Here is a 57,671-nt window from a genome sequence, read left to right as displayed (position 1 = left end):
ATTGCCACAAGTAGCACAGTTCCAAGGAGAATCTTGGCCACAGCTGCTAGACTCATAAAGATGCCAATCAAGGATAGTTTGAGACTATTTCGATAGGACAAGTCAAAATAAACTTGTAATTTCAAAGATACTGTATAAGCCAAAAAGATCAGAGCAACTACTAGAACATTCAAAAATGTCGCAATCAAATGAATAATAGTCTGATGAGGCAATTGTACCAAGAGATACAGGCCATAGACCAAAACTAGATCCACTCCTAGAAAGCTATAGAAAATCAGGTTGCTTGAGACAAAATTTTGCTTATAAAGAGACCAAGCCTCCTTCAAACTGTATTCCCGAAAGCTATAACCATGTTCTGCATATAAGCTCATCAAGGTGGCACTAGCCGGCGCTAGACCAAGGATAATCCCTCCTGCCAATGTTAATAGCCAAAAGAAGGCTGTCGCAATCATCCCTAAAAAGAAACGATTAAAGACAAAGTCTAAAAATCTACCCATGATATCCCCCTAAAAATAACTATGAAACTATTATATCATATTTCAAGCGTTTTCAAAAAATTCTAGTGCCCATTTACAATCCCATCAAACCGTGATACAATGAGAATTGTGAAAAAATGATCAGGAGACAATTCATGAAGAAATCTATCTTAACTACACTGCTTTTTGCAGTTCTTTACTTCCTCTGCATGGGGATTGGTGTCCTTTTGGGCAATCTCTTTGACCAAACTGGAAACATGTTTTATGCGCCTGCCTTTACTGCCCTTGTCGGCGGTAGCGTCTATATGATCCTAGTCGCAAAAGTTCCGCGCTTTGGAGCTATTACCACTATCGGCCTTGTCATCGCCCTCTTTTTCTTGGGAACTAAACACGGTGCTGGTGCCTTCCTTCCTGGAATTATCTGTGGTCTGCTAGCAGATGGAGTAGCTAACCTAGGAAAATACAAGGACCAAACAAAGAACTTCCTTTCTTTCATTCTCTTTGCCTTTAGCTCAACAGGTCCAATCTTGCTTATGTGGATTGCGCCCAAAGCCTATATGGCTACCCTTCTGGCAAGAGGAAAATCCCAAGAATATATCGACCGTATCATGGTTGCGCCAAATCCTGGAACCATCCTTTTATTTATCGCAAGTGTTGTCATCGGAGCCCTAGTTGGTGCCTTGATTGGACAAGCCTTGAGTAAAAAATTTGCGCAAAAAATCTGATTACTAAAAAAGAGCCAGGTGGCTCTTTTTATTTATGGCTCAATTTCTTGGTCAAGAAATCTCCCAAGAATTGGATTGCAAAGATAATCAAAATGATAATGATGGTTGCCAAGATGGTCACATCGTGATTGTAGCGGTTAAATCCATAAGCGATGGCCACGTTACCAATACCACCAGCTCCAACCGCACCGGCCATAGCTGTTTCACCAACAAGTGAAATCAAGGTCACAGTCGTCACACGGATCAAATCTGGAAGACCTTCTGATAGGTAAACACCTACGATATCCCAGAATGTCGCTCCACTCGCTTGAGCCGCCTCAATGACACCACCATCTAGCTCAGCCAAGACAACCTGCACCTGACGAGCAAAAAAGGCAAAGACTGCAAAAGATAGGGGTACAATAGCCGCATTTGGTCCGATACTTGTTCCTACGATTAGATGAGAGAAGGGTGACAAGACTGCCAAGAGAATAATAAATGGCACCGCACGGAAAATAGAGGTGATTTTATCCAAAATCCAGAAAACGACCTTATTTTCCAAGACACCACCTGGCGCTGTCAAGACAAGGAAGAGCCCTGCAACAAGCCCCAAGAAACCTCCGATGATGAAAGAAAGAACTGTCATATAAAGGGTTAGGTAGATGGCTGTTCCCCAGCCTGCTTGACCAGCCCAGCCCATCTTATAGACATTTGGCAAATAGGTTTGAATCAATGATTCCATCTTACTGTCCTCCCTTCAATACTTTTAGCTGTACGCCTGCTTGACGAATGGCTTCTTGGGCACCTGCCAACGCTACTTTTTCACCTGATAAGACCACCACCAATTCTCCAACAGGAGTTCCATCGAGGATTTCAATATTTCCATAGAGAATATTAGCCGTTACTTGGTAACGCTTGTACAATTCATTCAAAAGCGGCTCGTCTGTTGAAGCTCCAGCGTACTTGAGTTGCACTAAAAGACTGTTTTCAGACAGATGTTGCACAATTTCTTGCTTCTCAATCTTGACCATGGCTTCGTCAATACCTGTAGCTGTTGAGATAAAGTCTTGAGTCAAAGGTTGTTTAGGATCTGAGAAAATTTCAAGGACACTGCCCTCCTCAATCAAATGACCATCCTGCATAACTGCCACACGATTGGCGATGTCTTTGACAATCTGCATTTCATGCGTAATCAAGACAACGGTCAAGCCTAATTTTTGGTTCAAATCTTGCAACAAGGCCAAAATCTGCTTGGTTGTCTTAGGGTCAAGGGCAGAAGTTGACTCATCTGAAATCAAGATTTTTGGATCATTTGCCAAGGCACGCGCAATGGCCACACGCTGTTTTTGCCCTCCAGATAATTGTGAAGGGTAGTTTTCAGCACGGTCTGCCAAGCCAACCAAGTCCAACAATTTAGCTACTTTAGCCTTCTTTTCTTCCTTGCTGAGTCCAGAGTGTTTAAGGGCAAAGGCCACATTCTCCTCTGCTGTCTTTTGGCTCATCAGGTTAAAATGCTGGAAAATCATCCCGATATCTTGACGTTTACGACGCAACTGCTCTGCCGTCAAGGTAACTTTGCCATCAAAAATCACATCGTCGTCAATGGTAATTTTCCCTGCAGATGGCTTTTGCAAGAGATTAATCACCCGTACAAGGGTTGATTTACCTGCTCCAGAATATCCAACGATTCCATAGATATCCCCTTCTTGGATGTGAATAGTCACATCCTTGACCGCTGTGATGGTTCTCTTCTTTTGGTGAAAAGTCACATCGATCTGATCTAACTTGATAATATCTCTACTCATAGCTTCTAATCAGCTCCTCTACTAATTCAATATGGGTGTAATAATCGGCGATTCGCACATTTTCATCTCCACCGTGGTCTCGGCTGTTGGCATTTCCTAAACCGAAGGCCACCATTGGCACCTCTAGGGCATCAAAGACCGTATGCATAGGCCCTGTCCCCGCTGTCGTCGGCAAGACTGAAACGCCCTGTGGATAGAATTTCTTGGCCAACTCAATAACATTGAGAATGGCTGGTACGCTCATATCGCTTCGATAGCTCATCTCTCCCAAGGTATAGTATAATTCTACCTTATCAAAGCCATTTTTGTCTAGCTGTTTCCGAATTTTTTCCAGAACATCATGCGGTTCTAGGCCAGGAACCAAACGAACCTCTAACTTAGCACTGGCTTCTGCTGGCAAAATCGTTTTAACTCCTTGTCCTTGATAACCTGACTGAATCCCTTCGATATTGAGAGCAGGTTCAAAAAAGAAACGTTTTAGAAAGGCTGCGCGGTCCTCTTGTAAGAGAGGCAATTCCAAACCATAAATCTGGCTGATTTCCCCTGGATTGCGTTGGGCATAGGTATCCACCAAGGCCAATTCTCGTTCATTTGGCTCTTGTACTTCTTCGTACAAGCCTTCAACCAAGATACGGCCATCTGCGGCACGAAGAGACTGTAGGGCTTGAAGGAGGTACCAGGGAGCTGATTCTACAACCCCACCATAACTAGAATGGATATCGACATCAGCGCTTTTTACCTTGGCATCAAAGGTCACAATCCCCTTATTTCCACCAGAAATTTCCAGCTGTTCCAAGGCATTTTTGGTTCCTTGTTCCCAGACCAACAAATCTGCACCACGGAGTTTATCCGCATGTTTTTCCAGATACTTATCTAGGTCTGTCGAAGCTGATTCCTCCGCTCCCTCCATGATAAAACTGATATTGACAGGCAGGTCATCATGGTGCTGCATGTATTTTCTCAAAGCACTCAAACGAGCTGTGATATGACCCTTGTCGTCATCAACCCCACGCCCATACATGAAGCCATTGCGGACCGAAAGCGTAAAGGGCTCCTCTGTCCAGACCTGATCCCCATCCGCTGGCACAGTGTCATAGTGGTTATAGAAAATCAAGGTCTTGGCATCTGGACGCGAACTCTTGAAATGCGCCATGACAAAAGGCGCCGTGTAAGTCTCATCAATCTCCACTTCAGCCCCAACACGCTTGAAAATCTCACCCAGATAGTTGGCAACTTCTTTGAGACCCACCTGTTGGGCAAAGACCGACTTCTTAGAAATCAAGGTACGCAAAACCTCAAAATAATGCTGGGCCACATGATCCTTTTCAAATTTTTCAATCTGTTCTTGTTCGCTAGGAAAAACCATATTCTCTCTACCTTTCTATGAACTACTCTTCCTGACAATCCATGCTCTATACAAAAGCAAGAGGTGGAATTTTCTCTCCCACCTCCCTGTTTCTTATTACCAAACTGGTTGATCCAAACCGTCTGATGTTTCTTCGATAACTTTTTTCACCTCATCTGTGTGGTAAGCTGCGATCACTTTCTTGATAGCATCAGCTTTTGGTGATGTTTCCCAATCTTTTTTCGCAACGATGATGTTGTACCATTGTTTTGAGTTTTCATCAGCTTGTTCTTTGAAAAGTGCTTTCTTGTAGTCCAATTTTGCTTCTGTAACGAAGGTATTGTTTACAACGGCAGCGTCAACTGATGACAATGAACGAGCTGTTTGGCTAGCGTCCAATTCAGTGATTTTCAAGTTCTTTGGATTTTCTTTGATGTTAGCAACTGTTGCAAGAGCAGTTCCTGAAACGTCCAATTTAATCAAGCCAGCTGATTGAAGCAAGTAAAGCGCACGGCTTTCGTTTGTAGCATCGTTCGGTACAGCGATTTCTCCGTTTGCTGGGATGTCTTCTACTTTAGTGTACTTGTTGTCACTTCCATTCAAACCTGAGTAAAGGCGGATTGGAGAGATGTAAGTATCTGCAATCGCTACAAGGTCTTTCCCATTTTCTTTGTTCCAGTTGTTCAAGAAGTTATAGTGTTGGAAAGCGTTCAAGTCTACTTCGCCATCAGCAGTTGCCTTGTTTGGTTGTGAGTAGTCTGTGAACTCTGTAAATTCCAAAGTGATACCGTCTTTTTTTACCAATTCTTGGATTTTGTCCCAACGTTTTTCTTCAGAACCGCTACGGTTAACAGTTGCGATTTTGATAGTTGTTGCATTGTCTGCTTTCTTTTCTGAGTTTCCGCAAGCTGCAAGAGCCAAACCTGCGACTGTAGCAAGAGCTGCTACACCAAGCCATTTTTTGATTTTCATGATTCTTTCTCCTTAAAAATAATACCGTACTAGTATCTCACAATTTGTTTGATTTCACAAATTGTTATTAGATAGTCAGATATATAGTTTAAAACTATATCCTTAAAAACTGAGAAATCACCCATCTTGTTCAGAATGGATGATTTCAAGAAATTATTTAATATCAGCTTCTGCTGGTAGATAAGTGTCTCCAAAGAATTGTTTAGACAACTTTTCAAGAGTTCCGTCTTTGTAGAGTTCTTGGATACGTTTGTCTACAAATGTTTTCAACTCATCTTGACCTTTAGCAAGAAGTGGGTAAACGTAAGGTTGTTGGTCGCTTGGAAGTTCAATGACTTTCAAGTTATCCAAGCCCTGGTTCTTGATGACTGTTTCAACACCGATTTTATCAAAAATCTTGTAGTCAAATTGCCCATCGCTCAAGCGTCCCATGATTTGTTGGAAGTCTGCTCTAGTGTAGTTAAGGACAGTTGGATTATCTGAGTGTTGTTTGTTGTAGTCTTCTAACTGTTTAGCAGATGTTGTCCCTTGAACAACTTCTGTTGATTTTCCACCGATATCATCAAGTGATTTGATGCTAGAGTCGTCCTTCTTCACTACAAGAACGTTAGGGTTTTTAGCTGTTGGAGCTGCATAAAGGTATTTTTCAGCACGTTCTTTGGTGTAGCTGATGTTGTTAACTGCCATTTGGTAACGGTCAGCGTCAAGACCCGCAAAGACACCTGACCACTCTGTCTTCTCAAACTTGACATCATACTTGTCAGAGTCTTTAAAGATAGCGCGAACCACTTCAATTTCATAACCAGTCAATTCACCATTTTCTTCATAGTTGAATGGTTTTGGTGAAGCATTGGTTGCAACGATAATTTCTTTCTTGCTAACTGCTTCTCCTTCTTTCTTAGCACCACCTGAGCAAGCTGCTAGTACACCTGCAGCAACAAGCCCTAGAGCAGCAAGAGATGAGTATTTAACGATTTTTTTCATTTCATTTCCTCCAAAATAGAATACCTTATAATCTTAACAGAAAAAGACCATTTGCGCCATTATATGATATCTATCTCTGTGATAGGTTTTCTTTATGACTGATTTATACTCAATGAAAATCAAAGAGCAAACTAGAAAGCTAGCCGCAGGCTGTACTTGAGTACGGCAAGGTGAAGCTGACGTGGTTTGAATTTGATTTTCGAAGAGTATTAAAAGACCAAACGTAAAACTGCAATCAAGACCACTCCAAAGAGAACTGTTCCGACTAGATTGCGGTAACGAAAGGCCACCCAAGCTGTTGGAAAAACTGCTAAGAAGTCCAGCCATTTAATTTGAGGAAGGCTCCCAACCTTGCCTGTCACTACGCTTGACAGAATCAAGGCAAAGATAATGGAAACGGGCAAGAACTTCAAAAAGCGCTCAACGATAGCAGGCAAGCCCTTATACTTGACCAAGATGAAGGGAATCATACGGGGAATCCACGTCACCAAGCCAGAGAAAATAACTGCTAATAAAAGATACTTACTGACCATCTAAAACCACCCCCATTGTACAACCAAGTAGCGTCGCAAACAGAACAGCTAGCGACTGAGACACCACTGTCAAGAGTAAAAAGAAGGATACCGCAACAACTGCTAGGATAATGAGCAGATTGCGGACTGGAATCCGTCTTTGCATAATCTGGAATTGCGAAGCAAAAATTCCGATAAACATCCCCACCAGAGCAAAATCTAAACCAAAGATTTCTGGATTTGGTAGCAGGCCACCTAGAGCCGTTCCAACCACTGTCCCCACAAACCAAGCCACATAGCTGTTGATATTGTTCCCGTGCATCCACATCGGATTGACCTTGTCTGTATGGGCCAATTCACCCATCAAAACGCCGTAAGTCTCATCCGTCAAGAGACTAGACATACCGATATTTTGCCAGAGACTGGTATGACGGAAATAGGTCGACGCATGCAAACTCAACAAAAAGAGACGCAAATTAATCAAAAAGACCGTCATGGCAATAGCTGCCACAGGCGCTTGAACCGCAATCAAGGCCAACATGGCAAACTGGGCACTCCCAGCATAAACAAAGAGGCTCATCAAGCCCATCTCAACAGGTGTCACATAGGGCGCACCAATAATCCCACAGGCCAGTCCGATACTGATATAACCAAGGGCCGTTGGCATGGCTGCCTGCGCCCCCTCCCAAAATCCTTTTTCTTTCATCTTTCTCCTCGTATTGTCTTAATAAATGGGCTGAATCAGTTCCAGCCACAGCATGGACTATTATAACACATTCAGGAAAGAGAAAAAAGTCTGCTGATTTTGACCATCATAAAAAGACTGGCAATTCAGTCTCAAACACATATTATATAAATTCTCCGCTAAACACTTTCACGGATATTCAGGAGCATGAAAAAGGCGACTAGAAGAAATAGCAATAAAACAAAGCTAGTAGCAATAGTTACTAAAACTAAGATCATTTTTATGAAAAGGATACCTAAAAATGCGATTACAAACAAATATAAGAGTATTCAGCAAGGAAATAAACTAGATGGGTAGAATACCTAGGAACACTCTTCCTAAAATATTACTAAGCAAATGAAATTACAGCAACGGTAAAATTTGACCAATACCATTGTAGACTATATGCAGTCCAATAGGCCAATAAATTGACTTTGTCATTCTAAATAAGACTGCAAATATAAGACCTCCACCCATATAGAAGACAAAGTCTGTCAAGACCCAACCGTGATTACTAATGTGCGAGACCCCAAATAAAACAGCGGAACCAAGTACATCTAGCCCCCATTTCTTTCCTTTTTCCAGAGCAGTCATCACTAATCCACGATAAATCATGTCTTCAAAAATGGGACCTGCAATCACAGGATAAAAAAAATACATCAAAAATGCCGTAGCTCCTGTAAAAGTAGGAGCAGCATGTTGATAAGAAATTTCATTTCGAGTAGGTGGGAAAAGAAAAAAGGTGACAAAATTCCAAGCAACAAAAGCAAGCAGAGCTAGGAAGGAATAGAAAAGATAGGATCTTTTAAACTTTCTATTGTTGATTTTCTGCCACTTCCCCGACCAAATCATAACAATAAGAGCAAATAAAACCACAAGAAAATTCAACATCATATCCGACAGATAATAGGTAAAGTCAGATAGACCAAGAGCAAAGTCGCTAGATAAAACCAGACCACTGAACTTCTGGTCAGCAATAACTAGTAGAGCAGCTATAATAAAGTAGTAGCGTGAGATTATCTTTTTCATCCTATTTTCTCCTATGTTACGAAATAAAGAAAGCCCTAACCCAAACAAAGGCAAGGGCTTTAAATATCAATGACGACGATTAACAGTGGAAGAATCATGGTTAAAATATTTCTTCCAGAAATTAGTGATTGACCAAGGTGCTCCTAAGCCTACTCCAATTCCACCGCCTGGGTTAACCACAGTGTTGCCTCCTCTAACATCTTGCAACTCATCTTCTGTCAATTCCATCGTTTCTGCAAATTGTAAATTTAACATCTTTTATACTCCTTCAATTGTTTTCTTCTTGTAAACCACTTATGCGACCTAGGATTTGCTTTAAGTACTTTACAAGGACAGTATAACACGGAAATTGGGTTATTTTAGAAAATCGCATATTTGATATTTTTTCTTATAGAAATTTCACATTTGCGATTTTAGTAGATTTGATTATTTCACTGGTATAATAAAGTTACTACTAACAAGGAGGGATATAATGATGAAGAAAAGAAAAATCCAACTGATACTCCTGCTTATTTCGGAGTGGGTTATCGTCTTCCCGTTTCTAATTAATCGATAAGTTCTTTGTATTGCTGAAAACGCAATTCGAAGAGGGCTAGCAATTGTGGATTTTCTAATACTTGCAGAGATTGGATAAAGTATTCAATCTCTTTTTGATTGCTTCCTTTGGTTTGAAGAAAGACACTCATCTTCTTTAAAAACTGCCACGATACTTTTTCAAAAACATCGTATGGACGAAGCATGCTCTCCAACTCGGCCTCAAAGATTGGAATATAAGAAAATAGCTTACGCTCCATGAGTTCTGATATAATATTCAGAAATCCACTTTTCATATACAGTCTATTATGTACTAACTCTTTAAATTCCTTGGATTTTTCAAGTAACGAGGTTGATAAAAATATCAAATCTTGGTTGCTCAAGAAGGGCATGGTATTGCAAAAGAGATAGAGTTCAAACCAGGTCCAAGACTCAATAGCATAGAGGTAGGTGGTCAAAAATTCGCTATCCTCCTCTGCTAGCGGATAGCTTTTATCTAAGGAATGGATGGCATCTTTGATTACAATAGCATTCAAACGACGATAGGTCTCTGCCATCTGTTCTTGCTCAACTTCCTCCAACAGTTGCTCTAAACCAGCTATATCTTGGTGGGCAAAGCGATCCACAACCTTTCTACCAATTTGCATATGTAGGGATTCTTGATAATTGTTGAGCTTATGACCAAACTCATCAAAATTCATATTGATCCCTTGGATGGCTAGGATCAACTTATCCGCAGATAGCATAGACTGCCCTAGCTCAAACTTTGACAACTGAGAGGCTGTTAGTCCAGCACAAGCCACATCTGACTGCTTGAGCTTTCTAGCCAAGCGCAATTCCTTGTAAAATTCCCCCAATTCCATTCTCTCAATCATCTTGCCACCTCCTAGATTTTGCATATTATATCATTATTTTTATAGTTTTGTCAAAATATTCTGACACTTTAAAGAGCGAAAAAGCCAGCTCTAAGCTGACTCTTTATTCCATGGTATCAAAAGCGAGGCTTGGTTTGGCATTGAGGTCCAAGCTTGCAAAATTTTCTTTGTTCCACTCGCTGACGCTAGCATAGGCAATCATACCTGCATTGTCTCCGCAGAGGCGCAGTGGTGGGATGATAACCTTGACATCTGTGATTTCAGCTGCTAGGCGTTCTCTGAGGCCTTTATTGGCTGCCACGCCACCAGCTACGACTAGGGTTTTAACAGGATATTTCTCCAAAGCCTTCTTGGTTTTTGCCATGAGAATATCCAGGACAGCTGCTTGGAAAGATGCACACAAGTCCTCTGTTGACAAGCTCTCTCCCTTTTGCTCGGCATTGTGGTGAAGGTTGATAAAGGCAGATTTCAAACCTGAGAATGAAAACTCCAGATTATCTTCCTTAATCATGGCACGAGGAAAATCATAAATATCCTGTCCCTGATGAGCTAGCTCATCAATCTCGCGACCTGCTGGATAGGTCAAGCCCATGACACGGCCGACCTTATCATAGGCCTCACCAACCGCATCATCTCGCGTTTCCCCAACAATCTTGTAATCCCCAGCCTCAGAAACATAAACCAACTCTGTGTGTCCACCGCTGACCAAGAGAGCTAGCAGGGGAAACTCCAAAGGCTCGACGCTCTGAGCTGCCATGAGGTGGCCAGCCATGTGGTTAACGGGAATCAGCGGAAGTCCATGTGCCCAAGCAAAGGCCTTGGCAGCTGACAAACCAACTAACAGCGCTCCAACCAAGCCTGGTCCATAGGTAACCGCGACAGCCGTTACGTCCTCTTCGGTAATCCCTGCTTCTGCCAACGCCTCCTCGATACAGGCTGTAATGACCTCGACATGGTGACGACTAGCTACTTCTGGCACTACGCCCCCAAAACGTTTGTGACTCTCAATTTGACTAGCAATGACATTGGACAAGAGCTCATCGTCGTTTTTCAAGACGGCAACACTAGTCTCATCACAGGATGTCTCAAATGCTAAAATATATCTATCCTTCATCTATTTCTCTCTTCATGATGATGGCATCCTCGACTGGGTCATGGTAGTAGGCCTTTCGCTCAGCGATGACCACCATCTTTTCTTTCTTGTAAAATGCTTGCGCTCGTTGATTTGACTTTCTAACTTCGAGAAAAATCTCCTTGTCTATCGGCAATCGAGCAAACAAGGCTGACGCAATGCCCTGACCCTGATAGGCTCCTTTAACAGCGATTTGCAGGACTTCTGCCTCAAAGATATTTTCCTGCACAGCTAGAAATCCAATCACTTCTGCCCCATCATAAGCCAGAGCATACCAAGTCTGGTCTTGGGACAGGTCTGCTTGGATTTGTTCCAGCCTCCAAGGACTGACTGGGTAAACAGCTGCCATGACAGCGTAGATGGCTTGAGCCAAGTCAGGCTGTCTTTGGATTTGTTTGATTTCTATCATAGGCGTTTAATGTAAGACTCGCCAGACTCAGTATGGTTCTTGAGCCAGTTTTCCTCAGCTTCAACTCGTTTGAGGTAATTCGGCACAAAATCATGCAAGGAATCAGCTTCCTTATCCAAGGCCAAAAGAGCTAGATTGGCTGCATTTGGCAAGGTTTCTTTGAAATTAGTCCTTGGCAAGTGTTCTTGAATCTGCTCCACAAAGGGGCCAACTTCTCCGACAAAGGTTACCTGACTAGCACCCTTGATTAGCTCGATGACTCGCTCAAAAGGCAGGTGTGCTTCTGGCATGACAGATTTGGCATTTTCATAAAATCCTGCATAAACATTGTTACGACGCGCATCCATCAAAGGAACGAACAAGCCTTCTTGCTGGTATGGCACCAGAGCTAAGAGACTCGACATACCAACCAACTCGATGTTCAGAGTGTGAGCTAAGGTTTTGGCAGTCGCTACCGCAATTCGCAAACCTGTGTAGCTACCCGGCCCTTCAGCCACCACGATTCGGTCCAAATCCTTGGGTGTCCAGTCCAAACTTGCCATCAAAAAATCGATGGCAGGCATGAGGGTAATACTGTGATTTTTCTTGATATTAATCGTCGTCTCGGCAAGAACCTGCTTGTCCTCTAAAATAGCCAGAGAAAGAGCCTTGCTGGACGTATCAAAAGCTAATACTTTCATAACACATTCCTATCTTTTTGTCTGCTTACTATTATACTACAAAAGCTGGCACATGGGAATTTTCTTTGCCCCAAAACAAAAAGGCCCTAGCATCAGCAGGGCATCTAAGCATTTAATCCAAAGTAAAATACAAACCAAACGACATAGGTTACGAGGAGGAGAAAAAGCGAGTAGATAGTCACAAAGGTAATCTTCCACAAGAACTTGCTTTGTCGTTGTTCCAGTTTGGCAAACAGAAGATTCCCCGCATAAACGCAAGCAACAAAAACAATAAAAGCTACCAAGCGAGCTCCGATAGCAAAAGCAAATAAGTTATACATAGGGCAACCTCCTTGACTTAAAATCTATATGGAATTATGACAAGCAATAAATTTCACTTCCATTATCAATATAACACATTTTCTTTATTTTTGCAAACGCTTACCTTTTAGTGCTTATGTGACTTTCTCGTTTCCGTCTTTTACTAATTTTTCATTTTATGTTATAATTGAAATAATTGTAACGAATCAAGGTCAATCTAGACACAAAATGGAATGAAATCAAGCAAATATCTGCTAAAAGTTTGGAATAAGCTGACCTGTAAATAGAAAGGAACTATATGATTTACAAAGTTTTTTATCAAGAAACAAAAGAACGTAGCCCACGTCGTGAAACAACACGCGCACTTTACCTAGACATCGATGCCAGCTCAGAACTTGAGGGTCGCATCGCTGCTCGTCAACTTGTCGAAGAAAATCGCCCAGAGTACAATATCGAGTATATCGAACTCTTGTCTGACAAATTGCTAGATTACGAAAAAGAAACTGGCGCCTTCGAAATTACGGAGTTCTAATATGGCCTATACTCTTAAACCTGAAGAAGTTGGCGTTTTTGCCATCGGTGGTCTGGGAGAAATCGGGAAAAACACATACGGGATTGAATACCAAGATGAGATTATCATCGTCGATGCTGGGATTAAATTCCCAGAAGATGACTTGCTTGGTATCGACTATGTCATTCCTGACTACTCTTACATCGTAGACAATATCGACCGCGTCAAGGCTGTTTTGATTACACACGGACACGAGGACCACATCGGTGGGATTCCATTCCTACTCAAGCAAGCAAATGTCCCAATCTATGCTGGACCACTTGCCTTGGCTTTGATCCGTGGGAAACTCGAAGAACACGGTCTCTTGCGCAACGCCAAACTTTACGAAATCAACCACAATACTGAGCTGACCTTTAAAAATCTCAAGGCAACTTTCTTTAGAACGACTCACTCTATTCCAGAACCTTTGGGGATTGTCATTCATACTCCTCAAGGGAAAATTGTCTGTACGGGTGACTTCAAGTTTGACTTAACACCAGTTGGTGAACCAGCAGATTTGCACCGTATGGCTGCGCTTGGTGAAGAAGGCGTGCTCTGTCTCCTGTCTGACTCGACAAATGCGGAAGTGCCAACCTTTACCAACTCTGAAAAAGTCGTTGGCCAGTCCATCATGAAGATTATCCAAGGTATTGAAGGACGTATCATCTTTGCATCCTTTGCCTCAAATATCTTCCGTCTCCAACAAGCAACAGAAGCTGCTGTTAAGACTGGACGTAAGATTGCGGTCTTTGGCCGTTCGATGGAAAAGGCCATTGTCAACGGAATCGATCTTGGCTACATCAAAGCTCCTAAGGGAACCTTTATCGAGCCAAATGAAATCAAAGACTACCCTGCAGGAGAAATTCTGATCCTCTGTACAGGTAGTCAGGGTGAACCTATGGCAGCCCTCTCTCGTATCGCCAACGGAACCCACCGTCAGGTGCAACTCCAACCAGGTGATACCGTTATCTTCTCTTCAAGTCCAATCCCTGGAAACACTACTAGCGTCAACAAGCTGATTAACATCATTTCAGAAGCTGGTGTCGAAGTTATCCACGGTAAGGTTAACAATATCCATACATCTGGACACGGTGGTCAGCAAGAGCAAAAACTTATGCTCCGCTTGATTAAGCCAAAATACTTCATGCCTGTCCACGGTGAATACCGCATGCAAAAAGTCCACGCTGGACTAGCGGTGGATACTGGTGTTGAAAAGGACAATATCTTTATCATGAGCAATGGTGATGTGCTTGCCCTTACTGCTGACTCAGCTCGTATCGCAGGTCATTTCAACGCCCAAGATATCTATGTCGATGGAAATCGTATCGGTGAAATCGGCGCAGCTGTCCTCAAAGATCGTCGTGATCTATCTGAAGACGGTGTCGTTCTGGCAGTCGCAACTGTTGACTTCAAATCGCAGATGATTCTGTCTGGACCAGACATCCTCAGTCGAGGCTTTGTCTACATGAGAGAGTCTGGCGACTTGATTCGCCAAAGCCAGCGTATCCTCTTCAATGCAATTCGTATCGCACTGAAAAACAAGGATGCTAGCGTGCAATCAGTCAATGGTGCCATTGTCAACGCCATTCGCCCCTTCCTTTATGAAAATACAGAACGTGAACCAATCATTATCCCTATGATCCTCACACCAGATGAAGAATAAATTATAAAACAGCCCCGTCTTCGGAGCTGTTTTTCTCTACGCTTTCTTTTGAGGTTAAAACTCAATAAAAATCAAAATCAGACTAGAAGGCTAGGCGAAAGCATAACTTGAGTTAGGTGAGCCGAAGCCGACGACGTATCATTTTGATTTTTGAAGAGTTTTAGAAATACTACGATTTTTACCTTCCAAATACACCATCAAAATAGAAATATCTGCTGGGTTTACTCCCGAAATACGGCTGGCTTGTCCGATGGTTTCTGGATTGATCAGTTTGAACTTCTGACGGGCTTCTGTCGCAATAGAATCAATATCATCCCAATCAATATTGGCTGGAATGCGTTTTTCTTCCATGCGTTTCATCTTGGCAACCTGATCCATGGCTTTGGAAATATAGCCTTCGTACTTGATTTCTGTTTCAATCAATTCGATAATCTTGTCATCCAAGTCCTCTGCAGCTGGTCCGATGAAAGCCACCACATCTTGATAAGAAACTTCTGGACGGCGAAGGAATTCCTTGGCTGTCACTGCATCTGTCAACGGCTTGAAGCCCATCTCCTCAACCTTGGCATTGGTTTCCTTAACTGGTTTGAGTTTGATGCTGTCTAGGCGTTTCATCTCATTTTCAAATTGATTTTTCTTGATTTCAAAGCGATCCCAACGTTCATCATCAACAAGGCCAATCTCACGTCCCATCTCGGTCAAACGCATATCAGCATTGTCATGGCGGAGAATGAGGCGATATTCAGCACGACTGGTCAAAAGGCGATAAGGCTCAATCGTTCCCTTGGTCACCAAGTCATCAATCATGACCCCAATATAACCGTCACTGCGCTTCAAAATAAACTCAGGCTTGCCTTGGACTTTCAAAGCCGCATTGATCCCAGCGATAATCCCTTGGCCAGCAGCTTCTTCATAACCTGATGTTCCATTTGTCTGACCAGCAGTGAAAAGTCCTGAGATTTTCTTGGTTTCCAGAGTTGCACGCAACTGGTGAGGCAAGACCATGTCATACTCAATAGCATAACCTGTTCGCATCATTTCAGCATTTTCCAAACCTTTGATGGAATGAACCAAGTCACGCTGGACATCCTCAGGCAGACTGGTTGAAAGTCCTTGAACATAGACTTCCTCTGTATTGCGCCCTTCTGGCTCAAGGAAGAGTTGGTGACGTTCCTTGTCCGCAAAGCGCACAATCTTGTCCTCAATCGATGGACAGTAACGAGGCCCCACTCCCTTAACCACACCTGTAAACATAGGCGCACGGTGGAGATTGTTTTGAATAATCTCATGACTGGTACCGTTAGTATAGGTCAACCAGCATGGCACCTGATCTTTGACATAATCCTCATCACGTGAAGTATATGAGAAATGATTAGGCGCTTCGTCTCCTGGCTGAATCTCGGTCACATCGTAGTTGATTGAAGAAGCCTTGACACGTGGAGGGGTTCCCGTCTTGAAACGACCGATTTCGAGGCCCAGTTCCTTGAGATTGTCAGCTAGGTTAATAGAAGCTAGGCTGTGGTTAGGACCTGATGAATACTTAAGGTCTCCGATGATAATTTCCCCACGGAGGGCTGTTCCTGTCGTCACGATAACAGCCTTGGCAGCATACTCTTGATGGGTCGCTGTACGCACACCGACAACTTTGCCGTCTTCCACCAAAATCTCATCGATCATGGTCTGACGAAGGGTCAGATTTTCTTGATTTTCAACTGTCTTGCGCATCTCCTTAGAGTAAAGCTCCTTGTCAGCCTGCGCACGAAGGGCACGGACAGCAGGCCCCTTCCCTGTGTTGAGCATCTTCATCTGGATGTAAGTCTTGTCAATGGTCTTAGCCATCTCGCCACCGAGGGCATCGACTTCACGCACAACAATCCCCTTGGCAGAACCACCGATAGAGGGATTACAAGGCATGAAAGCCAGCATTTCAATGTTGATGGTCGCAAGCAGGACCTTACAGCCCATACGGCTAGCGGCCAAAGAAGCCTCAACCCCAGCGTGTCCCGCACCGATTACAATAATATCGTATTCTTCAGTAAAATGATAAGTCATATTTCTCTCCTATTCCTCAAGATGAATGTGTCTTAGTTGGCCGTCCCAATCGAGTAGGGCTATTTTTAAAAAGGCTGGAACTAGATTGATACCCTCAAGCTGGTCCAAGTCAATCCACTCACAGGGCTGCCTTTTCTCATCTTCCTGCATGGTCAATGGGGCATCTTCAAGCAAATCTACCAGATAATGAAACTCGATATTGTGATAGGAAACACCGTCCTGTTCAAAACGATTTTCAACCACGAAAGCTAGTTGCCCAGCTTGAGCTTTGACACCCAGTTCTTCCCTCACTTCACGGACTACCGCGTCTTCCGTGCTTTCATTGACTTGAATCGCACCGCCAATAGTGTAATACTTGCCCTTATCTTTGGTAACTAGGAGCTTACGCTTTTGGACAATCAAGGCTGTCGCCCGAACTCCAAAAACTGTATTTCCTACTCTTGTCCGAAAGTCTTGTTGAGTCATTCCTATCCTTTCCCTTAAACGACACAAAAACAGTCAAAACTCCAAAGAAGTGCAGGACAAAAAAGCCTGCAACATCCATGAGCTTTGACCATCATTTCTATTGCTTTTATTATTGTAGCAAATTGAGAAAATTTGTCAATCTAAATGTACTGACAAACTTGTCCATCGCGGTAAGCATTGTCAATCAAACCGCCACCTAGACACTCTTCGCCATCGTAAAAGACAACTGCCTGTCCTGGTGTAATCGCGCGTTGCGGTTCTGCAAAGATAACCTCTGCCTTATCTCCTTTGACATGGACGGTCACCTTAGAATCAGGCTGACGGTAGCGGAATTTAGCCGTACATTCTAGTGTAAATTCCTCTGGCATGTCACGAGTAAAGTGGACTTGACTAGCTTCTAAACTTGTTGACATGAGCGAATCATGGTAGAAACCTTGGCCTACATAGAGGATATTCTTGCTTAGGTCTTTTCCGACAACGAACCAAGGGGCATTGTCACCACCGTGTTGCCCACCGATACCAAGTCCGCCACGCTGACCAATCGTATAGTACATAAGACCTGCATGCTCGCCCATATCGCGACCATCCACAGTCATCATGCGACCAGACTGAGCCGGCAGGTAGTTGCTGAGGAAGTTTTTAAAGTTCTTTTCTCCGATAAAGCAAATCCCTGTCGAGTCTTTCTTCTTGGCAGTCGCAAGGCCTGCTTCTTCTGCTAGTTTTCGTACTTCAGGCTTTTCCAAATGTCCCAACGGGAACATGGTTTTTTGAAGTTGTTCTTGCGAAAGTTGGCTGAGGAAATAGGTTTGGTCCTTGCCATTGTCCACGCCACGAAGCATGTGAACAATACCATCCTCATCACGCGCCACTCGGGCATAGTGCCCAGTCGCTACATAGTCTGCCCCCAAGGTCATGGCATAGTCCAAAAAGGCCTTGAACTTGATTTCCTTGTTGCACATAACATCTGGATTTGGCGTGCGTCCTGCACGGTATTCCGCTAGGAAATACTCGAAAACGCGGTCCCAGTACTCTTTTTCAAAATTGACAGAGTAGTAAGGAATACCAATCTGGTCTGCCACCGCAGCCACATCCTTGTAATCTTCGGTCGCCGTACAGACGCCGTTTTCATCTGTGTCATCCCAGTTCTTCATGAAGATACCGATCACATCGTAACCCTGCTCCTTGAGAAGAAGAGCCGTCACCGACGAATCGACACCACCACTCATCCCCACAACAACACGTGTTTTAGAGTTCTCACTCATGGTAAATCTCCCATCTATTCGTTTATTCACGATTGAAGGTCGTGTGTGCTTCACGATTGAAGGTCGCTTGAGCAGTATTCATTATAACATGCTTGGTTAGAGAAGACAAGAAAGAGGCTGATAATCTACCAACCTCTTATTCTGAACCTATCAATCTAGCACTTTCTAGCTTCATTCGCTTTCTTAGCGACTGCAATCTGGTATTTCACTTGGTCAAATCCTGTACCTCCCAAGGAATTTCGTCTTTGAACAGCAGTTTTAGGTTGCAAGTAGACATAGATATCCTCGGCAATGAGGGAATGATAGGTTTGCAATTCCTCCAAAGTCCAATCTTGAATATTTTTAGCAGACTTGATAGAGTCTAGCACTAATCTTCCCACAACCTCATGAGCTTCTCTAAATGGCAAGCCTTTCCCTGCCAAATAATCTGCCAACTCAGTCGCATTTGAAAAGTCCTTCTCTGTCGACTCTTGCATTTTTTCCTTGTTTACCTGCAAGCTAGATAACATACCTGCTAACACATCAAGGGAATTTAAAATCGTTTCGACTGTGTCAAACATCCCTTCCTTATCCTCTTGCAGATCCTTATTATAAGCTAAAGGCAAGGACTTCATGACTGTCAATAGTCCAAACAGATTCCCATAAACTCTACCAGTCTTTCCTCGAATCAACTCAGCCATATCTGGATTTTTCTTTTGGGGCATAATAGAGGAACCTGTTGTAAATGTATCTGACAAGGTAATGAATTGGTACTCAAAACTACACCAATTGATCATTTCTTCGCAAAAACGGCTCATATGCATCATGAGTATGCTGGCATTGGATAGAAATTCTAAGATAAAATCGCGGTCACTAACAGCATCTAAAGAATTTGTATATGGTTGCTTAAACTCCAGCAAATCGCTAGACAATTGGCGATCAATGGGGAAAGTCGTTCCTGCCAAAGCTGCCGCACCTAGAGGGCATAGGTCTGTATGCTGCTGGTTAAATTCAAAACGTTCACTGTCTCTTTGAAACATATTGTAGTAAGCCATCAGGTGGTGAGCAAAACTAATCGGCTGGGCATGTTGCAGATGGGTATAGCCCGGCATGATCGTCTCCACATGATTTTCCGCCAAATCTAATAAAACACCTTTGAGATGAGCCAGTTTATCTAGGACATGGCCTAGTTGTTCCTTGAGATACAAGTGCATATCTGTCGCAACTTGGTCATTTCGAGAACGAGCCGTATGTAGTTTCCCTGCAAGGGGACCAATTTTTTCTGTCAGCAACACTTCCATATTCATATGAATATCTTCGTTTGTAATATCAAAATCAAGTTGACCTGCCTCTAGCTCTTCTAAAAGCTCTTTCAAGCCTGCTTGAATCTTTTCTGACTCCTCCAAACTCAAAATGCCCGTCTGACCCAGCATCTGAACGTGGGCTAAGGAACCAATCACATCAAATTTAGCTAATTTTTGGTCAAAAGATATACTCGCACCAAAGCGCTCTACCCAGTCTTCGACAGTACCTTCAAAGCGACCACCCCATAATTTTGTATTCTTAGCCATATCACATCCACCTCTCTAGTCAATCACCCTATTTGGCGCTTTTTTGAACCTCAGAATGAACCTTGGTTGGAAGTCCCCACAACTTAATAAAGCCAACAGCCGCATCTTGGTCAAAGGTATCTGCACTAGTATAAGTCGCCAAATTTTCATCATAAAGTGAATTTGGTGATTTCCGAGCCACGACCTGAGCGCTCCCCTTATAGAGTTTAACTTTTGCAGTCCCGTTGACAACTTTTTGGGTCTCTTTAATATAAGCAATCAAGGCTTGTGTAGCCGGATTAAACCACAAAGCATTATAAATGAGATTTGATAATTCATTTTCTATAATTGGTTTAAAATGCGCCACTTCTCTCACAAGCGTCAAATCCTCAATTTCCTTATGAGCTGTCAGCAAGGTCACTGCACCTGGACACTCATAGATTTCTCTTGATTTAATCCCCACCAAGCGATTTTCCACGTGATCAATCCGTCCGACCCCATGTTTTCCAGCTATTTCATTGAGTTTTTGAATCAAATCTGCCAATTTTAACCCTTCTCCATTGAGGGAAACTGGAACACCTTCACTAAACTCAATTTCAATGTATTCTGGCGTATCTGGAGCTTCCTCTGGGGAAGATGTAATACCAAAGGCTTCTTCTGGAGCCTGATTCCATGGATTTTCTAAAATACCACACTCATTGGCACGTCCCCAAAGATTTTGGTCAACAGAGTAAGGATTGTCAAGGTCAGCAGGAACAGGTACCCCATTTTCCTTGGCATAATGAATTTCTTCCTCCCGAGACCATTTCCATTCACGAACGGGCGCAATCACTTTTAAATTGGGATCCAAGGCTGCAATCGATACTTCAAAACGTACTTGGTCATTCCCCTTACCGGTACAACCATGAGCAATTGTAGTCGCTCCTGTCTGATGCGCGATTTCAACCAATTTTTTAGAAATAAGAGGGCGACTCAAGGCAGATACCAAGGGGTACTTTTGTTCATAGTAGGCATGTGACTGGAGAGCCACTAGCACATAATCTGTAGCAAATTCGTCCTTAACATCAATGACATAAGATTCTACTGCCCCAACCTTAAGAGCCTTATCATGGATGAAATCTAAGTCTTTCCCTTCACCCACATCCATACAAACTGCAACAACATCATAGTCTTTCTTTAACCAGGTAATAGCAACTGATGTGTCCAAACCGCCAGAATAGGCCAAAATTACTTTTTCTTTACTCATGTTCTTTTCCTTCTTTCTATTTTTCAATGGACGCTTTAAAGGCATCCTCAATGAGTTTGTCTAATTCTCCAGACTCCTTCAACTTTTGAATGGTTTTATCAACTGCCTCTTTTAATTCCTTGCTATCTTTTTTCATGGCAACCGCATAGGAATCATCTTGTTCTTTTTCAAAATTGAGGTCTGCGATTGCTAAATCAGGATTATTTTCCACAAATCCCTTGGCAACTGGTTCTTCAAAGATAACGGCATCCACTTGTCCTGATTTTAAATCTGTAATTAAATTCCCATTTTTAGGCAGAGATACGAGGGAAGAATTTTGAAGCAAATCTTTCGCCATCGTCTCTTGAATCGAACCTTTCTGCGCTCCGACCTTTTTCTGCGCCAAGTCGTTTACAGACTGATAAGTGGCTAAATCAGATTTTTTGACAATGAGCTTATTTTTTGAAGTATAGTAGGGAGTTGAAAAATCGAATACCTTACTCCGTTCATCTGTCTTAGAAACACCAGATATGGCAAGATCGGCTTTTCCTGATTGAACACTAGCCAGTACATTGTAAAAACTCATGGGAGATAGTTCCAATTCGACACCTAGTTCTGTTGCGATAGCCTTGGCTAATTCGATATCTGAACCCACAATCTGATTTTTCCCATCAACAACTTTTTGATATTCAAATGGAGCAAAATCTGGATTGAGGGCTACAACCAATTTTCCTTTGGACTTGATAGCTTCAATTCCAGCCGATTGATTGTTACTACAAGCAAATAGTAGGGGGAGCATCACTAAACCAAACATCGTCATCAACACCTTCTTCATCTTATTCATAACAAAGCCTCCTTTATGTTTATTCTTTTTGGTTGTATAAATAATACTCCTATGCTCATCATTTGTCAAGTCTAAATTGAAAAAATTTTCAATTCGAAACAAAAAAACCTAGAAATACTACATAAAAATGTCATTCCTAGGCGTATTTATGCTATTTCTCTCTAAAAAACATGAGTATTCAGTCAGTCAAAAGTAGCTGAACAAACTCATTTCCCCTCGCCCAATTCAATGATCCGATGACATTGTTGGGCTACATAAGCATCGTGGGTCACAATAATAACTGTTTTCCCCTCGCGATTCATCTCTAAGAGAAACTTCAAGACCAAATCTCTATTTTCAGGATCCAGAGAACCTGTTGGTTCATCGGCTAAAATCAGCTGACTGGGTTTTAAGATGGCTCTAGCAACTGCAATTCGTTGTTGTTCGCCACCAGACAACTCGGAGACCTTTTGATGCAAAGTAGCTGACAAACCTACTCTCTCTAAAATCTCTTCCACCTTTTTGAGCTGGTCTTTCTTGGACAATTTCACATATTTCAGCGCCAGCATGAGATTGTACTCGACCGTTTCATCATCAATCAGGGCAAAATTTTGAAACAGATAAGAGATATGTTCACGGATTATTGTTTGTGACTTGGCAGAATTAACCGCTAGATTTGTCTGGCCAAAAATCTCATACCGTCCGCTATAATCACCATCTATCAAACCTAATAAATTTAACAAGGTTGACTTACCACTACCACTCTTGCCAACAATGGCTACCAAATCCCCCTGATCAATCCTGAGAGACAAGTGATCCAAAATCACTTTTCCCCCAATGGTTTTCGTAATATTTTCCAACTCAATCATAAGATGCCCCCTTTTAATAACTCTACTAGACTTCTTTTCTCCATCCTAGAAGCCAAGCCTAGCACAAATAGTATATCCAAACATGTAAAGCCTGCAAACAGCAGAAGTGGCAAGAGCGCATGGGCAAAGAAAATCAAGACTAGAAGAGGGAGACTATAGCCCAACAAAAGAAGAACGAGGAGAGGGCGGTAGCGATCGACCAGTTTCCACCCCATAAACTTCTTGGTAATGATATCCCTGCGCTTCAACAAGAAAGTAGTAACGAGTAAAAAGTAGGAGACAATCATACTGAGAAGAGCAAATAAGGCAAAAAGAACGTTAAAATTACGAACAGAATCCCGATAGGTATCAACCATACCCTCTTGAATTGCTTGAATCGATGAAAATTTTAAATAAGTCCCATCTGATAAGTTATCGACTAACTCTGTAATCACTTTTTGATTTTGTTCTGTATTTTCAACTTTCATCGGATTGTTTAAACCTGTCGTTGACAAGTGAGTCTTTTCTTCCCACATCATGTCTTGATCATTTACCAGACTAATGATTGGATTGTGGAGATTTTCCTTTCGCTCATTATTATAAGGGAAGAAAGACCAATCTCCTTCATAGTAGGCAATTTCTACATCCATATCTTCTATTGTTTGCTTTTGCTGATCTTCATACCTCATAGAAAGATAGGCGATGGATTTTCCCAAGAACTGATTCTTGCCTTCTTGTCCTTTGTCACTGACTGGCATCAAAATAACTTTTTTAGTGCTGGTATCTGGTAACTTGAATCCCTTGCTCTTTAGAAAATTGCTATTAGCATAGTAAACATCTACCTTATCAGGCAGTTGGTAGTTCTGCACTTGTTCAGCTTTGATGACTGGTTTGATAGGAAGACTCGTACTTCGCACATAGTTTACTTGTGTTTTTGCTAGCAAGTCTTGATAAAATTGGTAGAAATAATCTGTAGATTTCCCTGACCCTGCTAGCTCTTCTTGCCACAGATTATCATTGAGTTTGAAGGTTTCTAAGGTCAGGTAATTACCTTGACTTACCCACTGTTGCTGATAAGCAAGTTCTTTGTTTTCTTGTTCTAAACTTCTGCCCACCCCAATCAGTAAGGCCGTCAGTAAAATAGTTGTCCCTATTTTCATCACATAATTGAAGATGAGACCAAGTTTGACAGATGAAAAACCTTTCAACATGGAGCTGACTGTCATTTTCTGAATCATCAGGTAGGTCAGCCAACTGATGAACAAATACAACTGTAAAAGCAGAAATTGGGATAAGAGTAAACTTGGGAACAGAAGTTTTGGTCTGTAGTCCAGCACTAAAAATAGTCCCAAGTCAATGATAAGACTTCCACCCAAGAGAAGATAAAAATTAGTCTTTACAAAACCAGCTAAAATCGCTCTACTTTGGAAACCAAGTAACTTTTGAACCCCCACTCGTTTCATCTCCATCATCGGCTGATAAACTGTCATTAAAATCACAAGCAAGATTGCCAAGATAAAGATAATGATAGATAGTAACAACTCTTGATTTAGCACTCCAACCTGACTTCGGTAAGTGGGTTCTAATAAAATCGTCTTATCTATCTGGAAAAAATCACTCCACTTTTGTAGAATGGTATCGCGATCTATCTCTTTGCTGGAGGTAATCATGTAGCGCCCATTTACAGTATGGGATTTATCCTCAATATAGGATTGGAAGGTCTGGAGTCGAATGAGTTTCACCTTTAAAAAGGTGGGAATGGTTCCTAGATTATTGGGAAGATCCTGGTTGCTGTAGACCCCCTTCTCATTCTTTGAAAAATCAAGAGAAGTCAGACCGAACTCCTGATAGGGGAAGGTTTCCTTATTAAAAACACCAGCCTTGACGGCTTCATCGCCATTATCTACTTTGATAATAGAGACCTTGTCTTGATTTGCAACCTCTTCAAAAAATTGGAGAATCGTTTCTGTCGGTTTAGTGACATCTTTCAAGTACAAGTCAAATGAATAGGTTGTCTTGCCCATCTCCTGAATCCGCACTATTTCACGTGTAACATTTACATTCAGGACAAAAAACGTAGTACACAGCAAAAGCAGGAGCATACAAAGATGACTGATTTTTTTCATAGAGATACCTCCCGTGAAGAAACGAAAGCGAGATAGGTGCAGGTACTTTTTATTTTTTGCTAGACCTTAAGTAGGTGTAAATAAATCCTGCACTTATAGCCAGAGTTGTCCACCATTTAAAATCAATATGCAAAAGTGAAAAGATTATAAAACTGATGATTAGCGAGGCTAAAATATAAACAATGATTAAAATTTTATTTTTCATAGGAATTGCCTTTCTGAATGAATTCTAGTGTTTACAGCTCATTTGTAAAGTTTACAATAAGCCACTAGGGCAATTGTCAATCAGAATGTCCGTTTATCTGTCAATAATCCGAGAAAATCTTGTCGTTTCAAGTCGGAGAAATGTTTGGTAGAAAGACTTCCTTTTTGAAGTCCATCATCTCTAACCTGCAAATAATAGCTATGTTGGCTTGTTTTAATTGTCAAAAAATCGCCAAATACAAAAAATTTTTTCCAGTTACGAATCTCAAATTCTTTCATCTCTGATTTTGGAATGCGGATAAGTCCTTGTCTCAAATCACGATGATGCTCACTTGTGAAAGTCATCCCATTCCCAAGATTTCTTATCAGTAGTTCATCTGGAGTTACCGTCACCAGCGCTATTTTAGTTAAGAAAATTTCAACTGTTGGTGGTAAAATCGCCAAATTAAACCAGGGATGTAGGTAACGATAAGCTAAGAAATAGTGAGGCTCCTCACCCAATCCTAGTTGTTTATATAAGGTCTTGACCTCACTATCTAACCTCGCTTCAAAAGACACATCCGAATGCTCTTCTTCCTTCTTCTGATTAAAATAACGCATCCAGACTAGGAAACCTATAAAAATTATGATAAATATTACTGATAAGATATATTTTAAATTATAGTTCATTACTTAACCTCCTGATTAACTTTTCCGCCTAGAGGCCTATCTATTTTGAAAATAGTTCCATAACAACTTTAAATAAAACTGGTGACATTGTATCAAGCTAGAATTCTTTCTTTTCTAGCTGCATCATAATTCTTTGCTGAATACAAAGTTAAGGGCACTGTATTTGTTAACGCTTACACAATCCCTATTTTACCCATATTATAAATCAACATATATAACCTGTCAAGTAATTAAAGAAAAATATTAAATATTTTCAAGTAGTTTCAGTCTTGAATACAATCAAGTTGAAAGGAATACCGTGTGGTTTTTGAATTTTTGAAGTTTCATAGGTCAGTTTGTTGGATAATGTTATAAGAAAATTCATGCTCATCAATAGAAGGCTTAATTCCCCTACAATTATCTGTTTACCTCTGTTATACATTCTAATTTTCTTTAGTCAGCGCAACATCTTTTTATTTTTTGCTGGATTTTAAGTCTGCAAAATAATTCTAAATAAAACTAAAATGAATACTCCTTGCTTTTCTTGAGAGTGAAAAAATACAATAAAATGATTGTAGTGATTACCACAAGATACTGACTAATAGACATCGTATTTGAAGCCACAAATACAGGTAAGGAATAAAAAGGAAGAAGTTCAATTACTTTGATAAACAAATCATTACTAGTATTCATCATAATCGTATTTAATATATTAGGGATAAAAAGTAGTAAAGCTACTAAAATACCAAATACCAAGCCACTTTTCAATTTGTATAAATAGAAAATATAAGATAATAAAAAATAAAATAGGACTAACAAAATTGTATTGACTACAATGGCTACTATAAAATCTAATCCTAAATCACCTGGAACACCCAATTTACTTACAATGACTAGTAGCACAATGCCATTCAAAGCATAAATAATGGAAACTGAGATGGCATATAGAAAATTAGACAAGACGTAAATCATCCGATTCTTCTGTTGATTATAAAATAAACTGATCGTATTGTGGGAAAAATCCCTGCTAATAATTCGGTTAGCATGTATAACAGCCATTAACATACCGAGCATAGCATAAAAATTTGAAATATGCTTAATACCAAGTGATGTCCCTTGAGTCTTTAGAATAAAGAATGTAACCAGTATCGGCGGTATAAACGAGATAATCAAACCGAGATATATTACGCCTGATGAATATAAATCTCTTATATTTTCCTTAAGAAAATTCAATTTATTTAATTTCATGATTGTAACCTTCCTTTATTTTGAACGATTTAGATAAATATCTTTAAGCGTCTCTTTTTTAGTTTCAAAATCAACTACTTTAATAGAGTTTTCGTTAAAAAATTTAAAAAGCTCACTACTTTGAATATTCCCAGACATAGTAACTCTCAGTCCCTCTTCCTGAACAATATCCCCAAATTCTTGTTTGGTAATGAAAATGTCTCTATCTGTAGCTGATGAGAAAGCTATCTCAAACAAGTAATTATGACTATCTTTTCCTACTTTTTGAAATGTCAAAAGCCCGTTCTCCAAGAAAAGAACTCTCTCACAAATTTCTTCAATATCTTCTAATTTATGACTCGATATTAAAATTCCCACATTTTCATGTAAAGCTAAGTTTTTTAGAACCGCTAAAACTATTTGTGATGATTCAATATCTAAACCATTAGTCGGTTCATCTAAAATCAATATATCGGGTTCCGTAACAAGAGTTAGAAGCAAAGCTAATTTTTGTTTTGTACCCAAAGAATAGGTCTTTACTTTTTTATTAATAGACTGAGTCAAATCTAACTCTTGAATCAAACTCCCAAATCTTTCTTGATTGTAGTCAACACCATATAAGTTTGCCAGATATTTTAAATTCTCTAAACCTGTTTTAGATAAAAATAATTTTGGTTCTTCAATTAAATACCCAACATTATCACTACTTATAATATTCCCTGAAGTCGGTTGATTATTCTGAACAAGAATTTTCATCAATGTACTCTTGCCAACTCCGTTTCTCCCTACTAGACCAACAATTTCACCCTTATTAAGTTCAAAATTTATATCTTTGAGAATGATTGAATGACCATAATGCTTACTTACATTTATAACTTCCATTTTTTATTCCTCCCTGTATTTTGTATCTACAGTATACCTCTTCTTTACTCTATTTTAAAATTAGTTAACTTTTTTCACACATTATTTTAGTTTTCTTTTTTACTATTCCTGTTACTATGATACAATATTTTTAATAGGATTTTATTGTTTGTTAACTTTTTTCACAAAAAGGAGAACGCCCATGCGTTATGATTTCGGAAAAGTCTATAAAGAAATACGTGAGTCAAAAGGATTGACCCAAGAAGAGGTCTGTGGGGAGGCTCTCTCAAGAACCAGCTTATCAAAAATTGAAAGTGGTAAAGTAACTCCCAAATATGAAAATATGGAGTTTCTTCTCCGGCAAATCAATATGAGTTTTGAAGAGTTTGACTATATCTGCCACCTCTATCAACCGAGCCAACGAACAGAAATCATGCAAATCTATCTCAATATGAGCTCAACCCTAGGGACTAGTGAACTCGAAAAACTATTTCAAAAATGCCAAGACTATCTCAAAACCCACCACGACCTGCCCATAGAAGAAATCAGAGATATGTTGGAAATTGTCATTCATATCCGTCAACATGGTACAGAGCAACTGTCAGACCAAGTGAAACAGACTGTCAAAAAACTTTGGGAAAAAATTGAAAAACAAGATACATGGTATGAAAATGACCTAAAAATCCTCAATACCATCCTTTTCAGCTTTCCCATTGATCACCTCCATCTCATTACTGGAAAAATCTTGCAACGCTTGGAAGTCTATAAAAACTACCAACATTTATATGACTTACGAATGGCAATCCTACTCAATCTGTCCACCATTTACTTATACCATCAAGACAAAAACATGTGTCAACAAATCTGCTATACTTTACTAGAGGATGCCAAGAAAAAGAAGCACTACGATAGACTTGCTATCTGCTATGTCCGTATCGGGATTTGTAGGGATGACGCTAGACTTATCCAAAAAGGTTTCTCACTTCTGGAGCTGACCGAGGAAACTTCTATGCTGTCTCATCTCAAAAAAGAAGTAGAGATCTATTTTCAACCGAAGGAAAGATAAAAAAGTCGAGGGATTTCCTCGACCTTTTCATATTATTCTATTCATTATTTCTTAATACCAGCCGTTGTTAAGCCAGAAGTTTTTAGCGGCTGTCCATGAACCGTAACGTCCTGCAACGTAGGCATCTGCTACACGTTCTTGGTTTTCAGCTGAGTAGTCACCGTTCAAGTATGAATCTGTCAATTGGTAACGTCCGATATAACGTCCGTTTGTAGCTGTGTAGCTACCGCCTGATTCTTTTTGAGCGATCCATTCTTTGGCTTCTGCTTCAGATCCGCTTACAGTTGAAGCAACAGTTTCTTCTGCTACTGTTTCGCTTGCTACTGGAGTTTCTTCCTCTACCTCTGTAGTTTCTGCCACTGGAGCTGAAACAGCCTCATCTTGGGCAGCTGGAGCTTCATAAGTCGTTGAAGCTGATGCTACTGGCGCTGCTGGACCATCGATAACCAACTCTTGACCAACATAAATCAAATGAACGTTGTCGATGTGGTTGTTTTCTGCCAATTTCTCAACAGTTGTGTTGTGAGTTTCAGCGATTTCTGAAAGTGTATCACCTTCTTTAACTGTGTAAGTTGATGATTCTTGAGCAGATACAAATGATGGAGCAAATACTGCAAACAAGGCAGCTACTCCTGCAAGAGTTGTTTTAATCTTTTTAGTTGTTGATTTCATATTTGAAAATTCTCCTTCTTTCTATAGTTCTATCATACCCTTTAAATATTACCGTTTCTTGACACTTTTATGTAGAAATATTACAAAATTATTTTTTATTTCCCTAAATAAGGTATTTTTTGTCATAAAAGATACTATTTTTATGCTATTTGAGGTATTAGAAAGGTTTTCATCCACAATTAAAGTCAAGACCTTTATTCTTTGATATAATAGAGATAAGAATTTTTATAAGGGGAAACTGATGAAATCACTTCGTTTTCAATCTGTCTTTGATATCATCGGACCAGTTATGATTGGCCCATCTAGTAGCCATACCGCTGGTGCTGTTCGTATTGGGAAGATTGTCTCTTCCATTTTTGATGATACTCCGACAGAAGTCGAATTCCAACTTTTTAACTCATTTGCCAAGACCTATCGTGGTCACGGAACAGACCTAGCCCTTGTTGCAGGTATTTTAGGCATGGATACAGATGATCCTGAAATCCCAAACAGCCTGGAGATTGCCCACAAGCGTGGCATCAAGATTGTCTGGACTATTCAAAAAGACAGCAATGCCCCTCACCCAAACACCACTAAAATTACCGTCAAAAATGCCCATAAAACCATCAGCGTGACTGGTATTTCTATCGGTGGAGGGAATATCCAGGTAACCGAACTCAATGGCTTTGCCGTCTCCCTCAATATGAATACACCGACTATCATCATCGTTCATCAAGATATTCCAGGTATGATTGCCCTCGTAACAGAGGCCCTTTCCCGCTATGGTATCAATATCGCCCAGATGAATGTTACTCGTGAAAAAGCTGGTGAAAAAGCTATTATGATTATCGAAGTTGACAGTCGCAACTGTGATGAGGCCATCGAAGAAATTCGAAAAATCCCTCATCTCCACAATGTCAATTTCTTTAAATAGGAGGAAACATGTTTTATTCTATCAAAGAATTGGTCGAGCAAGCAGATCTGGACTTTCAAGGAAATGTCGCAGAACTCATGATTACAACAGAGTTTGAATTGACCGGTCGCGAACGTGAAGAAGTCCTCCTTCTCATGGAACGCAATCTGGAGGTCATGAAAGCCTCTGTCCAACTTGGCCTCAATGAAAATAAATCTCGTAGTGGCCTGACAGGTGGAGATGCTGCCAAACTGGATCACTACATTAAAAACGGAAAAACTCTGTCAGATTACACGATTCTCTCTGCTGCCCGAAATGCCATCGCAGTCAATGAACACAATGCTAAAATGGGCTTGGTCTGCGCTACTCCGACCGCAGGAAGTGCTGGCTGTCTGCCTTCCGTTCTCACTGCTGCTATTGAAAAGTTAGACCTCAGCCACGAGCAACAACTGGATTTCCTCTTTGCTGCCGGTGCCTTTGGACTAGTCATCGCAAATAATGCCTCTATCTCAGGTGCTGAAGGTGGTTGTCAGGCCGAGGTTGGTTCGGCCTCTGCTATGAGTGCTGCAGCCTTGACTCTGGCTGCAGGTGGAACACCTTATCAGGCCAGTCAAGCCATTGCCTTTGTCATTAAAAATATGCTGGGCCTCATCTGTGACCCTGTTGCCGGCTTGGTCGAAGTTCCCTGCGTCAAGCGCAATGCTATGGGAGCTAGCTTTGCCTTCATCGCAGCAGACATGGCCTTGGCAGGTATCGAATCTAAAATTCCTGTGGATGAAGTTATCGATGCCATGTACCAAGTAGGAGCAAGCATGCCAACTGCCTTTCGTGAAACAGCTGAAGGTGGACTCGCTGCCACACCAACTGGTCGTCGCCTCCAAAAAGAAATTTTCGGAGAATAAGCTTATCAAATAGGAGAAACCATGACCTCTATCACAGCGATTTTTTTCGATCTGGACGGAACCCTCGTTGATAGTTCTATCGGGATTCACAATGCCTTTACCCATACCTTTAAGGAGCTCGGAGTGCCTAGCCCTGATGCCAAAACTATTCGTGGTTTTATGGGACCGCCTCTCGAAAGTAGTTTTGCGACCTGCCTTCCCAAAGACCAAATTTCTGAGGCTATCCAGATATACCGTTCTTACTACAAAGCAAAAGGCATCCATGAAGCTCAACTCTTTCCTCAGATTGTAGACTTGCTTGAGAAGTTATCGAGCAATTACCCTCTTTATATCACCACTACAAAGAATACTCCAACCGCTCAAGACATGACTAAAAACTTGGGAATCCATCATTTCTTTGATGGCATTTATGGTTCCAGCCCTGAAGCACCCCATAAGGCAGATGTCATTCGCCAAGCCTTACAGATACATCAACTAACACCGGAACAAGCCATCATCATCGGAGATACCAAGTTTGATATGCTGGGAGCTCAAGAAACAGGCATTCAGAAATTGGCCGTCACTTGGGGATTTGGAGAGCAAGCAGATTTACTAGACTATCAACCTGATTATATCGCTCACAAACCCTTAGAAGTTTTGGAGTATTTTCAATAACATAGACTGGGCGACAACCCCATTTCAGAAGAAAATAAAGTAAGTCTCTACATAACAAAATGCATATTACCAAGGTTCTTCAGACCTGATAATATGCATTTTTCTTTTTTATTCAACGTGGGTTGTTTGATTGGCAAAGGCGATAATAGCTTGCTTCAACTCATCTCCACTGAGAGTGCGGAACTCTTCAATCTTTTGATCGATGGCTTCTAGAGGCATGACATTAACCTTACCAACGAAAATCTTATCCATAACTTGGTTATCAACAAGTTCGGTTGATACCAAGAGTTCTTCGTAAAGTTTTTCGCCTGGGCGGATTCCAACTTCAACAATTGGAATTTCGCTCTCAGTGTGTCCACTTAGAAGGACCATTTTCTTAGCCAAGTCATAAATCTTGACTGGTTTGCCCATATCAAGGATAAAGACTTCTCCATCTTTAGCATAAGCACCAGCATGGATAACCAAACGGCTAGCTTCTGGAATGGTCATAAAGTAACGGGTCATGCGGAAGTCTGTCACCGTTACAGGACCACCTTCAGCAATCTGACGCTCAAAGACTGGAATGACACTGCCACGACTACCAAGAACATTCCCAAAACGAACCGCACAGTAGGTCGATTGGCTACGTTGGTTAAATCCAGTGACAATCAACTCAGCCACGCGCTTGGTTGCTCCCATAACATTTGGTGGATTAACCGCCTTATCTGTCGAAATCATAACCATCTTAGGTACTTTGGCTTCATCAACAGCCTTAGCAACATTGTAAGTTCCACGAATATTGTTTTTGAAGGCTTCTTTTGGATTGCGCTCCATCATAGGAACATGCTTGTGGGCTGCCGCATGATAAACAATAGCTGGCTTGTACTGTTCAAAGACTTGCAACAGACGGTCATAGTCTTGAATGTCCGCAATCACAGGTACATAATCAATCCCTTGGAACTTACGAATCAATTCATGATACACAAGGTAGATTGAATTTTCCCCGTGACCGAGCAAGACGATACGTTCAGGATTGAAACGGCTAACTTGGCGACAGATTTCAGAACCGATTGAGCCACCAGCACCTGTAACCAAGATAGTTTTTCCAGTAAGTTCTGCGCCCAGACGCGATTCGTCAAGACGAATTTCCTGACGGCCCAAAAGGTCTGTAATATCAATTTTTTGGAAGCCAGTACCTGCTTGGTGAAGTCCCTGAACAACGGTTTCAACCTTAGGCATCTTGTAACATTTGACACCCAGCTTATTACACATCTGCAAGATACGCTCATATTCTGACGGGTCAAGCGACGGAATCGCAACGATAACACGCTCGATTTGATGGCGTTTGGCTAATTCAGGCAATTCATCATATGAACCCAAAACAGGAATCCCACCAAGTTTTTGTCCCTTTTTCTTCGCATCCTTATCCAAAATACCAACAAGTTCCAAATCACTGGTTGGATGTTGGTAACTATCCATAAAGAGGGCTCCGCCATCACCAGCACCAATCAAGAAGGTTCGACGGTGTTCCCCATCACCACTTCCTTTTTTGCGTCTAGAGTAGATTAACTGCCAAGTAATCCGTGGCAACAAAATCAAGAAGGTACTCAACAAGATAAAGAGAATGATGAAACGGATTGAAAAGAGTGGCAAGAAGGCATAGCAGATACTATATGACAAGACACTGCTGGCAGTCACACCAAAAAAGATTTTCATGAAATCCGTAATCTTGCTGTAACGACTGATACTAGCGTTCAATCCCCAAAATCCAATCATCAATTGATAGAACAGGAAGGCCAAACTCGTATAGATGATGTAGTCAACAGGTGCTGGATTAATCAAGCCGTAGAATAAGATATAAGATACAATGATGGAAACCACCATACTCAAAATATCAAATATTCCCCAGAAAACCTGCTTTTGTTGTTTATTTAAAATTTCCACCAGATCAATCACATAATCTGTGAGTTTTTTATTCATAGAAATTTACTCCTCCTTAAAAGAGTTTTACTATATTGTTATTGTAGCACATTTTAATTTATTTGGCTTATTTTTCCAAATAAATTACTGTTCCCTTGTACTCTTTCTTCCATTTAAATCCTCTAATTAAACCTACAACCGTTCCAAGGCCATAAGCAAAGTGAATGGAAAATAAAAGAAAGGGCATCACAATTAGAAATCCATTTTTATGTTTTAATAAAGTCAGCAAAGTGAGTAATGACAAAAGTAGAAAATAAGCACCTAATAGTAAAGTTATGAATACAAATGTGATCGGTAACAATGCTAGACTAAACACAAGACTCAAAACAAATAAACAAGGAACATAGTGAAATAATGATAAACACTTAGGCTGAACATGACTTGTCAAGCCAATCCACAAACCATTTGAATACTTTTGATGCAGCATTTTCTTGAATGTTGGTCGAATATACTGATAAGATAGAATACTTGGGCTATAGCGGATTTTATAACCATGTTCTCGAACTCTATAATGAATATCATTATCTTCAGTTCGGCCAAGTTGCTCATTTACTAAACCAACCTTCTGGAAAACCTCTCGTTTATACATCCCATGAAAAATAGAAGAAACATATCTATCCTCGGAACTATTTCGATAATTGGCAATGCTACTGCCAAACATATTTTCCTCAACAAGATGCAAGGTCTCTGCCCATTTTCCCTTTCCTTCAACAATCGTCGGTCTAGGTCCCCCACAGACAGATTCACCTTGTTGAATAACAGCCACATTATTCATTACAAAACTCTCAGTAACTTTTGAATGAGCATCAATTTTTAAAATAAGGTCCCCTACAGAATGTTTAACTCCCAGGTTAAAACCACTAGCTTGATTTTTCTTAGGATTGTTATACAATCTAATTGAGTTAAACTCTGTGTCTTCTTTTATAAATTGCTGAATGATGGCTGTTGTCCCATCTGTAGACATAGCATTTATAAATAGAATTTCAATATTTTCTTTAGGATAGGTTTGATTTTTTAAGTCGTCAATTAGACCAGGCAGGTATTTTTCTTCATTGTATGCACTGATTACAATGGATACGAGAAGACTTTCAACATTTTGAGTCACTACTACTCTCCTGAATTTTTCCTTCCACTATTTTATCATAATTTTCAAGACTTTCCCATTTTTATCTTGAAAGCCAGAAACCTTACTTGACATTATAGGGAAAAAGCCTTAAAATAAGCTGTTATTAAAATCAGCTAGAAGAGGTATTATATGAAAAAGCAATCACTCTTTTTTGTTCCAGGTATTATCCTGATTGGTGTTTCCTTGCGGACTCCTTTTACTGTTTTACCCATTATTTTGGGAGATATTTCGCAAGGGCTGGGAGTCGAAGTTAGTTCGCTTGGTGTCTTGACCAGCCTTCCTCTCCTCATGTTTACCCTCTTCTCACTCTTTTCTACCCGACTGGCTCAGAAAATTGGCTTAGAACATCTCTTTACCTATAGTCTCTTCTTCTTGACCATTGGCTCACTTATTCGACTAATCAATCTGCCCCTGCTCTATCTAGGAACCTTGATGGTTGGGGCAAGTATCGCAGTCATCAATGTTCTGCTTCCTAGTCTTATCCAAGCCAATCAACCAAAGAAGATTGGTTTTCTGACCACCTTATATGTAACGTCTATGGGGATTGCGACGGCTCTGGCCTCCTATCTGGCTGTACCTATTACACAAGCCAGTTCTTGGAAAGGACTTATCATCCTCCTCACCCTGCTCTGCCTAGCAACTTTTTTGGTCTGGCTCCCAAATCACCGCTATAATCACAGACTGGCTCCACAAACCAAACAAAAAAGCAAAGCAAAGGTCATGCATAATAAACAGGTCTGGGCAGTGATTGTCTTTGCAGGTTTTCAATCCTTGCTCTTTTACACAGCTATGACCTGGCTACCTACCATGGCTATCCACGCAGGCCTATCCAGTCACGAAGCTGGCTTGCTGACTTCTATCTTCTCGCTGATTAGCATTCCTTTTTCAATGACCATCCCAAGCCTGACAACCAGCTTGTCAACTCGCAACCGTCAGCTCATGCTCACTTTGGTTTCACTAGCTGGTGTGGTCGGCATTTCCATGCTCTTCTTCCCAGTCGGTAATTTCTTTTACTGGCTTGCCATCCATCTCCTCATCGGAACCGCAACCAGCGCCCTCTTCCCCTATCTCATGGTCAACTTTTCACTCAAGACAAGCGCCCCTGAAAAGACAGCCCAATTGTCCGGTCTATCTCAAACAGGAGGCTATATCCTGGCAGCCTTTGGACCGACTCTCTTTGGTTACAGTTTTGATTTTTTCCACTCTTGGGTGCCAGCTGTAGCTGCCCTCTTACTCGTCGATATCCTGATGACTGTGGCCCTCTTTACAGTGGACAGAGCCGATAAAATCCTCTAAACTTCTAGTTTTGTCTAGAAGTTTTTTTATATATAAAAATTTTACACATTTTTCTTGACAGGGCTTTCTTTTAGATGTACAATGTATGTATAGAAAAATTATATATAAAAATCTTACACATTAGAAAAGGAGGTTCCCCATGTACTTTCCAACATCCTCTGCCTTGATTGAATTTCTCATCTTGGCCGTACTGGAGCAGGATGATTCTTATGGTTATGAGATTAGCCAAACCATTAAGCTGATCGCTAATATCAAAGAATCTACACTCTATCCCATTCTCAAAAAATTGGAAGGCAATAGCTTTCTGACAACCTATTCTAGAGAGTTCCAAGGTCGCATGCGCAAATACTACTCCTTGACAAATGGTGGTATAGAACAGCTCGTGACCCTAAAAGATGAATGGGCACTCTATACAGACACCATCAATGGCATCATAGAAGGGAGTATCCGCCATGACAAGAACTGAATACCTGACTCAGCTAGAACTCTATCTCAAAAAACTGCCTCAGGCTGACCAAATTGAAGCCATGGACTATTTCAGGGAACTCTTTGACGATGCTGGAGTCGATGGAGAAGAAGAACTCATCGCTAGCTTAGGAACTCCCAAAGAAGCGGCCCACGAAGTTCTCTCCAATCTTCTCGATAAAAAAATCAATGAAGCACCTGCTCAAAAGAATAACCGACAAATTTTGCATATCGCCTTGTTAGCTCTCCTTGCAGCACCCATCGGTATTCCTCTGGGAATCGCCATCCTCGTGTCCCTGTTCGCAATCCTTGTGGCAGCCTTGACTGTCATTCTAGCTTTCTTTGCGATTTCCATACTTGGTATCATTGGCGGATTCCTATTTTTAGTTGAAAGTTTCACTGTCCTAACCCAAGCTAAATCAGCCTTTATCTTGATTTTCGGTTCTGGTTTACTAGCTATCGGTGCTTCTTCACTAGTTTTACTAGGTATTTCCTATGTAGCTCGCTTCTTCGGCCTACTCATTGTTCGCCTGGTGCAATTTGTTCTTAAAAAGGGAAAGAGAGGTGACCAGCATGCGTAAATTGACAAAAGGATTTCTCATTTTTGGTGTGGTGACTACCGTTATCGGCTTTGTCCTGCTCTTTGTAGGCATCCAATCTGACGGAATTAAGAGCCTACTGGCCATGTCCAAAGAACCTGTCTATGATAGCCGGATGGAAGAGCTAACCTTTGGCAAGGAAGTCGAAAACCTAGAAATTACTCTCCACCAACACGCGCTCACCATCACAGACTCTTTGGATGATCAAATCCACATTTCTTACCATCCATCACTCTCTGCTCACCATGATCTTGTTACGAATCAAAACGACAAAACTCTAAGCCTCACTGATAAGAAACTGTCTGAAACCCCATTTCTCTCTTCTGGAATTGGCGGGATTCTCCATATCGCAAGTAGCTACTCTCGTCGTTTTGAAGAAGTTATTCTCCAAGTTCCAAAAGGAAGAAGTCTAAAAGGGATCAACGTGTCAGCCAATCGTGGACAAACCACCATCATAAATGCTAGCCTTGAAAATGCGACCCTCAATACAAACAGCTATCTCCTCCGAATTGAAGGAAGTCGTATCAAAAACAGTAAACTCACAACACCAAATATCATCAATATCTTTAGCACAGAACTGACAGATAGTCAGCTAGAGTCAACAGAAAATCACTTCCACGCTGAAAAAATCCAAGTACACGGTAAGGTGGAATTGATGGCGAAAACAGACCTACAACTGCTACTTTCCGAAGAAGAAAAACAAAGAATCAACTTAGATCTTTCAACAAAACATGGTTCTATTCTTCATTTTTTAAGAGAAGGAAGACGTTCGTTTAAAAACAAAGAAAACAAAGATGAACGATTAAGCAATCCTTATAAAACAGAAAAAGCAGATGCAAAAGATCAACTCATGGCAAGAGCAGAACAGGATATCTATCTACTCAAATCAGAGGAACACGAGTCTTCTTCTAGAAATCGTTGACAAAAGCGCTTACATCTGCTAATGTAAAATAAAAAAACAACCAAAAAGGAGGTTCCTCATGAAACAAGAATGGTTTGAAAGTAATGATTTTGTAAAAACAACAAGCAAGAACAAGCCTGATGAACAGTCCCAAAATGTTACAGACAAGGCTGAAGAAACGATAGCCGATCTCGATACACCAATTGAAAAAAATACTCAAGTAGAGGAGGAAGTTTCTCAAGCTGAAGCCGAACTAGAAAGCCAGCAAGAAGAGAAAATTGAAACTCCTGAAGACAGTGAAGCGAGAACAGAAATAGAAGAAAAGAAAGCATTAGATTCTACGGAGGAAGAGCAAGACCTTTCTAAAGAAACAGAAAAAGTCACTATAGCTGAAGAGAGTCAAGAAGCACTTCCTCAGCAAAAACCAACCACGAAAGAGCCCCTTCTTCTCAGTCAATCCTTAGAAAGTCCCTATATTCCCGACCAAGCTCCAAAATCTACGGATAGATGGAAAGAGCAAGCGCTTGATTTTTGGTCTTGGCTAGTGGAAGCTCTCAAATCTCCTACGAGCAATATTGAAACAAGTAGCACACACAGTTACACAGCCTTTCTCTTGCTCATTCTGTTTTCTGCGTCTTCCTTTTTCTTTAGTATCTACCACATCAAACATGCTTACTATGGACATATAGCAACTATGCATAATCACTTCCCTGAACAATTTGCTTCATTAAATCTATTTTCGATTATCTCTATCCTAGTAGCAACAACACTCTTCTTCTTTTCATTCATCTTGGGTAGTTTCGTTGTGAGACGATTTATCCACCAAGAAAAAAACTGGACGCTAGAAAAGGTTCTCCAACAATATAGTCAACTCTTGGCAATTCCAATCTTCCTCACTGCCACTGCTAGTTTCTTTGCCTTCTTTGACAGCCTGCGATTTACAGCCCTCTTGTGTGTGATTAGCATTGGAATCATTCTGCTTGCCAGTCTCCATATCATTACAAGACCAAGTCAAGCAAGTGAAACCGACTCCTTCTATCAATTATTCTTGTCTGTCCTTGTGAACGGAGTCATTATCCTCCTCTTCTTTGTAGCTGAAGTCGCACTGATTGGGGATTATCTTCGTATCTTGGCCTTTCTTTAAACTTCAATCCTGTCTTTTATGGCAGGATTTTTTATATGCTAAAAAGCAAGTCGATTGACCTGCTTCTACTTTACTTTTCTTGTGCTAATGCTTTAAAATCTTTGTCTAAGATGGGTTGCACTTCTAATTGATTAGCATCTAGTTGGTGGTAAGATGCTGATGGTAGTGACTCTAGGAATTTTGCATAGTCCAAGCGAGCGATAGCTTCATAGTCTTCTGGTTTAGAGCCGTCTCCTGTGATTTGAACCAAGTCAATCTCCCACTGCACTTCCTTATTCACCAATTGCTCAATATAGGCAGCAGGAACAAATGGTTCTCTCGGTAATACTGTCTTGACACCTTGAGCCAGATGGTAAACACCGTGCACTTGGTCTTCTCCATCCTGATAGAAGGAAACTCTTGCAAAGTAAGCATCCGTCTCTTGAACCGCACGCACACGCGCTTCAAACTGAGCCAAGCCATCTGCCTCTAAAAAGCTTTTCAAATCCTCATGACTAAAGAAAATAGGATTAAAAATTCCTTGGCAAATCGTAAAACGGGCTACAGTGTCTGTCAGATAGGCTTGAATACTTGCTTGGAAATAAGCTTCAAAGTCAAAACCATCTAGCCCTTCAATCTCAGTTCCTGTATAAGCAAGCAAAGCATCTAAAAATGACTTGATGATCTCCCAGTCTGTCTGCGTTAGTAGGTCAGGAAGATCGACACGGTAAGCCTTTTGACCATCAGCATAACTAACCTTAAAAAGAAATTGTGATTGCCCCACTATCGCACACTCGATATACTCGAGACGATTAAGAGGCTGACGGAGATAGACAGCATCATAGCTATGTGACTCCAAACCGTCTACCAAGGACAAGATAGACTTGGCAGTCAAAATCTCCTGTTCTCCTAAAATGCTCTGTTTATTTGGAATAAAAAATGTTTTCGTCATAACTGAACTCCTTTTGAAATCGTTTACATATAGTATACCTTATTTTTCTGAAAGATACAGAAACAAACTTTAGATTTTTGAGTAAAAAGCATAGAAAAACAGCCCCTAAGGACTGTTTGATCTTATACTGTAGCTGCTTGATCCAAGCTTTCACCAATAGCGGCTAGGCGCTCGACAACTTCTGCTTGTGTCAATTCATTTTCTGAAACATAGCGGTTACGTGGGTGAACACGGCACTCGTGTGAGCATCCACGAAGGTACTTGTCTTCATTTTTTTCTGATGTCAAGATACGACGGTTACAGAATGGATTTCCACAGTTGACATAACGTTCACATGGTGTTCCATCAAACCAGTCTTTTCCTACGATAGTTGGGTTGACATGGTTAACATCTACGGCAATACGCTCGTCAAAGACGTACATTTTCCCATCCCAAAGCTCACCTTGGACTTCTGGGTCTTTACCGTAAGTTGCGATTCCTCCGTGCAATTGGCCGACATCTTTGTAGCCTTCACGGACCATCCAGCCTGAGAATTTCTCACAGCGAACGCCACCTGTACAGTAAACCACGACGCGCTTGTCCATGAATTTTTCTTTGTTGTCACGAACCCACTGTGGCAACTCACGGAAGTTGCGGATATCTGGGCGGATAGCCCCACGGAAATGTCCTAGGTCGTACTCGTAATCGTTACGTGTGTCAAGGACAACTGTATCTTCGTCAAGAAGGGCTTCTTTGAACTCTTTTGGAGACAAGTAAGCACCTGTTGTTTCAAGTGGGTTGATGTCATTGTCAAAGTCGTTGTCTTCCAAACCAAGGTGGACAATTTCTTTCTTGTAGCGAACGAACATCTTCTTGAAGGCTTGTTCATTTTCTTCATCAATCTTGAACCAGAGATCTTCCATGCCTGGGAGGCTGTGAACGTAGTCCATGTATTTTTGAGTTGTTTCATAATCACCTGAAACTGTTCCGTTAATTCCCTCGTCAGCAACTAGGATACGACCTTTAAGGCCGATTGATTTACAGAAAGCCAAGTGGTCTGCAGCAAATTGCTCTGCATTTTCAATTGGAGTGTAAAGGTAGTAAAGTAAGACACGAATATCTTTTGCCATAAGATTTGTTCTCTTTTCTATTCTTAAATTTTCAGAATTTTTCATCTAACTATACTAGTATACCTGCTTGAGAAAGCGAATGCAATTTATTTGACTGGAAATTGTAGAAAGGGATTTATCCCTGCACTTCATCAGTAACCATAGCGAATCGCAGATAGTTCTCTCAATTTTTTGATCTGCTCAGCTTGACTTTCTGACAGAATCAGCTTATTGTCAATTAACATACGTGAGATGTCAACATTCATTTGACTCAATATAAATGGGGTAGAGGTCCCATCGTCCTCTAATCGTCTTTTATAAATCACTAATTGATTTTTCAAGGGAGGCAATTGAGGCGCATCCTTTATATCTTCTACTAGATAGTCTATGATAGTCATAGCTTCACAACGCCTTTCACTTCCTCCAGCAAACCATTTTAATGGTGTTATTCTTATTTCCCTCCTTAAATTGAATAACTATCATTCCTAACGCTCGTGCCAGTATTTACCCAAATACCCTGTGTAAAAAAGTCAGCAAAAATGGTAATGTTGCGAAAATATTATTGATCACATGCACCGCATAGGATGGATAAATACTCTTGGTATAGCGGGTCAAACCAGCAAAGATGATTCCAACTGTTGCAAAGACCAAAATATCTAACAGACTAGGCAGGCTTGAAAAATGAGGAAGAGCAAATAAAATTGACGGAAGAAGCAAATCAAGGCCAAATCTCGAATGCTTAAAAAAGGCGTGTTGCAGTAATCCTCTATAGATCAGCTCTTCCATAAGTGGAGTCAGAAAGAACAAAGTTATATAGATACCTAGCTCAGCAAAGTTGGTCCCACTATAACCGATCAATACAGCCCAACCTTCAGCAGTTGACTGAACATATTTAGCTGTCTGAACGTTAAAAGAAATCTGGAGCACTACCACTAATACTGTCAAAATCGAATACCAAAGCCATTTTTTTCTTGGAATGCGAAAGAGATAACCATGGCCTGTCTTAACCAGAATCCAAATCATGACTCCACTAAATAGCAAACTCAAGATATTTTGAATCCAGACGAAATTGCCAATCTGGGAAGAAAATTGCCAATAATTTTGAACAATAAGCGTCAGCTTAGCAAGTCCAAATACGAAAAACAGGTAAGAGAAGACTGCACTTATTTTGAGTAGAAGCTGATACTTTTTCATTTGAACCCTCCTTTGTAAACTCGAGACATCTCTAATATAAGCCATATTTGCCCAAATCCTTACTCCAAATCCTAAATGGTTCTTGAGATTTCCTGAATGGTTAAATAGGGATAAGAGAAAACATGGATATATATGTTATTGTTTCAAAAAATCACTGCCTCCCCCAGATAAGCCTGAGGAAAACAGTGATTCAGTTTTTAGGAATTAGGAATGAATACACGAAATCAATTGATCTTATGATTTTTTGTTTTTCAAGAATTCATCGTATTGTTTTTGCATTTCGTTCAATACTTTATCGTAGGCACCTTCAGATTTCAATTTTTCCATCAATTCTGGAATAGCTTTGTCTGGGTCTACAGTACCAGTGTTGATAGCTGTATCGAATTGTTGCATTGTGTTAGATATTGCTGAGATTTCAGATTTCACATTGTCAGTGTTAAAGATGAATCCAAGCGCTGGAGATTCTTTAGCTTCAGCCAATTGTTTCTTAGAGTCTGCGATTTGTTGGTCTGTAACGTTTTCGTTGATGTAAAGGATCCAGTTGTTACCAGTGTTCCATCCACCCATGTGAGTGTTTCCTTTGTAGCCATCAAGGACTTTAACACGGTTTTCTTTACCTGCAAGTTTTTCCCAGTTCTTGCCTTCTGGACCGTAAACAAGACCGTTCAAGAGTTCTGGGTTAGTGTTCAAGAGATTCAACACTTCCATTGATTTTTCTTTGTTCTTAGAGTTGTTTGAGATAACAAAGTTAGCAACTTGTGTTGTTTGGTTTTTCTTAATGAAGTTAGTGATTGGTTTGATTTGGATATCTTTGTTGGCAACACGTGAAAGCAAGCTGTTACCGTAGTCAGCTGGTCCTACTGTTTCTTCACGAACGAACCAAGTATCTTGTTGAAGGTCAAATGAAGTATCACTTGTTGCTACGTCTTTTGGAATATAGCCAGCTTCATAGAATTTATGAAGAGTCTTCAAGTGTTCTTTGAAACGAGGTACTTCGTAACGGTTTACAATCTTAGTAGTGTCCCCTTCAAGGTCAATAACGAATGGAAGTCCATTTGGAACTGGGTAGTCAAAGTTATCAGATGGAATGAAGTTCTTAGTAACTGCAAATGGCACTACATCTGGAGCTTTTTCTTTGATTTGTTTCAAGACTGGTTCAAGTGTTTCGTATGAAGTGACACCTGAAATATCGATACCGTATTTAGCAATGAGAGTTCCGTTGAAGGCAAAGTTTTGAGATGATGCAACGTTGGCTGCAACTGGAACTGCGTAAATTTTACCGTTAATGCTGTTACCTTTGATGTAAGCTGGGTCAAGTGCTTTGTAAAGTTCTGCCCCTTCTTTCTTGTACAAGTCAGTCAAGTCAGCATAGGCACCTTTTTGAGCATTTACAACATAGTTAGATGCAAAGGCGATATCGTAGTTTTCACCAGATGATGTGATAACTGACATTTTCTTATCATAGTCACCCCATCCAAGATATTGGATATCCAATTTAGCACCAACTTTTTCACCGATGATTTTGTTAGCATTTTCTAGCAATTCATCCAAGTTATCTGGTTTGTCACCGATTTGGTACATTTTGATAACAGTTTTTTCACCTGAAGCTGAGTCAGCAGCTTTTTTGCTGTTACCTGAAAGGTTTCCACAAGCAGCGAGACCAGCAGCCAAAGCGACTACGCTAGCAGATGCAAAAGCATATTTTTTCCAGTTTTTCATGACAAAAACTCCTTTTTTTATTTTTAAACTTATAAACAATGTAATGATCTTATACTCAATGAAAATCAAAGAGCAAACTAGGAAACTAGTCGCAGGCTGCTCAAAACACTGTTTTGAGGTTGTAGATGAAACTGACGAAGTCAGGAACATATATCTACGGCAAGGCGACGTTGACGCGGTTTGAAGAGATTTTCGAAGAGTATTAACTTCACACAAGGGAAGTTGGGAACTGAGAAATATTTTTCTCAACAAGCACTATTCTTTCACACCACCGATAGTCAAACCTTTTACAAAGTAGCGTTGGAAGAATGGATACAAGATTGCGATTGGAAGGGTTGCGACCACAACCATGGCCATACGGCCTGTTTCTTTCGGTAGAGCAACTCCCAGTTGACCTGAAAGGCCGACTGCTTTGGCGATGTAGTCCATATTTTGTTGGATTTGCATGAGCAAATATTGCAATGGATACAAGTTATCACTCTTGATATAAAGAAGGGCGTTGAACCAGTCATTCCAGAAACCAAGAGCTGTCAAGAGCGTGATGGTTGCGATACCTGGTAATGACAATGGCAAACAGATTTGGAAGAAGATCCGGGCTTCACTGGCACCATCGATACGAGCAGATTCTAGAATGGCTTCTGGAATGGTCTTCTTGAAGAAGGAACGCATCAAGATGATGTTAAATGGTGAGAGAAGCATTGGAACAATCAAGGCCCAAACTGTATCACCGAGTTGAAGTAAACGAGTCACCACAATATAGCCTGGTACCAAACCAGCGTTGAACAACATACTAAGAAGGGCAAAAATCGTAAAGAATCTGCGATACTTAAAGGTTGTCCGTGAGATGGCGTAGGCATAGGTTGTTGTGATAAAAACGTTTGTGATAGTCCCCACCACTGTTACAAATACTGAGATGAAGAGGGCTTGTAGGATTTTATCCTTAAACTGTGCCAAGAACTCAAAACCGTCTAAGCCAAATTGAGATGGGAAGAAGCTATATCCATTTTGCAGGATACTCTTTTCATCTGTCACCGAAATCACGATAACGAATACAAAGGGTAGGATACAAGATAGGGCGATCAAACCCGAAATGATACTGAAGAAGATATCCGCTTTCTTACTGAAGGAGTGAATGCCGACATTATCAATTTTTTCTTTTTTAATTTTCTTTTCTGCCATATTCTCCTCCTTTCTAGAACAAGGCTGAGTTTGGATCAACTCGTCTTGCAAGTAAGTTTGATAGGATAACCAGAATCAAACCGACAACTGATTGGTAAAGACCTGCCGCTGAAGCCATCCCGATATCCGCTGTCTGAGTCAAACCGTTATAAACATATACGTCCAAGACGTTGGTTACGTTATAAAGCTGACCAGCATTATGTGGGATTTGGTAGAAGAGACCAAAGTCTGCACGGAAGATATTTCCGACTGCAAGGATAGTCAATACGGTTACCAATGGTGTCAACTGCGGAATGGTTACATTACGAATTCGTTGCCATTTGCTGGCCCCGTCCACTGTTGCTGCTTCGTAGTAGGTTGGATCAATTCCCATGATTGTCGCATAGTACATGACACTGCTATATCCAAAGCCTTTCCAAATACCTAGGAAAAGTAGGAGATATGGCCAGATACCCAAGTCAGCATAGAAATTGATTTCTTTGAGACCAAGAGTTTCCAATAAATGGTTGAACACCCCTTTATCAATGTTTAGGAAGGCATCTGTAAAGAAACTGATGATAACCCAAGACAAGAAGTAAGGGAACAACATGGAAGTTTGGAAGATTTTAACCATTCTCTTAGAACGGAGCTCACTGAGGATAATGGCAATCCCTACTGATACAATCAAGCCAATAAAGATAAAGCCAAGATTGTAGAGGACAGTATTTCGTGTGATAATAAAGGCGTCTCTTGAACTAAATAAGAATCTGAAGTTATCTAGTCCAACCCATTTACTATTCATGATACTATCTATGAATCCATTACTGGTCATGTGGTAGTCTTTAAAGGCAACCACGTTCCCAAATACTGGAATGTAGAAGAATAGAATCAACCAGAGTGCCCCTGGTAAAACCATCAAGAGAAAGATCCAGTTGTCTCTCAAGGTTTTTGAAAACTTATTCATAATTTCCTCCCTTTTTTATTTTGATATCCATCTAAAAATTCCTTTTTAGACTTTTGATAACGATTACATTATTAGTATACTCCTATTTGCAGGTTAGGTTAAACTACTAATTATAGAAAAAACTCCACAAATTATTTTATGTGGAGTACTTTTGAAGAAAGGGATGTTTCACGGGAAACACTCTGAACAAGGGACACTGTTCTTGTTTTTAAGTCGTGTAAATCGTTGAAGCTGTCGCAATGGTATGCCACTGGTTGGCTGTTGTAGCTGCGAAATCCTTGTCTGCGTAGAAGTCAGTAAATGGTAAGATTTCCACTTCTAGCTCATCGATACGGTTCAGCTGACCTGCCAGATAAGCCTCGATGCGACTTTCTGCTCGCTTGATGCGTTGCAAGAGTCCTCCCATACGGATATCAACCGTATCCAAGCCAAAGACCTTGTTTTCCTTCAACCATTGATGGCTAAAGAGGGCATGGAAGTCTTCAATTTGGCTTCTAAGTTTTGGTAATTCTTGTCTGGCAATTTCTTGCAGACTTTCTTTATCGTTTACTTGATAGGCCTGACGAATGCGTCGTCCCACATCCACTTTGCTACTTAAAATCTGGTTCAACTGGGCCTGCGTTTCAAAGAGGTAGGCATAGTTGCCAGCTTTTTCTTTAATGTCAGCAAGCGTCTCAGCAGCTTGAGCGAAGTGCGGTTTGTCCTGTTCAGGTGTCATGTGCTGGTCAAGGATCGGACAGAGAATATCCTGATAAAAGACATAGCGGTTGGGGTTGATGCCGCTGAGGTTGCCTGGTAGATCTGGCAAGAGGTTAGCAAGGTCAATCTGCATAAAATCCTCAACTGATAGGCCTGTATTGGTCTGGAAGTGAGCAGACAAACGGTCTAGGTCATTGCGATAGCTGAGTTCTGCCCAGATTTGCAAGCTTGGTAGGATAGAAAACTGAGCGGTCTCACCACCATTGTCCCCCCAACCCGTCACGATGACTTCTTTGATATCATTGACACGGCAGGCTTTATTGGCTTCAAGAGCAATGAGACGGCTGAAATGGTTGTTGGGTGTGAAACCAATCCACTTCCAAGCTCCCCCTGCAAAGGCAAGATCATGGCTAATCTTATGATGATTGCGGAAATTGCGGTTGTATTTTTCCTCGCTATCCTGATAATAGTCCCAGTAAACCAAGGTCACACGATCTTTGAGACGGTCGAGGTAGACACGCGTTTCCTCTGGAATTTCCACATCACGGTCGTACTGGCCATCTGCTGACATAAGTTTAAAGAACATATCGCTCCACATCTGGCAGTGGAAACCATATTTGTCAGCAATATCCAGCACGCGCTCCAAGTGTTGGCACATGAGGAGACTACGATCCACAACACCGTTCAGAATCAAGTAGCGTCCCAAACCAACCAAGTGGGCTTCGTCCATCCCGATATTGACCTTACGAGTCTTCAATTTAGATAGAGTAGCAAACATGCCATCAATCAGGTTATAAACCTTTTCTTCGCCAATGAGAAGAATGTCCTCTACATCACGGAGTTCCTGCACTTCCTTGACACCCCATTTGACGAAGGCTGACAAGTGAGCCAAGGTCTGGATACAGGGCACAAAGGTCATGTCAAACTGCTGGGCATAAGTTTCGATTTCCTGCAATTCCTCAGCTGAGTAGGCTCCACGGAAATAGCCAAAGTAAGGCTGCCCTTCAATCTGGTAGGTGTCTTCCATGTAAAGCTCAAAGGTTGAGTAGCCCATGAGAGCCAAGACCTCAATCATCTGCTTGGCAGAAGCCACATTCAGCACCGCATTTCGCGAACAGTCTGCCATATAGGCTAAATCTTTATAAGCCGCCTGCTCCTCAATCTCTACTTTATCACCTTCTGCTAGAGCTGTTACCAACAAGGACAAGGCACGATAAAGTTGGTGAGGTTTGCGGTAGGTCAATTGATAGTGACCATCCTCACCCTTGATAGAGATAGAGGCTTGGTCAGACTGAAAAACTGCCACTTCCACATCTGGTAAAGAGATATGCTTTGTTAGCAAGTCGATTGCCTGAGTTTGTTTGTCACTAATTCCTGTAAATCTTACCATTGGTTTTCCTCCTGTAGCCAGTTGACAAGGGCACCGTAGAGATTGGCATCTGCATGATAGGTGCAGGCTTGGATAACTGGTGCGACCGTGTATTCTTCGTAGGTATCAACAAAGTCATCTACAGCCTTCTTGACACCTTGAATAAAATCTGGATTTTGACTGATAGAGCCTCCCAGACTGATGACATCTGGATCAATCAGATACTGGATATTGAGCAAGCCTTGCGCCAGATTGCGGTTCATGCGCTCAATGGCTTCTTGGCAAAGGGCATTTCCTGCTTCGGCCTCTTGGTAAATCTTGCGACCGTCCCAGTCAGTCTGACCAGATTTTTCAATCACGTAGCGCACCATATTTCCAGTTGACGCTAGTTGCGACCAGTTGTTGAGCTTTTCAGCAGGGGCAAGGGTGGTCATGTAGCCAAATTCCCCACCCAGACCGTGGCGACCGCGATGAAGTCTGCCATTGATAATCATAGCTCCGCCAATCCCTGTCCCAATCACGACACAAGCTGCATTTTCAAGTTCTGGATGAGCTAGTAATTCACTGAGTCCAACGCAGTTGGCATCATTTTCCAGATGGACAGGAATCTGATAAGAGCTAAGCACCTCATACCAAGAAAAACCGTGGATATAAGGGACGGCACTGAAGCCATCAATCACACCAGTTTTTTGATTGACCGCGCCCGGAACGCTCATAGCAATCCCGCTGTAATCCTGCTCTGACAAGCGCTGGTCTAGCCAAGCTAGTAAGTCCTCCAAGTTTTCAGGCGTTGGAATGCTTGTCTTATTCAGTATTTTCCCATCAGGAGTCAGACTGGCAAACTTAATCCCAGTCCCTCCGATATCAATTGTTGCAATGGTCATTGTTTTTACCATAAAAAGGGGCGAATCAGCAGTTAGTTCTTACCTTTTCGCCCCTCCTTTCTTTTTATGTTTACTTTTTGAAATTAAATTTCTTCTTTTTTGATGAATTCTGTACGAATCTCTTGTGGTGAAATGAGGCCTCTATGAACTGGATATGGTCGTTCAAGCAGGTCAAGGAAGAGATGTTGACTTTCCGGTACACGTACATTTTCACTACACATATTGTAGTAACGAAGGACATAGCCTTCTTCATTTTCAGCTACCTTAAAGGCTGTTGGACAGATTTGCGGTATGCTGAGAACAGAATGGCTCAAGAGGCTACCAGTCGCAGCCACGCTTCCTTCCTGTCTAGCAAGCTGAAGGCTGGTAAACGGTGTCTGCAAGGCTTTAGCTCGACGATAGGCTGAGAAGCGTTCTTGGGCTTGGTGGCATTCAAGCGCAAACTCGACTTCAAACTCACGCAAGCATTGAGCTTCTGGTGTTGGGAAGTAGCCCCAGTCACCCAACTCACCTGATGCACGCAGAATAGTCACGGCAATGGTGTCGTCTCCAAGGATTTCGTATTCATTCAATCCCTTGTTGGATACAGTCACACCTTTTTCATCATCATACAGGCTGACAAAGGCTTGTTGGTGTTGAGGATTTTCAGGATTTTCCCATGAAGCAGCTGGTTTGTTTGGTCGTGTCACCACCTCATAAATGCTTTCAGAATCATTGCTTGGACGCGTATTATGAGTCTTGACCAAGAGACGGATACGGTGGTCTTTAGCGGTATTAGTAAAGCGAGTCTTAAAGCGGATTTGTGGATTGTCAACAAAGACAGTCAACTCAGTTTCAAGAGAAATGCTTGTCAATTCTTCTGATCGTCCAGCCTCACGCTTCATAAACTCGATGATGCCTTTTTGCTCTTCTTCTAGCTTTTCATCTGCACTGACAGGCACGGTCAATTCATGTTTGAGCAAAATCTTAGCGTAGCGAGCTGTGTTTTCCAAGACCTCGTAGCCCTTAAGCTCTGCATAGATTGGCTCTGTTCCTTTTGGTTGGAAATAGATATACTCGTTTCCGATGTCCCCACGGTCTTCGAAGCGGATAAAATCTTCATAGGCTTCGTGAGTTGTCTTGTCATAAACTGTGATATTGTCATCCACACTCACCGTTACAAATGGCGTATCAATCACTCCGTTTTGGTAAATACCGTCGCGGTGTTCTTGCTCTCCTTCCAGCAATTGGAAAGTTGTCCAAGAAAGTGGCGCTAGGTGAACTGGAATGGTCACGCGCACTTGACGAGCAATACGAGCTTGGCGGAACTTATCTTTTGGTAAATCGTACTCAAAATTAGCTCCGAGATCTTCGATTTTAGCCTCTACAGGACGACCATCCAAATCCTCCACACGGTAGCTTGGCAAGGTTAAAGCAGCCATCTTATTGTAACCTTCTGTTGGGTGCAATTCCTTAAAATCACAAGTCGCAACATCAATCACTGTGCTGACAGTATCGACCTTATCATGCAAGCCTGTGTTAATGACAGTAAAGAGATAATCACTTTGAGCCTTAGCTGTAGCGATTTTACCCTTCCATTCATTAAGAAGATTGCTCTTAACAAAGGTTCCGACTTGGTTAACCTTGGCAAAACGTGTCTCCATCTCACGATGAACTTCGTCCACGCTACAGCCACAGATACTATCATGCGGCGCATTCTGCAAAAGTGTTTTCCAAGCATAGGTCAACTGATCCTTGTGGTTGTGGCCCCCAGTGATAATCGTCAAGGGTTCTACAACTTGCTCTAGGAGGTTGCTATTTTCTTGGAAGGCTTGTTTGAGATAAATACGAGATGAAGAAGTGTTGGCAAGTGTGTACCAGCCGTCTGTTTCCTGACTGGTCAACTCACCTGTAACCGTTGATAATTGCTCTGGTAGGGCACTTTCCACGGCTTGGACATATTCATCAAAAGAACTATGAACAAAGGTTACATCTGGGAAGAGTTCATTTGCCACACGAATGGCTTCACTCAAATTTTTCTGGACGGGCTGATGGTCACAGCCGTTCATCATCAACCACTGGTTGGTTGAAGCATAGTCACGCACGTCTGCCAGTTTTTGTTTCCAGAAGGTCAAGGCCTCGTCTTTATCAACTGGAATTTCATTCCCATTACTGTACCAGTTGGCAAAGAGAATCCCGAGGACACGACTTCCGTCCGCACCCTGCCAATACATTTCTGAAAACTGAGAAGTAAACTGCTCATCTTCGAGGACTTGGTTGTCAAATCCAATCGGCTTCACACCACGACCAAAAGCTGCCACATGAATGCCTGATTTTTGAAGAATTTGAGGCGCTTGTCCCATATTTCCAAAGGTATCTGGAAAGTAACCAATCTGGGTTGATTTGCCCCATTTTGCACATTCTGCTTGACCAATCAAGGTATTGCGGACATTGGCTTCACTTGAAATCAAATAATCATCCTGCAAGATGTAAAAGGGACCTATTTTAAGTTTGCCTTGGTCGATGTATCGTTGGACTTTGTCGCGATTTTCAGGGCGAATTTGCAAGTAGTCATCAAGGACAATAGTTTGACCATCCAAGTGGAAGCTCTTGAACTCAGGGTCATTTTCAAAGAGATCAAAGAGATTGTCAAATAATTCCACCAACTGCATACGGTGGCTTTCAAAAGGCAAGTACCACTCACGGTCCCAGTGACTATGTGAGATAATATGTACAACAACATTTTCCATGAAGTAAAACCTCATTCTAAATTTAAATTTTAACGTTTTAAATGTAAATTTGTGATTCTAACAAGAATCAGTTGCGCTAAAGCGTGTTCCTTAGCGGATATCCAAGTAATCCAAGACCAATTCACAGAACATCATATTGGCCCAAGAGAACCATTCACGTGAGTAGAGGGTCGGATCATCTACGTGGAAGCTTTCGTGCATAACGCCTGTCCCACCATCACAAGCAACTAGCTGATCTAGCAAGAATTTTTTCTCAGCTTTATCTGTAGCTGTCAAGCCTTGGATAGAAAGGGCGATTGGCCAGATATAGCGATAGAAGGTATGAGAACTTCCGAGACCGCTAGCGTATTCTCCTTGGTAGAAGTAGGGATTTTCAGGGCTCAGAATGGTGCGACGAGTTGCTTGATACACTTCATCATCGACCGAACAGTAGCCCAGATAAGGCGCCGCCAACAAACTTGGTACGTTTGGATCATCCATGATGCTAGCATTTCCTAGACCATCCACTTCAAAGGCATAAATCTTTTCGCCCTTGCTGTTGGTGGTGTAAGCGTAGTTTTCGATTCCTTCTTGGATTTCAGACTGGAGGCGCTTAGCATCAGCAATAATACTCTCGCTATCAGCTAGGTCTAGTTCTGCAAAGATTTCTTGCACGTAACCCAAGACTACTACAGCAAACATATTGGACGGAATCAAGTAACTATACTGGCAACAGTCATCACTCGGACGGAAGGCTGACCAGGTCATGCCTGTCACTGCAAAATCAGGGCCAAATCCATCATTTACCAGAGTATCTTCCTTGCGGTCTGTATCTCGAACAAAACGATAAGGTGAGTTCTTGTGGTCTTGTTCCACCGTCCACAGATGAAGAATTTCCTTAGTCGCTTTGACAAAAGTCTCATCAAACTGACTAGTCTCGCCAGTCTCTTTCCAGAGGAGATAAGCCAGCTGCAAAGGATAGCAAAGCGAGTCTACCTCGTACTTGCGCTCCCAAATCCAGCCATTAAGGTCGGTATGGTCAGTCTCGTGGTGACCCTTCCAGTTCTCCTCAATGTTAAAGGAATTGGCATAAGGATCCTTGAGAATCAAGGTCATCTGACGCTTAACCAAACCAGCAACGGTCTGGCGCAAGAGAGGGTCTCTTTTAGCAACATGCAGGTAGGGTCTGAGTTGGGCTGTTGAATCCCGAAGCCACATAGCAGGAATATCCCCAGTCAAGACAAAAGTTGAACCATCTTCTAGGATTTCAACCGTATTGTCCAAGGTGTCTGTATAGCAACGCTCGAAAACATCCACCCACTCCGGATGGTCCTTGGCCCGCTCTGCTACTTCATCCAGCCATTCTCTAACAATTTCTTTCGAATAAATCATCGTGCAATTTCCTCTTTCAAACAAGTTTCATTTTCAGTATATAGCTTTTGGGACAGAAAATACATACACAAATGATAGTCATTTTTCTACAAAATAGTTATCTTTAAAACTCCTTTTCTAAAGGTCCTCTTTTTCTGATATAATGTAGAAAAACAGCTAAAGGAAAGACTATGAAACCACTACTTGAAACCATCGATACCCGCCTTGGAACTGTCAGCAAACATGCCTTTTCTCGAGGAAATACCCTGCCTTACACAGGCGTACCTTTTGGGATGAATTACTTTGTGCCCCAGGCCAGTGACCAGGAGGGAGCTTGGTTTTTCGATCCACATTTGCCCATCTTTCAGGGGATTCGATTAACCCACCAGCCTAGTCCTTGGATTGGGGACTACTCTTGGCTCCTCCTGACACCTGTCACAGGCCAACTAGGTGGAGACAGCCTCTTCCACCGCCAGTCTTCCTATGATAGGGATAAGGCCTCTTTCCAACCTCATTATCTGAAGATTTTCTCCCTGCGCTATCAGATTGAAAGCCAGCTTACACCGACTTGCTATGGCGCTTCTATTCATTTAGAGCAAAAGCAAGGCAAAGCCCTCTCCCTCTATCTTCACGCGGTAGATGAACTGACAGTAGAGCAAGTAAATAAGAGAACTCTTGCCCTGCGACAAGAAGGTAAAACTGAAACCAACAAAAATCCGCTAAAACTATTCACTGTCCTGCAAATGAATACGGATATTCTTGCTGTCAGCCCAGAAGGTGGTGACTGGCGAATTGACCTAGCAAGCAACCATGCTGAGATTCAGCTAGCCACTTCTTTCATCTCGCCTTCTCAAGCACTGCTTAATCTACCTCAAAAAGATTTTGATAGCTGTAAAGCAAGTGCACAAGCGGATTGGGAAAATCTCCTCCATCGTTTTGACGTTATAGAGACAGGAGAAGCTGACCGAACCTTCTTTGATCACTGTCTCTACAGACTCTTCCTCTTCCCACAGATTTTTTATGAGGTTGACGAATCAGGGCAAGCCATCCACAAAGATCTGGCTACTGGCACTGTCAAGCCCGGTGTTCTCTTCAGTAACAATGGTTTCTGGGATACCTTCCGGACCACCTTCCCCCTCTTTGCCCTTATCATACCTGAACACTATCACTGCTTTTTAGAAGGCTTTCTCAATAGCTACCGCGATACTGGTTTCCTCCCAAAATGGCTAGCCCCAGATGAACGGGGCATGATGCCAGGTACCCTTTTAGACGGCATTATCGCAGATAGCGCCTGCAAGGACATGGCTCCCGACTTGGAAGAAGAACTCCTCCAAGCTATGCTCGAAACAGCCAGCAAGGCCGATCCTCTCGGCATCAATGGCCGCCACGGACTAGCCCAATACCAAGAACTGGGCTACCTCTCTACCGACCACCACGAAAGCGTCAGCCACACTCTTGACTATGCCTATAGCGACTTTTGTATCGCCAGCTGTGCCGAAAAACTTGGTCAGAATGACATCGCGGAAACTTATAGAACTGCGTCACAAAATTACCGCCATCTATTTGACGCTGAAACAGGTTACATGCGAGCGCGAGACAATCGAGGCAACTTCCGCCCTGACTTCTCTCCCTATAGTTGGGGGCGAGACTATGCCGAATGCTCTGCCATTCAAGCAACCCTAGGTGTCCTCCACGATATCCCAGGCTTGATCCAGCTTATGGGTGGAAAAGAAGCCTTTAGTCTCTACCTTTTAAAAGCCTGTCAAGATGCTCCCCTCTTTGAGACAACAGGCTATGGTTACGAAATTCACGAAATGAGCGAAATGGCTACTGCTCCTTTTGGACAACTCGCTATTTCCAACCAACCAAGCTTCCACATTCCTTATCTCTTCCGCTACAGCGATTACCCTGACTACACTGCCCTTCTCATCAAGACTCTCCGTCAGAAGGCCTTTCACTCAAGTTGGGAAGCCTATCCTGGCGATGAAGACAATGGTAGTCTCTCGGCCTGGTACATCTGGTCAGCTCTCGGATTTTATCCGACCTGTCCAGGAAAACCAAGCTATGATCTCGGAATCCCTCTCTTTGACCACCTCCGAATCTATCTCGCTAAAGAAGATAAATGGCTAGATATTCATACTGAGCAAAACCACAACCATTTTAACTTTGTCAAAGAATGCCGACTGGACACAACTCTAGTATCAACTATTCAACACCAAGACCTCCTAAAAGCTGATCAGCTAACCTTCACCCTCAGCTGGTTACCAAGTCAGCCGTCCACTTCCTGAAATACAAAAATCTCCTAGCAGACTTTCCTGCTAGGAGATTTTCTTATGAGAGGTACTTGCTTAAGCTTTGAAAATCGGATTTATCATCTGATGTTTATCAAACAATCTACCAATTAAGCTTCTTCGTCTTCTTTACGACGACGGCCTGCAAGACCAAGACCAAGTAATGCACTTGCGGCAGCTGCTACCATAGCTACAGTAGAATCTGCTGTACCTGTATTTGGCAATTCTTTAGCTGCTTTACGCGCGTTTGTTGCTGCTTCTTGGCTAGCATTAGCTGCTGCTTGAGCAGTAGCTGGGGCTACAGCTGGTTTTTGAGCAGCTTGGTCGTTAGCTGGAGTTGCATGATCAGTTGATGAAGCAACTTTTGCCATGAAGTCTTCGATACGTTTAACCATTGCATCCACTTCTGCTTGACTTGCGTCTGCATTAGCAAATACTTTCTTAGCATCTGCTGATAATGCATTCGCTTCTTTTGCAGTTTCTGCATCAAACTTAGCTGATTCTTTGATGATCAATTCATCTAATTGACGAATAGCACCTTCTAACTTAGCTTTATCCACTTTTGCGTCAGTGTTAGTAGCTCCGTTATTGCCTCCACCATTTGATGGTACATATGGACGTTGTTTAAAGATATCTTTAGCTACGATTGTGTAAACTTTACCATCTTTAGTAATTACAGTTGCGTTTCCTGCTTTGTCGAAGATAACTTCTACTACATCAGCATTTGCTCCTTTAATCTTAGCTTTTGCAGCTTCTTTTTCTGCATCTGTTAAGTTATTGAAGTCTGCTACTGTTTCTTTTTCGAAGTCAACGTTGATGTTTTCACCATTGTTCTTAGCTGCAACATCTTTAGCATCTTTAACTAATTGAGCTGCTGGAATTGTTGCTGTATTTCCTTCTGGAGTTGTTACTGTCGCATTTCCGTTTTCGTCTACTACTACAGTTGATCCTGGGTTGACTGCTTTAATTGATTCTTTAACTTTTTCAATTTCATCAGCTGTTAATTTAGCTTTATCTCCAACTAACACTCTAGTTGCTGGTGTATTTACACCATTTTGTTGAGTTGGATCAGTTAATTTATCTTCTGGAATTACTAAGTCAAGTTCTGGGATTACTAATACTGTTCCATCTCCTTTAGTAACGATTACATCACCTTTATCATTTACTACTACAGTTGATCCTGGGTTTACATCCTCTACTGCTTTCTTAACTTTTGCTTTTTCTTCATCTGTTAAGTTAGCTGGATCTTTAACTACTGTCTTAGTTGCTGGTGTATTTGCTCCATTTCCTGCATTTGCTTTACCTGCGTCTGATGCTGACTTAGTTAAGTCTGCTGCTGGAATTGTTGCTGTATTTCCTTCTGGTGTTGTTACTGTTGCGTTTCCTTTATCGTCTACTACAACTTTAGATCCTGGGTTGACTGCTTTAACTTTATCTTCGATCGCTTTCTTCTCAGCGTCTGTTAAGTTAGCTGGATCTTTAACTTCTACCTTAGCTGCTGGTGTGTTTACTGCATTTCCTGCATTTGCTTTTCCTGCATCTGCTGCTGACTTAGTTACGTCTGCTGCTGGAATTACGGCTGTATTTCCTTCTGGTGTTGTTACTGTTGCGTTTCCTTTATCGTCTACTACAACTTTAGATCCTGGGTTGACTGC

The 57,671-nt window shown here is 41.5% G+C and carries 54 protein-coding genes (1 of these 54 running past the window's edge); 13 read left to right on the top strand and 41 right to left on the bottom strand.

Features of this window, described 5'->3' with window-relative positions; genetic code table 11:
- On the bottom strand, positions 1-497 hold the 5' portion of the coding sequence (locus tag N8L33_RS05775; RefSeq protein WP_261059177.1) for a YesL family protein. Its footprint begins 118 nt before the window's first position; 497 of the gene's 615 nt are visible here — the first part of the coding sequence; it begins with the start codon at positions 495-497; the stop codon falls past the left edge of the window.
- 134 nt (positions 498-631) lie between these two features.
- On the opposite strand from N8L33_RS05775, the gene N8L33_RS05770 reads away from it, so the two are divergent.
- Positions 632-1,201: an MptD family putative ECF transporter S component gene (locus tag N8L33_RS05770; RefSeq protein WP_261059175.1), complete on the top strand. Its 570-nt coding sequence runs from the start codon at positions 632-634 to the stop codon at positions 1,199-1,201.
- A 28-nt stretch (positions 1,202-1,229) separates the two neighbouring features.
- On the opposite strand, the gene N8L33_RS05765 is transcribed toward N8L33_RS05770, so the two are convergent.
- The 14 genes from N8L33_RS05765 to N8L33_RS05700 form a co-directional block, all read right to left on the bottom strand.
- The gene (locus tag N8L33_RS05765) at positions 1,230-1,922 is read right to left on the bottom strand and encodes a methionine ABC transporter permease (protein WP_000444647.1); all 693 of its coding nucleotides are present in this window, start codon (positions 1,920-1,922) and stop codon (positions 1,230-1,232) included.
- A gap of 1 nt (position 1,923) precedes the next feature.
- The gene (locus N8L33_RS05760) at positions 1,924-2,985 is read right to left on the bottom strand and encodes a methionine ABC transporter ATP-binding protein (RefSeq protein WP_261059172.1); all 1,062 of its coding nucleotides are present in this window, start codon (positions 2,983-2,985) and stop codon (positions 1,924-1,926) included.
- Positions 2,978-4,351 (bottom strand): M20 family metallopeptidase, encoded by a 1,374-nt coding sequence (locus N8L33_RS05755; protein WP_261059170.1) that lies wholly within the window; start codon positions 4,349-4,351, stop codon positions 2,978-2,980. The genes N8L33_RS05760 and N8L33_RS05755 overlap by 8 nt, the downstream gene beginning before the upstream one ends.
- A 96-nt stretch (positions 4,352-4,447) precedes the next feature.
- On the bottom strand, positions 4,448-5,302 hold the full coding sequence (locus N8L33_RS05750; protein WP_042751775.1) for a MetQ/NlpA family ABC transporter substrate-binding protein: 855 nt from the start codon (positions 5,300-5,302) through the stop codon (positions 4,448-4,450).
- A gap of 153 nt (positions 5,303-5,455) precedes the next feature.
- Positions 5,456-6,286 carry an amino acid ABC transporter substrate-binding protein gene (locus N8L33_RS05745; RefSeq protein ID WP_033680840.1) on the bottom strand — a complete coding sequence of 277 codons (831 nt, stop codon included), beginning with the start codon at positions 6,284-6,286 and terminating at the stop codon, positions 5,456-5,458.
- Between the two features lie 209 nt (positions 6,287-6,495).
- A complete protein-coding gene (locus N8L33_RS05740) occupies positions 6,496-6,819 on the bottom strand; it encodes an AzlD domain-containing protein (RefSeq protein WP_000253936.1) in 324 nt (107 codons plus the stop codon).
- Positions 6,809-7,504 carry an AzlC family ABC transporter permease gene (locus tag N8L33_RS05735; RefSeq protein ID WP_261059168.1) on the bottom strand — a complete coding sequence of 232 codons (696 nt, stop codon included), beginning with the start codon at positions 7,502-7,504 and terminating at the stop codon, positions 6,809-6,811. Before N8L33_RS05735 ends, N8L33_RS05740 begins: the two co-directional genes overlap by 11 nt.
- Before the next feature lie 381 nt (positions 7,505-7,885).
- Positions 7,886-8,551: a CPBP family intramembrane glutamic endopeptidase gene (locus N8L33_RS05730; RefSeq protein WP_261059166.1), complete on the bottom strand. Its 666-nt coding sequence runs from the start codon at positions 8,549-8,551 to the stop codon at positions 7,886-7,888.
- Between the two features lie 66 nt (positions 8,552-8,617).
- The gene (locus N8L33_RS05725) at positions 8,618-8,806 is read right to left on the bottom strand and encodes a peptide pheromone VP1 (protein ID WP_088777920.1); all 189 of its coding nucleotides are present in this window, start codon (positions 8,804-8,806) and stop codon (positions 8,618-8,620) included.
- A 290-nt stretch (positions 8,807-9,096) separates the two neighbouring features.
- On the bottom strand, positions 9,097-9,960 hold the full coding sequence (locus tag N8L33_RS05720) for an XRE/MutR family transcriptional regulator (RefSeq protein WP_261059164.1): 864 nt from the start codon (positions 9,958-9,960) through the stop codon (positions 9,097-9,099).
- Positions 9,961-10,063: 103 nt separating this feature from the next.
- Positions 10,064-11,074, bottom strand: coding sequence for a tRNA (adenosine(37)-N6)-threonylcarbamoyltransferase complex transferase subunit TsaD (gene tsaD, locus N8L33_RS05715; protein ID WP_261010132.1), 1,011 nt, complete (start codon positions 11,072-11,074; stop codon positions 10,064-10,066).
- Positions 11,064-11,501: a ribosomal protein S18-alanine N-acetyltransferase gene (gene rimI, locus N8L33_RS05710; protein ID WP_261059162.1), complete on the bottom strand. Its 438-nt coding sequence runs from the start codon at positions 11,499-11,501 to the stop codon at positions 11,064-11,066. The genes tsaD and rimI overlap by 11 nt, the downstream gene beginning before the upstream one ends.
- A complete protein-coding gene (gene tsaB / locus N8L33_RS05705; protein WP_261059160.1) occupies positions 11,498-12,181 on the bottom strand; it encodes a tRNA (adenosine(37)-N6)-threonylcarbamoyltransferase complex dimerization subunit type 1 TsaB in 684 nt (227 codons plus the stop codon). Before tsaB ends, rimI begins: the two co-directional genes overlap by 4 nt.
- A gap of 104 nt (positions 12,182-12,285) precedes the next feature.
- Complete coding sequence (locus N8L33_RS05700; RefSeq protein ID WP_261059158.1) at positions 12,286-12,501, bottom strand: hypothetical protein; 216 nt, start codon at positions 12,499-12,501, stop codon at positions 12,286-12,288.
- Between the two features lie 278 nt (positions 12,502-12,779).
- Between N8L33_RS05700 and N8L33_RS05695 the strand changes: the two genes are divergently transcribed.
- Together N8L33_RS05695 and rnjA are read left to right on the top strand one after the other, a co-directional pair.
- Positions 12,780-13,013: a DNA-dependent RNA polymerase subunit epsilon gene (locus N8L33_RS05695; RefSeq protein WP_000639572.1), complete on the top strand. Its 234-nt coding sequence runs from the start codon at positions 12,780-12,782 to the stop codon at positions 13,011-13,013.
- Position 13,014: 1 nt separating this feature from the next.
- The gene (gene rnjA, locus N8L33_RS05690; RefSeq protein ID WP_049521946.1) at positions 13,015-14,694 is read left to right on the top strand and encodes a ribonuclease J1; all 1,680 of its coding nucleotides are present in this window, start codon (positions 13,015-13,017) and stop codon (positions 14,692-14,694) included.
- A gap of 138 nt (positions 14,695-14,832) precedes the next feature.
- On the opposite strand, the gene mnmG is transcribed toward rnjA, so the two are convergent.
- The 11 genes from mnmG to N8L33_RS05635 all read right to left on the bottom strand — a co-directional run bounded on the left by mnmG (position 14,833) and on the right by N8L33_RS05635 (position 27,985).
- Entirely contained in the window at positions 14,833-16,746 is a 1,914-nt protein-coding gene (gene mnmG / locus N8L33_RS05685; protein ID WP_261059156.1) for a tRNA uridine-5-carboxymethylaminomethyl(34) synthesis enzyme MnmG, read from the bottom strand.
- A gap of 9 nt (positions 16,747-16,755) precedes the next feature.
- Positions 16,756-17,211 carry an NUDIX hydrolase gene (locus N8L33_RS05680; RefSeq protein WP_261059155.1) on the bottom strand — a complete coding sequence of 152 codons (456 nt, stop codon included), beginning with the start codon at positions 17,209-17,211 and terminating at the stop codon, positions 16,756-16,758.
- A gap of 140 nt (positions 17,212-17,351) precedes the next feature.
- Positions 17,352-18,473 carry a tRNA 2-thiouridine(34) synthase MnmA gene (gene mnmA, locus N8L33_RS05675; protein ID WP_261059154.1) on the bottom strand — a complete coding sequence of 374 codons (1,122 nt, stop codon included), beginning with the start codon at positions 18,471-18,473 and terminating at the stop codon, positions 17,352-17,354.
- 155 nt (positions 18,474-18,628) lie between these two features.
- Entirely contained in the window at positions 18,629-20,023 is a 1,395-nt protein-coding gene (argH, locus tag N8L33_RS05670; protein ID WP_261059153.1) for an argininosuccinate lyase, read from the bottom strand.
- Between the two features lie 28 nt (positions 20,024-20,051).
- Positions 20,052-21,248: an argininosuccinate synthase gene (locus N8L33_RS05665; protein WP_261059152.1), complete on the bottom strand. Its 1,197-nt coding sequence runs from the start codon at positions 21,246-21,248 to the stop codon at positions 20,052-20,054.
- 16 nt (positions 21,249-21,264) lie between these two features.
- Positions 21,265-22,071, bottom strand: coding sequence for an ABC transporter substrate-binding protein (locus tag N8L33_RS05660; protein WP_261059151.1), 807 nt, complete (start codon positions 22,069-22,071; stop codon positions 21,265-21,267).
- Between the two features lie 206 nt (positions 22,072-22,277).
- Positions 22,278-22,919, bottom strand: coding sequence for an ABC transporter ATP-binding protein (locus N8L33_RS05655; RefSeq protein WP_261059150.1), 642 nt, complete (start codon positions 22,917-22,919; stop codon positions 22,278-22,280).
- Entirely contained in the window at positions 22,916-25,024 is a 2,109-nt protein-coding gene (locus N8L33_RS05650; RefSeq protein WP_261059149.1) for a bacteriocin-associated integral membrane family protein, read from the bottom strand. Before N8L33_RS05650 ends, N8L33_RS05655 begins: the two co-directional genes overlap by 4 nt.
- 285 nt (positions 25,025-25,309) lie before the next feature.
- The gene (locus N8L33_RS05645) at positions 25,310-25,897 is read right to left on the bottom strand and encodes a hypothetical protein (protein ID WP_261059148.1); all 588 of its coding nucleotides are present in this window, start codon (positions 25,895-25,897) and stop codon (positions 25,310-25,312) included.
- A 498-nt stretch (positions 25,898-26,395) separates the two neighbouring features.
- On the bottom strand, positions 26,396-27,124 hold the full coding sequence (locus N8L33_RS05640) for a hypothetical protein (protein WP_261059147.1): 729 nt from the start codon (positions 27,122-27,124) through the stop codon (positions 26,396-26,398).
- Between the two features lie 15 nt (positions 27,125-27,139).
- The gene (locus N8L33_RS05635) at positions 27,140-27,985 is read right to left on the bottom strand and encodes an ABC transporter ATP-binding protein (RefSeq protein ID WP_261059146.1); all 846 of its coding nucleotides are present in this window, start codon (positions 27,983-27,985) and stop codon (positions 27,140-27,142) included.
- Between the two features lie 181 nt (positions 27,986-28,166).
- On the opposite strand from N8L33_RS05635, the gene N8L33_RS05630 reads away from it, so the two are divergent.
- Complete coding sequence (locus N8L33_RS05630) at positions 28,167-29,030, top strand: helix-turn-helix domain-containing protein (protein WP_261059145.1); 864 nt, start codon at positions 28,167-28,169, stop codon at positions 29,028-29,030.
- Between the two features lie 51 nt (positions 29,031-29,081).
- On the opposite strand, the gene apf is transcribed toward N8L33_RS05630, so the two are convergent.
- Entirely contained in the window at positions 29,082-29,702 is a 621-nt protein-coding gene (gene apf / locus N8L33_RS05625; RefSeq protein WP_261059143.1) for an aggregation-promoting factor, read from the bottom strand.
- A 241-nt stretch (positions 29,703-29,943) separates the two neighbouring features.
- Here apf and sdaAB point away from each other — a divergent pair, with 241 nt between their 5' ends.
- The 3 genes from sdaAB to N8L33_RS05610 are packed head-to-tail and all read left to right on the top strand — an operon-like array spanning position 29,944 to position 32,150.
- Entirely contained in the window at positions 29,944-30,615 is a 672-nt protein-coding gene (gene sdaAB, locus N8L33_RS05620; RefSeq protein ID WP_000838912.1) for an L-serine ammonia-lyase, iron-sulfur-dependent subunit beta, read from the top strand.
- 8 nt (positions 30,616-30,623) lie between these two features.
- Positions 30,624-31,496 carry an L-serine ammonia-lyase, iron-sulfur-dependent, subunit alpha gene (gene sdaAA / locus N8L33_RS05615; RefSeq protein WP_000500043.1) on the top strand — a complete coding sequence of 291 codons (873 nt, stop codon included), beginning with the start codon at positions 30,624-30,626 and terminating at the stop codon, positions 31,494-31,496.
- Between the two features lie 21 nt (positions 31,497-31,517).
- A complete protein-coding gene (locus N8L33_RS05610; RefSeq protein WP_218764727.1) occupies positions 31,518-32,150 on the top strand; it encodes an HAD family hydrolase in 633 nt (210 codons plus the stop codon).
- Between the two features lie 108 nt (positions 32,151-32,258).
- Here the strand turns inward: N8L33_RS05610 and N8L33_RS05605 are convergent, their stop codons facing one another.
- Entirely contained in the window at positions 32,259-34,109 is a 1,851-nt protein-coding gene (locus tag N8L33_RS05605) for a polysaccharide biosynthesis protein (RefSeq protein WP_060805906.1), read from the bottom strand.
- 67 nt (positions 34,110-34,176) lie between these two features.
- Positions 34,177-35,214 carry a glycosyltransferase family 2 protein gene (locus N8L33_RS05600; protein WP_374702229.1) on the bottom strand — a complete coding sequence of 346 codons (1,038 nt, stop codon included), beginning with the start codon at positions 35,212-35,214 and terminating at the stop codon, positions 34,177-34,179.
- A gap of 150 nt (positions 35,215-35,364) precedes the next feature.
- Between N8L33_RS05600 and N8L33_RS05595 the strand changes: the two genes are divergently transcribed.
- The 5 genes from N8L33_RS05595 (at position 35,365) to N8L33_RS05575 (ending at position 39,640) form a co-directional block, all read left to right on the top strand.
- On the top strand, positions 35,365-36,531 hold the full coding sequence (locus tag N8L33_RS05595; protein WP_261059139.1) for a CynX/NimT family MFS transporter: 1,167 nt from the start codon (positions 35,365-35,367) through the stop codon (positions 36,529-36,531).
- 139 nt (positions 36,532-36,670) lie between these two features.
- Positions 36,671-36,997, top strand: coding sequence for a PadR family transcriptional regulator (locus N8L33_RS05590; protein ID WP_000273858.1), 327 nt, complete (start codon positions 36,671-36,673; stop codon positions 36,995-36,997).
- Complete coding sequence (locus N8L33_RS05585; RefSeq protein WP_261059135.1) at positions 36,984-37,577, top strand: DUF1700 domain-containing protein; 594 nt, start codon at positions 36,984-36,986, stop codon at positions 37,575-37,577. Before N8L33_RS05590 ends, N8L33_RS05585 begins: the two co-directional genes overlap by 14 nt.
- Entirely contained in the window at positions 37,570-38,517 is a 948-nt protein-coding gene (locus tag N8L33_RS05580) for a DUF4097 family beta strand repeat-containing protein (RefSeq protein ID WP_261059134.1), read from the top strand. Before N8L33_RS05585 ends, N8L33_RS05580 begins: the two co-directional genes overlap by 8 nt.
- Positions 38,518-38,575: 58 nt before the next feature.
- On the top strand, positions 38,576-39,640 hold the full coding sequence (locus N8L33_RS05575) for a DUF6574 domain-containing protein (protein WP_261059133.1): 1,065 nt from the start codon (positions 38,576-38,578) through the stop codon (positions 39,638-39,640).
- A gap of 70 nt (positions 39,641-39,710) precedes the next feature.
- On the opposite strand, the gene N8L33_RS05570 is transcribed toward N8L33_RS05575, so the two are convergent.
- From N8L33_RS05570 to N8L33_RS05520, 11 genes are all read right to left on the bottom strand, one after another.
- Positions 39,711-40,571: a DUF4299 domain-containing protein gene (locus tag N8L33_RS05570; RefSeq protein WP_261059132.1), complete on the bottom strand. Its 861-nt coding sequence runs from the start codon at positions 40,569-40,571 to the stop codon at positions 39,711-39,713.
- Between the two features lie 122 nt (positions 40,572-40,693).
- The gene (gene trhO / locus N8L33_RS05565; RefSeq protein ID WP_261059130.1) at positions 40,694-41,680 is read right to left on the bottom strand and encodes an oxygen-dependent tRNA uridine(34) hydroxylase TrhO; all 987 of its coding nucleotides are present in this window, start codon (positions 41,678-41,680) and stop codon (positions 40,694-40,696) included.
- Positions 41,681-41,811: 131 nt separating this feature from the next.
- Entirely contained in the window at positions 41,812-42,108 is a 297-nt protein-coding gene (locus N8L33_RS05560; protein ID WP_261059199.1) for a bacteriocin immunity protein, read from the bottom strand.
- Positions 42,109-42,163: 55 nt separating this feature from the next.
- Positions 42,164-42,853, bottom strand: a complete 690-nt coding sequence (locus tag N8L33_RS05555) for a CPBP family intramembrane glutamic endopeptidase (protein WP_261059129.1) — start codon at positions 42,851-42,853, stop codon at positions 42,164-42,166.
- A gap of 234 nt (positions 42,854-43,087) precedes the next feature.
- Positions 43,088-44,572, bottom strand: a complete 1,485-nt coding sequence (locus tag N8L33_RS05550; RefSeq protein ID WP_261059127.1) for an ABC transporter substrate-binding protein — start codon at positions 44,570-44,572, stop codon at positions 43,088-43,090.
- Positions 44,573-44,827: 255 nt separating this feature from the next.
- The gene (locus tag N8L33_RS05545; protein ID WP_023945674.1) at positions 44,828-45,751 is read right to left on the bottom strand and encodes a carbohydrate ABC transporter permease; all 924 of its coding nucleotides are present in this window, start codon (positions 45,749-45,751) and stop codon (positions 44,828-44,830) included.
- A 13-nt stretch (positions 45,752-45,764) separates the two neighbouring features.
- The gene (locus N8L33_RS05540) at positions 45,765-46,694 is read right to left on the bottom strand and encodes an ABC transporter permease (RefSeq protein WP_061758970.1); all 930 of its coding nucleotides are present in this window, start codon (positions 46,692-46,694) and stop codon (positions 45,765-45,767) included.
- Positions 46,695-46,902: 208 nt separating this feature from the next.
- Complete coding sequence (locus tag N8L33_RS05535) at positions 46,903-48,783, bottom strand: beta-N-acetylhexosaminidase (protein WP_261059126.1); 1,881 nt, start codon at positions 48,781-48,783, stop codon at positions 46,903-46,905.
- Positions 48,777-49,646, bottom strand: a complete 870-nt coding sequence (locus tag N8L33_RS05530; protein ID WP_261059124.1) for an ROK family protein — start codon at positions 49,644-49,646, stop codon at positions 48,777-48,779. The genes N8L33_RS05535 and N8L33_RS05530 overlap by 7 nt, the downstream gene beginning before the upstream one ends.
- Positions 49,647-49,729: 83 nt before the next feature.
- Positions 49,730-52,375: an alpha-mannosidase gene (locus N8L33_RS05525; protein WP_261059122.1), complete on the bottom strand. Its 2,646-nt coding sequence runs from the start codon at positions 52,373-52,375 to the stop codon at positions 49,730-49,732.
- A 90-nt stretch (positions 52,376-52,465) separates the two neighbouring features.
- Positions 52,466-53,746: a glycoside hydrolase family 125 protein gene (locus N8L33_RS05520; protein WP_261059121.1), complete on the bottom strand. Its 1,281-nt coding sequence runs from the start codon at positions 53,744-53,746 to the stop codon at positions 52,466-52,468.
- 170 nt (positions 53,747-53,916) lie between these two features.
- Here N8L33_RS05520 and N8L33_RS05515 point away from each other — a divergent pair, with 170 nt between their 5' ends.
- Positions 53,917-56,013, top strand: coding sequence for a GH92 family glycosyl hydrolase (locus N8L33_RS05515; RefSeq protein ID WP_261059120.1), 2,097 nt, complete (start codon positions 53,917-53,919; stop codon positions 56,011-56,013).
- A 113-nt stretch (positions 56,014-56,126) separates the two neighbouring features.
- On the opposite strand, the gene N8L33_RS05510 is transcribed toward N8L33_RS05515, so the two are convergent.
- Positions 56,127-57,671 (bottom strand): MiiA motif-containing surface protein (locus N8L33_RS05510; protein ID WP_261059117.1); only part of this gene is annotated, 1,545 nt, incomplete at its 5' end.

Source organism: Streptococcus mitis, assembly GCF_946188695.1.
In the GTDB taxonomy this organism is placed as follows: domain Bacteria; phylum Bacillota; class Bacilli; order Lactobacillales; family Streptococcaceae; genus Streptococcus; species Streptococcus mitis_DF.
Note: the sequence above shows the minus strand (reverse complement) of the source record. Positions and strands in the feature narration are given on the sequence as shown.

Excerpts from the sequence above, each read along its gene's own strand:
- N8L33_RS05770 (WP_261059175.1), top strand. The coding sequence starts at position 632 with ATGAAGAAATCTATCTTAACTACACTGCTTTTTGCAGTTCTTTACTTC.
- N8L33_RS05765 (WP_000444647.1), bottom strand. The coding sequence starts at position 1,922 with ATGGAATCATTGATTCAAACCTATTTGCCAAATGTCTATAAGATGGGC.
- N8L33_RS05760 (WP_261059172.1), bottom strand. The coding sequence starts at position 2,985 with ATGAGTAGAGATATTATCAAGTTAGATCAGATCGATGTGACTTTTCAC.
- N8L33_RS05755 (WP_261059170.1), bottom strand. The coding sequence starts at position 4,351 with ATGGTTTTTCCTAGCGAACAAGAACAGATTGAAAAATTTGAAAAGGAT.
- N8L33_RS05750 (WP_042751775.1), bottom strand. The coding sequence starts at position 5,302 with ATGAAAATCAAAAAATGGCTTGGTGTAGCAGCTCTTGCTACAGTCGCA.
- N8L33_RS05745 (WP_033680840.1), bottom strand. The coding sequence starts at position 6,286 with ATGAAAAAAATCGTTAAATACTCATCTCTTGCTGCTCTAGGGCTTGTT.
- N8L33_RS05740 (WP_000253936.1), bottom strand. The coding sequence starts at position 6,819 with ATGGTCAGTAAGTATCTTTTATTAGCAGTTATTTTCTCTGGCTTGGTG.
- N8L33_RS05735 (WP_261059168.1), bottom strand. The coding sequence starts at position 7,504 with ATGAAAGAAAAAGGATTTTGGGAGGGGGCGCAGGCAGCCATGCCAACG.
- N8L33_RS05730 (WP_261059166.1), bottom strand. The coding sequence starts at position 8,551 with ATGAAAAAGATAATCTCACGCTACTACTTTATTATAGCTGCTCTACTA.
- N8L33_RS05725 (WP_088777920.1), bottom strand. The coding sequence starts at position 8,806 with ATGTTAAATTTACAATTTGCAGAAACGATGGAATTGACAGAAGATGAG.
- N8L33_RS05720 (WP_261059164.1), bottom strand. The coding sequence starts at position 9,960 with ATGATTGAGAGAATGGAATTGGGGGAATTTTACAAGGAATTGCGCTTG.
- tsaD (WP_261010132.1), bottom strand. The coding sequence starts at position 11,074 with ATGAAGGATAGATATATTTTAGCATTTGAGACATCCTGTGATGAGACT.
- rimI (WP_261059162.1), bottom strand. The coding sequence starts at position 11,501 with ATGATAGAAATCAAACAAATCCAAAGACAGCCTGACTTGGCTCAAGCC.
- tsaB (WP_261059160.1), bottom strand. The coding sequence starts at position 12,181 with ATGAAAGTATTAGCTTTTGATACGTCCAGCAAGGCTCTTTCTCTGGCT.
- N8L33_RS05700 (WP_261059158.1), bottom strand. The coding sequence starts at position 12,501 with ATGTATAACTTATTTGCTTTTGCTATCGGAGCTCGCTTGGTAGCTTTT.
- N8L33_RS05695 (WP_000639572.1), top strand. The coding sequence starts at position 12,780 with ATGATTTACAAAGTTTTTTATCAAGAAACAAAAGAACGTAGCCCACGT.
- rnjA (WP_049521946.1), top strand. The coding sequence starts at position 13,015 with ATGGCCTATACTCTTAAACCTGAAGAAGTTGGCGTTTTTGCCATCGGT.
- mnmG (WP_261059156.1), bottom strand. The coding sequence starts at position 16,746 with ATGACTTATCATTTTACTGAAGAATACGATATTATTGTAATCGGTGCG.
- N8L33_RS05680 (WP_261059155.1), bottom strand. The coding sequence starts at position 17,211 with ATGACTCAACAAGACTTTCGGACAAGAGTAGGAAATACAGTTTTTGGA.
- mnmA (WP_261059154.1), bottom strand. The coding sequence starts at position 18,473 with ATGAGTGAGAACTCTAAAACACGTGTTGTTGTGGGGATGAGTGGTGGT.
- argH (WP_261059153.1), bottom strand. The coding sequence starts at position 20,023 with ATGGCTAAGAATACAAAATTATGGGGTGGTCGCTTTGAAGGTACTGTC.
- N8L33_RS05665 (WP_261059152.1), bottom strand. The coding sequence starts at position 21,248 with ATGAGTAAAGAAAAAGTAATTTTGGCCTATTCTGGCGGTTTGGACACA.
- N8L33_RS05660 (WP_261059151.1), bottom strand. The coding sequence starts at position 22,071 with ATGAATAAGATGAAGAAGGTGTTGATGACGATGTTTGGTTTAGTGATG.
- N8L33_RS05655 (WP_261059150.1), bottom strand. The coding sequence starts at position 22,919 with ATGATTGAGTTGGAAAATATTACGAAAACCATTGGGGGAAAAGTGATT.
- N8L33_RS05650 (WP_261059149.1), bottom strand. The coding sequence starts at position 25,024 with ATGAAAAAAATCAGTCATCTTTGTATGCTCCTGCTTTTGCTGTGTACT.
- N8L33_RS05645 (WP_261059148.1), bottom strand. The coding sequence starts at position 25,897 with ATGAACTATAATTTAAAATATATCTTATCAGTAATATTTATCATAATT.
- N8L33_RS05640 (WP_261059147.1), bottom strand. The coding sequence starts at position 27,124 with ATGAAATTAAATAAATTGAATTTTCTTAAGGAAAATATAAGAGATTTA.
- N8L33_RS05635 (WP_261059146.1), bottom strand. The coding sequence starts at position 27,985 with ATGGAAGTTATAAATGTAAGTAAGCATTATGGTCATTCAATCATTCTC.
- N8L33_RS05630 (WP_261059145.1), top strand. The coding sequence starts at position 28,167 with ATGCGTTATGATTTCGGAAAAGTCTATAAAGAAATACGTGAGTCAAAA.
- apf (WP_261059143.1), bottom strand. The coding sequence starts at position 29,702 with ATGAAATCAACAACTAAAAAGATTAAAACAACTCTTGCAGGAGTAGCT.
- sdaAB (WP_000838912.1), top strand. The coding sequence starts at position 29,944 with ATGAAATCACTTCGTTTTCAATCTGTCTTTGATATCATCGGACCAGTT.
- sdaAA (WP_000500043.1), top strand. The coding sequence starts at position 30,624 with ATGTTTTATTCTATCAAAGAATTGGTCGAGCAAGCAGATCTGGACTTT.
- N8L33_RS05610 (WP_218764727.1), top strand. The coding sequence starts at position 31,518 with ATGACCTCTATCACAGCGATTTTTTTCGATCTGGACGGAACCCTCGTT.
- N8L33_RS05605 (WP_060805906.1), bottom strand. The coding sequence starts at position 34,109 with ATGAATAAAAAACTCACAGATTATGTGATTGATCTGGTGGAAATTTTA.
- N8L33_RS05595 (WP_261059139.1), top strand. The coding sequence starts at position 35,365 with ATGAAAAAGCAATCACTCTTTTTTGTTCCAGGTATTATCCTGATTGGT.
- N8L33_RS05590 (WP_000273858.1), top strand. The coding sequence starts at position 36,671 with ATGTACTTTCCAACATCCTCTGCCTTGATTGAATTTCTCATCTTGGCC.
- N8L33_RS05585 (WP_261059135.1), top strand. The coding sequence starts at position 36,984 with ATGACAAGAACTGAATACCTGACTCAGCTAGAACTCTATCTCAAAAAA.
- N8L33_RS05580 (WP_261059134.1), top strand. The coding sequence starts at position 37,570 with ATGCGTAAATTGACAAAAGGATTTCTCATTTTTGGTGTGGTGACTACC.
- N8L33_RS05575 (WP_261059133.1), top strand. The coding sequence starts at position 38,576 with ATGAAACAAGAATGGTTTGAAAGTAATGATTTTGTAAAAACAACAAGC.
- N8L33_RS05570 (WP_261059132.1), bottom strand. The coding sequence starts at position 40,571 with ATGACGAAAACATTTTTTATTCCAAATAAACAGAGCATTTTAGGAGAA.
- trhO (WP_261059130.1), bottom strand. The coding sequence starts at position 41,680 with ATGGCAAAAGATATTCGTGTCTTACTTTACTACCTTTACACTCCAATT.
- N8L33_RS05555 (WP_261059129.1), bottom strand. The coding sequence starts at position 42,853 with ATGAAAAAGTATCAGCTTCTACTCAAAATAAGTGCAGTCTTCTCTTAC.
- N8L33_RS05550 (WP_261059127.1), bottom strand. The coding sequence starts at position 44,572 with ATGAAAAACTGGAAAAAATATGCTTTTGCATCTGCTAGCGTAGTCGCT.
- N8L33_RS05545 (WP_023945674.1), bottom strand. The coding sequence starts at position 45,751 with ATGGCAGAAAAGAAAATTAAAAAAGAAAAAATTGATAATGTCGGCATT.
- N8L33_RS05540 (WP_061758970.1), bottom strand. The coding sequence starts at position 46,694 with ATGAATAAGTTTTCAAAAACCTTGAGAGACAACTGGATCTTTCTCTTG.
- N8L33_RS05535 (WP_261059126.1), bottom strand. The coding sequence starts at position 48,783 with ATGGTAAGATTTACAGGAATTAGTGACAAACAAACTCAGGCAATCGAC.
- N8L33_RS05530 (WP_261059124.1), bottom strand. The coding sequence starts at position 49,646 with ATGACCATTGCAACAATTGATATCGGAGGGACTGGGATTAAGTTTGCC.
- N8L33_RS05525 (WP_261059122.1), bottom strand. The coding sequence starts at position 52,375 with ATGGAAAATGTTGTTGTACATATTATCTCACATAGTCACTGGGACCGT.
- N8L33_RS05520 (WP_261059121.1), bottom strand. The coding sequence starts at position 53,746 with ATGATTTATTCGAAAGAAATTGTTAGAGAATGGCTGGATGAAGTAGCA.
- N8L33_RS05515 (WP_261059120.1), top strand. The coding sequence starts at position 53,917 with ATGAAACCACTACTTGAAACCATCGATACCCGCCTTGGAACTGTCAGC.